This window comes from Bordetella tumulicola (genome assembly GCF_054779135.1).
Genome location: NZ_BAAGYU010000007.1, coordinates 460,424 through 517,004, shown reverse-complemented (window position 1 = coordinate 517,004; position 56,581 = coordinate 460,424). Strand labels below are relative to the sequence as shown.

Genomic DNA, 56,581 nt, shown 5'->3' with positions numbered 1-56,581 from the left:
CATATTTTTCGGGGAAGGACTCGCCGTCGTAGAAAGTCAACCCAAGCGAAGCCGTGTGTGCGCCCAACGCATAGTCGGGCTTGACGGCCGAGGCAACGAGCGCGGCGTTCTGCGGCTTCATGCGCTCGTCCACGTGCTGCCCGAAATAGCTGTAGGGCCAACCGTAAAAAGCGCCGTCTCTGACCGCCGTCATGTAGTCTGGTACCAGGTCGTTGCCGAGTTCGTCGCGTTCGTTGACCGACACCCATAATTGCCCGCTGTCCGGCTGCCAACCCATGCCGTTTGGATTGCGCAAGCCGGTTGCGAAAAGTCGCTTCTTGCCAGTCGATAGATCGATTTCCCATATCGCCGCGCGCCCTTCTTCCTCTTCGAGGCCATTTTCGGCATTGTTGCTATTGGATCCCACCGTGGCGTACATCAATTTTCCGTCCGGGGAAGCGATGATGTTCTTGGTCCAATGGTGATTGCGGGGGCCGGCCGGCAGGTCAGTCACTTTCTTGCCAGCGTCTTTGATCGACGTCACCCCTTCCTCATAAGGAAAGCGCAGTACCGCATTGGTATTCGCCACATAGAAATCCGTACCCACCAACGCCATCTCGAAGGGGGAAACCAGGTTCTCCAGAAAGACGTCGCGGGTCTCGGCTTCGCCGTCTCCGTCCTCGTCGCGCAGCAGCGTGATGCGGTCGGCGCTGGGAACGTGAGCCCCCGCCTTCTTCTGAAAGAACCGCATAACTTTGGATCTAAAGCCTTTCTCGTCCTCGGGCCGCTTTGGCGCATTGGTTTCGGCTACCAGTACGTCGCCGTTTGGCAACACGTATATCCAACGCAGGTGGTCCAGTCCCTTGGCGTACGCACGTACCTCGAATCCAGCCGGCGCCGTGGGTTTTTGATTGTCAGCCCAGGGTTTGGCCGGCGCGACGTTTACAGACGGAATGAGAGAAGAGTCGGGTTTCGGTAGAACGGGATCCGACCCGTAGCTGGTCGACGGCGGCGGTTGTCCACTTCCACCGCAAGCCGATACGCCGAAAACCATGATGCTGGCCAAAATATAAATTCTGAAGTGCTGCAGCATGGCGTTGCTCCTTGAGTCTATGAGTGGCTGCCAGCAAGTCTTGTTCCAGGTCGAAGAGTCCGTGCAAGCGCTCTAGCGTCCCGACGCCAGTCAGGGGAACACTACATGTTCGGCCTTGACATCTCAGGCGCTGATTGTGGCACCGCCAGCCATCACAAGTTCATGAATTCGAGCCCACGCGACGCGCGATTCGACGGCAGCGTTCTATTGGCTCGGGCTGCTGGCCAATCTCTCAACACGCGGCGTGATCATCGCGCTGGGCAGCCCACTTCAGCAACTCATCAAGGGCAGGACAAAGCGCTTGCCCCCAATCGGTCAAGCCGTATTCAACCTTGGGCGGAACCTGATGATGAACAATGCGGCGAACGATTCCATCATCCTCCATCCGCCGAAGTTGCTGGATCAGCATCTTCTGCGAAATTGCAGGAATGGCACGCTCTAATTCGGAAAATCGCAGGAGGTGACCGCCAAAGAGATGAAACAGGATCAGCAGCTTCCAGCGTCCCTCAAGAATTTTAAGGGTCTGCTCGACGCCTTCAGCGGCGGAGGTTGGCGTATGAATTACCTTACCTTTAGGTAAGTACCCTACTTTTTCGTGCGTACTTGTCATTGGTAAAGCTTATCTCTACTCTGTTTGCCAGGCAAGCAGTTGAGAGAACTCATCTGCATTTCTAAACACCAGTAAGGGAGTTCGCGTGATGCTACAACTACCACATTCCATTGCAGCATACTTCCAGGCAGATCTAAGTGATGCTGTTTCGGTTTCCGAATGTTTTACTGAAGATGCCATCGTCAAAGACGAGGGAAACACCTACTCTGGTCGCAATGCGATACGTGACTGGAAGGAAAAATCGTCACGCAAATATAAATACACCGCCGAGCCTTTCTCGATCGACGAGGCAGGTGAGCAGACCATTGTGACGGCGCACGTTGTTGGTAACTTTCCCGGCAGCCCAGTGGATTTGCGATATTTCTTTGGTCTGCACGCCGGCAAAATTGCCTCACTGGAGGTCAAATTATGAGCTTCAATCGTGATCTGGCGGCCCTCCCCCTCGTGACGCGCGGCGCACCCAGGGTATCCGGTCAAAGCGAAGATCGCTATTCATTCGAACCACATCGGAATGATTGAAATAGCAAGTAGAGCTCCTAATACAGCATTGAATGCATGCCATTGCGCATCTGTTCGAAGAAGGCGCGCGAGTATCAAGCCCGCGACGCACCAAAGGGAAAGCGAAAGGATCGCCGCGAACCCGAACGAACATCCTAGGGTAAGAGCGAAATGCGATGGCTCAGCCGCAAGCGAGGCAAAGGAGGCGGCGGCTCCCATTGCCACCGCCCAACCTTTCGGGTTATGCCAGACGAGCCAAACCGCGCCGAAGAATCCAGTAGGACGCGCGATATTTGAATGCAAGTGCGGTGGGCCGCTTCGCGTCATCTTCCATGCGAGCCATAGTAGGTAGAGCGTGCCGATGAGCTTCATGGCGAGCTGCAGAGACGGAAAGGCCAGAATGACCCCTCCTAATCCAGTAGCAGCACCGGCGGCCATGGAAGCAAGGCCCAACGCGATCCCGCATATAAACGGTAGAGAGCGGCGATATCCGAAACGAGCGCCGGACGCGGTAGCTAAAGTCGTGGCGCCGCCTGGCGTGATCGTGGACACGATGACAAACAGCGTAAGTGGCGACAATTCAGCGATGGACATACACCCCCCAAACGTATTTGGGAAACTCTATCGCGACTCCTCGCATAACTAAATCTCATATTGTGCAAGCGATGCATTACGACTCATAATGCATAGCATGGCTCGCAATCTCGATGTCGCCCTACTTCGCACCTTTGTCGCTGTCGCCGATCACGCCAGCATGACGGCGGCCGGAAACGTCTTGCATCTTACCCAGAGCGCTGTCAGTCAGCAGATTGCTCGGCTAGAGGATTTATCCGGCGCGTTGTTCATTCGTGAGCGAAAGACGCTCCGTCTGACACCAAACGGCGAGCGGTTTCTCGGAAAAGCAAGGCGTCTTATTGTTCTCAATGACGAGTTGTGGGCGGATATGGCGCAAGAGCCAATAAATGGCCTCGTCCGCCTGGGCGCTCCGTATGATCTTGTAGGGACATGGCTGCCCCCGATTCTTAAAACTTTTTCGCAGGCGCATCCCCAAGTGGAGATCAAGCTTGTCTGTCTTGCGTCCCCTGAACTTTTGACTGCTGTCGACAATGGCGCATTGGATCTCGCCCTGGTCGAGGAGCCGGTTGGGAAATCGCATGGGAAATCGCATGGGGAATGCTTGGCGGTTGATCGTCTCGTATGGGTCGGCGCCAAGGGTGGCACGGCACATCTGAAGACCCCGCTTCCAGTTTCTATGGTCGCCGAGACCTGTGCTTTCCGTCCCGTTGTTTTACAGGCTCTCGGTGAAGTCGAACTTCCCTGGCGAACGATGTTCGAGAGCGGTAGCATCGATGCGACACACGCCACGATTCGGGCTGATCTTGCCGTGACGGCGTGGCTTGCCTCGACAGTTCCGACCGATCTCGGCATCCTCCCCTTTGGGGAGCGCCTGCCTGAACTTCCCTCATTCGCAATCAATCTTTATCAGACAAAAGGGCAAATCCCACGTGCAGTCAGTGAACTCCTGCAGCAAATACGGCATAGCGTAAGCAGCCCGCTTATTGCCGACCAAGCAATCGCATAGTTCCGCGTCGCACTCATCACGCGAACCGACTATCCAATGATTGGCTCGTGCGGGTGATACCAAGGGTATCCGGTCAAAGCGAAAGGATTACCGGGAGCCCGAAACGTATTGGAGGAGCGCTATCGCGACTTTTGAGACTTCTCTCAATCTATCGCAAGTGCGGAAAATGCTGGCTGGTTCTTTATGCTGGGACGTTCCTGCATTCTTGCGTACCAATTCAATAAGGCCTTCAATTCAGCAGGTATCGGCAGCTTAACGATCGAGGCGAAGACCAAACCGCCGATTACGGTAATGTCTGCCATCGAAAAGGCTCGACCGGCAATATAGGGCTGGTTTTTCAGAACACCATCAAAGTAGTGCATACCTCTCAAGGCCTTGTCTCGCTGGCGAAACCCCCATTCGGGATTCTGATACAGCTCGACCGCAGGCCCCAGCCCTGGCGTCCCGTGGTGAAAATAGACGCTGATGGCATCAAGCAGTTCCAATTCGGCACGCTTGCTCATCATGTGGATCACGCCCTTTTCAAGTGGGGTCGTGCCGGTTAGCGTGGGCAGACCGTCAAGTGCGTCGAGGTACTCTGTGATGGCGGTGCACTCGGCAATGCAGGTTCCGTCATCGAGTTCGAGCACGGGCAGCGTGCCCGAGTAGTTTTTGCTCGCGATGAACTCCGGCTTTTTGTGCTCTCCTTTATACAAATCGACCATCACGAACTGCACGCGAGATTGCAGGTTCTTTTCGGACAGGGCGATGCGAACCCGCGTCGGATAGGGTCCTTGGGGAAAATCATAAATTGTCATCAGCGACGGTCTGACTTCGTCGAAGTTCGTTGTGGTGGTAGTCATGGCCCTTCCTCTGCAGTTGTATTCGTGACGGTTTGGATCGTCATTCGTTAAATCTAACTAACGTTCGTTAGTTCTAACGATAGGCGCTACAATCCCCCTCTGTCAATACTTTTTCTTCAAAGCGGAGACCGTCGTAGTGAGGAACGAAGCAAATTCAAGCTCCAGGGAGCGAATCCTGATGGCCGCCACGAAGATTGCGCAGGCCCATGGCTACGGTGGGCTGAATTTCCGGGATCTGGCGGAAGCCGTAGGAATCAAGGCGTCCAGCATCTACCACCACTTCACGAATAAAGCCGATCTTGGTGCAGCAGTAGCACGACGATACTGGGAAGACTCGGCCGCGGCATTGGACGCACTATCGGCCGAAGCCAAGGATCCGCTGCAATGCCTGCACAGATATCCCGAGACGTTTCGCAAGGCGCTCGCGAGCGGCAATCGCATCTGCCTATGTAGCTTCATGGCGGCAGAAAGCGATGACTTGGCCGAGAGCGTGATGAAAGAGGTTCGGACCTTCGCAGAGGTACACGTCGCATGGCTGATCAACGTTCTATCCGCGGCAAACGTGGTCGGCCCGGCAGAGAGTGAACAGCGCGCACGCGCCATCTTTGCAGCCGTCGCCGGCGCTCAGCTCATTGCCAGAAGCCGTTCGGACATCACCGTCTATGATGCATTGATCGAGGGCTACCGCACTGCGGGTCTACTACCTGCATAGTTCGAGGCGTGATGCTTGGAGCGTTTCCGGTTCTGGCTTTCAAGCAATCGAACGAACTACGCCGCCATCGACGCGCAATGCGGCACCCGTGGTTGCAGAAGCCTGTTCCGAGCAGGCATATACCACCATGTTCGCCACCTCTTCCGTGGTGGCGAAACGGTTGATCAGTGTTGTCGGGCGTGCGGCTGTCAGGAACTCTCGCTCGGCTTGTGCCTGAGTGATGCCCTGCTCTTGTGCGGTCGATTTCATCCAGTTCGACAGAATCTCGGAGTTGGTAGGACCCGGCAACACGGCGTTGACGGTAACGCCTGTGCCAGCGACGAGTTCCGCCAACCCCCGCGAGACGGCAAGAATCGCGGTCTTGGTGACGCCGTAGTCGATCATCTCCTTTGGGATGTTCAGTCCGGATTCACTGCTGATGAACACCACGCGCCCCCAACCACGTGCCGTCATTTTCGGCACGTAATGACGCGCGGCGCGCACACCGCTCATCACGTTGAGTTGGAACAGGTCGAGCCATTCGTCGTCGCCTTGATCAAAGAAATTGTTCAGGCGTGCCGTGCCAGCATTGTTGACGAGAATATCCGCATCCGGTGCGTGCGCGAAAAGAGCCGAGCAACCTGCTGCCGTGGCAATATCTGCGGCAACACCGGTCAATTCGGCTTCCGGCAACAGGGCTCGCATCTCGCGCAATGCGGTATCAACACGCTCCTGTGTACGCCCGTTGATGACGACTGCCGCGCCTGCACGGGCCAGCCCTTCGGCAATCGCGCGGCCGATGCCAGCGGTGGAACCGGTCACAACCGCCGTGCGGTTCTTGAGTTCAATTTGCATGGAGTTTTCTCCTATCGAGGATGGGTTAGTCTATCTGTTTCGCCACGTCGTCTTCCGCCGCGCGGGCAAGGCGTTCGACCCAATCCTGGTGGTAGCGGTACAGGGCACCGGGATATTGGCGTCCGATCACGTCGAGGAAAAATTCGCCTTGTTGAGTTTCTTCTGTCAACACATGACAGCCTTCGTCCGTCGGCGTGATGACCCAGCCGTGGTAGGCGCTCGAACCCGTATCCTCGCCATCGACAGTCGTCGCCCACGCCAATCGGCGGTTCGGTACGCATTCGGTCACGGTCAGGCTCATCGGATAGCCGACCGTCACCCGGTGGTAGCGCGTGCCCAGCATCAGCTCCGGCTCTCCTGACAGGATTTTCACCTGATCCTCGGCGGGAAAATAGCGAGCCCAATGCTCGGCATCGACCAACAGCTTCCAAACCACTTCGGGTGGCGCTTTTACGTCGATGTCGTTGAGTGCATAGATCGCCGACGTTCTCGGATCGTAACGCTCAGGCCAAATCACTTTGTCGATCATGTTTTCCTCCCGCTCTTCAAGCGCCAGACTTCTCGCGGGCGACCGCGACTTCGGCGATGTCCTTGAGCAGCTTTTCATGGGTGAGCCAGAAAATATCTGGCGCCTGCTTAGCCAGCTCGATCCAATGCGGCCCTCGCATCGTTTCTTCGGTCCACAAATGACAACCATTGGCCGTTGGCGTGATGATCCAAGCGTGATAAGCCTTCGAGTGCTCGTCGACCGTCGGATAGCCGCCCCAAGCGATACGCGCCATCGGCTCGAACTCCTGCACCGAGGCATAAACATCCTGTCCGGCCAGATTTGTCTCGAAGCGCGTGCCGGCACGGAAGCGCTGATGACCGTCTAGCAACTGCACATGCTGGACGCCAGGATAGAAGCTCGGCCACGCCTTGGGGTCTGTGAGCAGCGACCAGATCGTCTCGACCGAGGCCGCGACGTCAAGCTCGTTGGTGAAGTGGATCGGTGAGCGGCTCGGTTTCATTTCCTCGGGCCACTTGATAATTTCGTACATGATTTTCTCTTGTTGCTTGCTTGATTGCAGTGGACGTTCGCACGAGTTCAGTTGGACTTGATGAGGTCTTGAAAAATCAGCGGGCCCAAATGCGTCCACGCGCCTAGGCGAGTGCGCCGCCTTCGGCGAGGGCTTGACCCACTTCGCCGAAACCGATGATCGAATAACTCATGAAACCGCTCCTACTCTAGATGTGCTTGAGAAGGATGGTAATTAATTCCACTATGGTTGATAATTACTGAATAACCCATCAGACTTATGCCAAATTGGAATGGATCGTTTTCATGAACTGAAGGCCTTCATCGCCGTGGTCGAAACCGGCGGGTTTTCGGCGGCTGCGCGCAAGACCAGCCAGTCGCAGTCTGCCATCAGCAAGGCGGTAAACGCACTGGAAAAACGGCTCGGGGTAGCCCTACTCCATCGCAGCACTCGGAAGGTGACGCTCACCGATCAGGGGCAGAGATACTACGAACGCCTCAAACCACTGGTTGACGAAATACAGGTAGCGGACAGCGAGCTGACCAACAGCACGTTGGATGTCTCAGGTCTTGTCAGAATCGCCTCGCCCTCCACATTCGGCCGCTTGCACGTTCTGCCGCTGATTCCCGAACTCTTGTCTCATCATCCTGGCCTACGGGTCGACCTGGTGCTGTCCGATGCCGTGAGGGACATGGTGGAAGACCGGATTGATCTAGCCATTCGTGTCAGTCCGGTTAGCGACCCCGACTCTGTCGTGCGACGTGCGGCCGGCACCTCACTCGTCTGCGCGGGCTCTCGTCGCTACTTCGCGAAACACCCTATTCCGAAGACACCTGCTGAACTCACCAATCACAATTGCCTGATCTACGGCGACATGACGCAGTGGCCGTTCACCGGGCCGGAAGGTCGGTTCAGCGTACCGGTCAGTGGCAATCTTTCCTCCAACAGCGTCGAAACGATCTTGGCCGGCGTACTGGCCGGCGTTGGCATCGGCATGTTCCACAGGGCTTCGCTTGTGGGGGAATTTCAGCAGTCGGACGTAATCACAGTTCTCGACGAATTCATCGACGAGCCCAGAGACGTCAGCCTTGTCTGGCCGAAGCGCCGGTTCGTACCCACACGTGTACGACGTGCTACGGATTTCTTTGCGATGACACTGCCGCTACGCATTTAGTTAAGACACTCCGCAGGCCCGACGCCAGTCGGTATTACATCGTTCGATGCTGGTAGCAGGATTGATTCCGAGCTACTGACGACGATACTCGGCATACAACCAATCCTGGCCCTGCTGATGACCGAACGGCGTCTCCCCACATGACAATACGGTCCATCGCGGCTAAAGACTGCACTCAGCGCGCTCTTTTAACGTAGGCGCTGCAATGCTATGCGCTCTGCACCGTGCGGCTGGCATACTCGCTATACAGGCGCGGCTGCTTCATGACGTCCTGCTTCGGAGCGAGGCCAAACGTCCGCGAGTATTCCCGACTGAACTGCGAAGCGCTCTCCTAACCAACCTTGTAGGCAGCCTCCGCTATGTTGGCCGCCTCTGATACCATCAGGCGCCTCGCCTCCAGAAGGCGCATTTGCTTCTGAAACTGAAGCGGCGTCATGGAGGTCAGTGCCTTGAAGTGCTGATGGAACGACGATGGGCTCATTCGCGCCACATCGGCCAATTGTTCTATTCGCAGGGTCTTGGCAAAGTTTACGTGCAGCATGGAGACGACCTTTACGACCCGCTCGATGTTCGAATCTGGCAGCGCCAACTTGCAAATTTCCCCGCCGTGCGGGCCGCTCGTTGCCCGGCGCGCGCAGTACGTGCGAAGGGGCAAAGTGCATGATCTCATCACATGCGGATTCACGCCTTAGAGGGTACGTAAGAACCGAACAAGCGCTGCATTGACTTCGCTAGGCGCCTCCTGTTGCAACCAGTGCCCTGCGCCTGGAATAACCTCAGAGAAACGCAGTTGAGGCACAAGTTCGGGCATCGCCTTGATGATTTGGTCCATACCCGGGATAGCAAGTCCCGTATCTCGCGCACCGACGAGAAAGAGTGCGGGCACCTCGACTTGCTTTCCTACGAAAGCGCTCTGTAGCATCCAATTCCGATCCAGATTCCGATAGTAGTTAAGTCCACCTCGAAAGCCGCTCCTCTGGAAGCTCTCCACGAAGATGTCCAGATCGGCTTGTTCAAGCCAAGATGGAAGTACCACAGGATCTGGAAGCGAGTCGAGCAACCCCTGCCCGCGCGTCACCATCCCAAACGGATTAGGGGTGTTTGGATCAGTTCGCGGTCCAGCATCTCCGGACGCAGCGAAGTAGATTTTTCGCAGGGTCGAAGCAGTGTCCCTATCGAGCTCCTGTTCGGCCACGTTTGGCTGACTGAAGTAATGCGTGTAGAAGATCGCCATCGCGGTTTGAGGAAACATCTGACTCGGTGCAACCGGGGCACGTCCCATCATCGGTACACCCAGCGCAGCCACGGCACGGAATCGATCGGGCCGCACCTGTGCTGCTTGCCAAGCAATCGTTGCGCCCCAATCTCCTCCCACGATCACCGCTTCACGCTCCCCTTCGGCATCGACAAGGGCAACGAGGTCGCCCACCACATCCAAGGCGGTAAAGTCTGCTGCGTCGGCTGGGCTGTCGCTGTTGCCGTAGCCTCGCAAATCGGGCGCTACCGCTCGAAAGCCAGCTTTGGCAAGCGCGGACAATTGATGTCGCCAGGCGTAGGCTGTCTCAGGGAAACCATGGCACAGAAGCACCAGAGGGCCTTCGCCTTCCTCCGTGAGGTGAAGCGTGAGCCCGTTGACCTCCACATAGCGCTGGTTGCGGTTGCTCATCAATGATCCTCGATTAAAGTTTCGGATGAAAGCATGTTATCGTAACTGTAACTGTTACGCAAAATTCTGAGTTTCTCATGGCATACGACACCCGCCTTGCCCGTTTACTTCATGTGCTGATCCACATGCATTTGCGTGGTGGTACCACGACATCCGAAAACCTCGCCAAGATGTTGCACACCAACGCGGTAGTAGTACGCCGGACCATGGCCGCGCTACGCGACACTGGTCTCGTCACATCGACCGGGGGACGCAATGGGGGATGGTCGCTCACGCGAGATTTAAGTGCCACGACGGCAAAGGACGTGTATGACGCGATCCCTCACGGCGCGGTCTTTACCATTGCTCTGGCCGATGACAACCCTCAATGTCCGGTGGAAGGCGCTGTTAATAGATTTATCGTCCAAGCCATGCACGATTCAGAGCAAGTCCTGCTGGCCCGATTAGACGGGCATTCGCTTTCCGAGCTTGCACAGATGATTTCTTTACACCCGGATGGCGCCCAGCGCCTTTCGAGTGCAATGCGATTCCGGCATTGATCATGACCAGGCCAACAATAAAGGGCGTGACACCAGCCACGGAGTCGTACTTCTTGGTGCACGTCGCACAAGCAAGTTATCCTCCAGAGCGGCGCGCGAAAGCCGCCCCCCTTCCCTCGTTGCTCACTCCTCAACGAAATTTGATGACGAGCGCTACCTGGTTCGCGATTCGCTGAAAGGAGCGAGATGACAGCGATTAAGACGTCAGCACAAATTATCGAAGGCCATATCGACACGCTGCGCGTGGCGGTTCCACCTCCCGAGGAAACATCCACCTACGCATCGACGGTGTCCCCATGGCCGGCACTCTCGAAAATGCCGCCAACATCCGCATCTTGCGAAGCCTGCAGCAGCGAGGTACACCCGTGCGTATCGGTGTTCTGCCATTCCTAGCCGAAGGCGATCAGGTTGAAATTGCGGCATACGCGGACGGAATATCCGGTAGCGAGTCGCGCAGGGCCGTGTATGCGATGCGTGTTTGCCTTGTGGGCTGCCTCGGCATTGCGTTACCACTGCTGTTCCTGGATGCACGCTGGCGCTTAGGCAGGCCCACACGACGCCAGCGTACTCTGGAACGGGTTTATCTCACTCTAGATCTGGGCACGCCTTTCGCGCCTACGTCGCGCATCGAAGAAGTGTAGTGCCACACATTGAATCCGGCACACCGGTCAACATGTCTATGTAGATTTTTATGGCAGCCATATACCGTTCTCCCATCCGCTTCCTTCTATTTGGCCTCATGTGTCTGACGAGCTACGGAGTTTTCTCACAGGATGAGCTTCCCTTACTCCTGAACCCTGCGCCAGGCGTTTCTGCGCGCATCGACAAACAAGGAGAGGACTACGTCCTGATCCAGCCGCGCGGACAACGCATCACACTCGTGTCGCAGGACAAGCTCATAGACCTGGGTCAGGGTGATCCTATCTTCAACGAGGAAGACTACGACTACGATGGCTACGCGGACATTGCCATTGGTCTGCGCGCCGGCATGGTGAATACCGGCGAGGCGATCTATCTCTACGATGCCAGATCAACATCCTATGTACCGTTCGACGTTCCCGAAGACGTCGGAGAACGGCAGAACTGCAGGGGATTCTGGTCCATCGAACGTCTGACCGAGCGCAAGGCCATTCGAAGTACATGTCGGGATGAGGCGCGCTGGCACTACGATATTCTGCAGATCGAGCCTGACCGGTCAATATGGATATCCGAACAATCACGTACGCCGGAGGACGTTGTTTACTGGCCGTATTTCGGCAAGCCCACGCGATACGTGACCTATGACCGACACGGAAAGACATTACGCGAGGCTGTGCTGTCCTACGAAGAGGGTGGAGATCGGCACACGGGTTGGGTGGTTCCGGTCAAGCGTCTTGCGCTCTACTCGGCTCCCGACACAAACGCAGCGACAACAGCCTATCTCATCAAAGGCGACGAAGCCGACAGGCTGGCTTTCGAGGGCGGCGAGTGGATGAAGATCGCCTATAACGGCAAAAAAGGCAGAATAGAACGTTGGGTGTCTCTCAAGGATGCCTATGACCTGGCCAAGGGCTACGATCCGCAACAGCGGTCACCCGATCCGCTAGTGCTCTGGGCGATCGATTATCGTGAAACGCGCACAGCCCCAGACTACTATCGCAATCTGTTCACGCTGTCGCTCGACAACGTGGGCGAAAAGGACATCAAGATCTATCAGGGCGAAATCCACCTGCTCTTCACCGGACCGGACGGCGCAAGCGCCGTACACAAGCTGTATGACCTGTCCATGTTCACCGTCAAACCTCGGCAAAGCCGCGTCCTGGACGACAATGTCATCGAACAGCACGGCGGCCGCTACGTCATTTTCCACGGCGTGGGTGCTGAAACAGATTCCAAACCGGAATACGTGCCTTTCTTTCCGCCGGACCTGGCGCCCGGACGCTACCGGGTCCGGGCTGTTTTGACCGATCCCGGCTTGCATGATCCCATTTACGCGAAGGAAGAAATCGAAATTGATTATCCGCCGCGTCTTCCGGCCGATCTCGTCAAACCGTGAAGCGATAGGCTTCGCGTCCGCTCGCGATCCATACCGACTGAATAAGAATGACAGCAAAAACTTACCGGCACTACCTCTTCGGCATAATTCTCTCTATTGTATTGGCCGGCTGGATCGCTATCCTCGGCATCACCGCAGTGACCCATCCGACGCTAGGCATGGGCATCATGATGCTCCTGAACGCAGCATCTGACCTTTCCAACACTGCCTGACACACTTTCCGTGACGACGATATCCGCCGTTCCTTGATGCGCGCGAGAATCCATCGCCAAGGCGAGAAGGACGCGCATTACTTTTTTCTGCTTGATCGCGATGCGATACCGCCGACGATCATGACAAGACCAACGATAAAGGGCGGGATGATGTAGGGGAGAGATTCGGTGTCTTCCCACGGGAGAAGAAATTCGCGACAACCGGCGGTCGACATGCCGCAACCAAACGCCTGCAGCCAGTACCAACCAGCAAAGGTGACGAGGCACAGGAGCATGCCGCCGATGATAAGCAAGGTTTTAATCATAGACAGGCGCCCCTCAGCACGTGTTCTGGCCTCTGTCGGCACGATTGCTCATAAGATCCACCGGTGCGTTTCATTTTTTTCCTTATTGTCATACTCTTCTCCAGACGCCCAAAGCGATCATCGACTTGAGTCGTTCAATTTGTCAACGGCTTCATATCTCCGGCAATTGTATTGCCACTACCTGACGTCACGCCCCTTGCACCTGCTCGGGCGGATAACTGGGCTCGTCGGCCGTGGCCAATGACCTGCTCAACGCGACCTGTTGTTCGGCACTACGCAGGCTGGTCTGGGCATCTTGCGCCAAGGTCTGCACTAGCGCAGCGCCAGCCAATTTGGGTTCATGCGTTAAGCATGCCGCGCACTGTCGCCATGGACGCGGGTCGCATCTGAGAATACCGGAAGATTCATGCACTTGAGCATCGGGTCAATGACGTGAAACGTTGTCTTCTTGATTCGGACGAAGTCAGACCTGCGAGGCGCCACCGTCGGCAAAGAGCTCCACACCATTGATGTAGCTTGCCGCATCGCTGGCCAGGAAAATTACTGCCGAGGCAATCTCTTCCGGCTCACCGATGCGTCCCAGCGGGCTTTTGGCAGTCAGGAAGGCCAGGCCTTCCTCGGCCTTGTCGCCAAACGCTGCCCTAAGGGAATTCGTGTTGGTCGGTCCCGGACTCAAGATGTTGATACGAATTCCCGTCCCCTTGAGTTCAGCGACCCAACTGCGGACCATGTTGCGTACAGCGGCCTTGGTGCCGCCATAGATACTCATGGTGGGCCCTGGGTCCATGGAAGCGGTGGATCCAACGATGACCACACTGGAGCCAGGCACGAACAGGCCGAGCGCGCCCTGAATCGTCAGCACCACCCCCTTGACGTTGGTCGAGAACTGCTCGTCGATCTGCGCCTCGGTGATCTGCCCCAAGGGCGCATGCACGCCACCGCCAGCGTTGGCGATGAGAACGTCGATTCGGCCGAAACGACCTTGCACATCCGCATACAGCGCTTCCAGGCTCGACGCCTGACTGACGTCGGCAACGATTCCCACTGCGCCGTCGCCTAGCAAGGCAATCGCGTCATTCAACACAGCTTGTCGCCTTCCCGTTATGACGACGCGGGCTCCCTCGTTGATCAGTTGCTGGGCAATGGCCAACCCGATTCCGCTACCGCCACCGGTCACGAGGGCGATTTTTCCGTTCAATTTCGACATTTCTTATCTCACATTGTAGTGGTCGCTATAATAGATTATAGTGATCGCTAAAGCAATGACGTACCACGTGTGTTCATCGTCGCCGGCGAGACCTCAATGACCCGATGGCATCGCCGGGCAGCTTTATCATCACGAACCAGCATGAGATGCACAATGAACCCTCCCTCTGGCAACTACCAGGACGTTATCGCTCTGCTGAGCACCGGCGTATGCACGATTGCCGTTGCATAGATTTCCGAACGCATGTTTGACGGACCTATCGACCATGAACCATAAAGTTTCAGCTTCGACCCGAAGTAGTATCGGGCACTCGACTGCCCGCAAACCTCGACGGGCCTTCGACCGCGAGGCAGGCGTCATCGTAGCCAAGGACCTGTTCCACGAGCGGGGATATGACGCGGTCGGTATCGCTGAACTGACGCGCTCTTTGGGGATCAATCCGCCTAGCCTCTACGCTGCTTACGGCAGCAAGGCGGGCCTCTTCGAGCGATGCATGGCGGTGTACGTGGAAGAAGCCAACCTACCAGCGGACAAGATTCTGACGCCTGGTCGGCCACTGCCTGAAGCCATCAACGACTTGTTTCTCCACGCGGCGACACTCTACACCAAGTCGAAGGCCAAGCGCGGCTGCATGGCAGCCGAGGGCATGCGCTCTGCCGACCCACAGGCGCGTGCTTTGGCCAACGCGTACGGGGAAGCTGCGGCCGCTTTCATCGAACGCTATATCAGCCAGACCCATCCGCAACGTGCACGCGAGCTCGCCGACTATGTCGTGACAACTCTGCAGGGCCTCTCAGCGGCGGCACGCTCCGGGTTGTCCAGGCCCCGTCTTGCGACGGTGGCCAGGCTGGCCGGGCGGGCCTTCGAGGCGCTCCTCCCTACCCTCTGACAACATATGACCATGACCATCCTTGATCACATCGAATTTTCTGTGCGTGACGCCGAAGCGTCCCGACGTTTTTACGAACAGGCCTTGGCACCTCTGGACATCGCCCGGGTCATCACCGTCGGGCCCGAACGCACCCGCAGCGGAGGCACTCGCCACGGTTTCGGCAAGGACGGCTATCCCAGCCTCTGGATTCACGACAACGAAGCGCCAGGGGCCGGCACCCACATCGCCTTTGCCACGAACGAGCGGGCCGTCGTCGATGCCTTTCATCGAGCCGCGCTCCAGGCCGGCGGAGCCGACAATGGTCCACCCGGGATCCGATCTCGCTACCACGCCCACTATTACGCGGCCTATGTGCTGGATCCGGACGGCACCAATGTGGAAGTGGTTTGCCAGCATGCCGATAGCATTCCATGACGACAGGAGCGCTTCCATGCCTAGACGAGCGATACAGCCACCTCCATTGTTTTCGAGCCCTCCTTGGGAACTCTCGCAGGTCGTGATCAGTGAGTCAACGCGGATATACTCAGGACGGTTGTCGATACAGTAGGGGTTCTACGCATCCTGGGTACGAACAAAGCCGAACTTGGTCGCCAACACGACCCGATTCCCTCGCAGCGATAGGCGGGTTGCAAAAGCTAAGTCAAACGTCGCCCTTGATGGTCGCAACGTCAATGATCCGGGTATCGGCGATTGTCTCGGCAAAACCGTGGCCGAACACACCAACTGGAGTCTGGAACCCATGGAGAAGCTCGCCGCGTAGCACTCGCCGCGCGGCCTCAGCAGCGGCCATGGCGGTAAAGGTATAGCCGTTCACCGTATCAAGGACCGAGAGCGCAACCGTACCGTCAGCATCGATGACTTCGACGGCCGCATGGTACCGGTTGGCCGCCCGCTCTTCCGTGCTCGGGCCTGCGGGGAGTTCCGCAACATCTCCCGCCGGAAATGCGCCTGCAGTGACATGAACGAAGGTCTCGATGTCGGGCACGCCGGTCGCGTGGTGGATGGTCAAGAGATCGGGCAACGTCACAGGGAACGAAGACTGCGGCCCGTCGCCGAAGTCGAAGACGCGCAGCTCCTCGCGATTGCGCGCAACGAGCTCCCCGTCGACGAGATGGAGCGTCTCGGTCACCACATTCTGAGTCGCGCTGGTCACCGACCCTCGCGACATCCCGCCCGCCACATCGAGTGCGATGCGGATTTTTCGTGGATCCTTGAGCCGCACTGTGGCATGGCCAGCAAGGCTTCCGAGCATCGCGACACTGCCCCCGCTTCCGGGCAAAAGCATCACGCCTGCAGCACGGGCTTGCCCGTCGAGGGCAATCGCCTGTCGATAGGTGCCGAGCTCGGCCGAGAAATCTAGGTAGTGCACGCCGGCACGGATGGCGGCAGCCATGAGCGGTTCCGCCGTGGCCATGAACGGCCCGGCGGCGTTGAGCAGCACGCAGACGCCCTCAAGCCCATGGTGGATTGCACCGGGATCGTCAAGGGAGAAGATCCGCGCCTCCGCACCGAGCCGCTGGGCTAGTGTCTCAAGCGCCGCCCGGCTTTGAGCGCGACCTGCGAGAACCAGGTCGAGGCCTGCGGATGCGGCATGCTCTGCCGCCATGCCGCCGGTATACCCGGCGGCTCCATAGATCATCAGTTTTTCATTGTGGGGCACCCTTCCAGGTGGTTTATTCGAGCGAGGCGTCGATGCGCAGGATCAACCCGCGGGCGTTGAAACATCAGTTCCCGTGCTGCCAGCTTTTGTAGACGAACTCCAGGCTGTAGCCATCTGGGTCTCTGACCTGCGCGGCGTAGTAGCGGGGATCGTAGTGAAGCTGCGGCCCGGGCGCATGGATCTCGGTCGCATCAGCGGCCAATGCCTCGGCAAAGGCGGCATTCACCATTTCCTCGGAGTCCGCAATGAAGCCAATGTGCACGGCATTGGGCGCTGCAGCTCCTTGCCGTAGCCAGAATGACATGCGGCCCTTCGCCCCGAAGCCCTTCAAGTTGGGATGGCCCACCGGGCCGTCCTTTCCGTCATAGTCGAGCCGGTTGGTGATCCCGAGGACGGGAAGCACTCTTTCGTAGAAGGCAACCGAGCGATCGGTGTCACTGACGGTGAGAAAGATGTGATCGATCATGAAGATGTCCTGTAGACGATGTAGCCGCCAGCGACTTCGATGTTCTGGGCGTTGATCCAGCCACCGTCCACAGTCAGCAGCGAGGCGATCACACGAGCCACTTCTTCTGCTTCACCCACGCGCCCGAGGGCGGTGCTGGCGCCGATACCCCGGCTACCTCCGGTGATGACGATGATGTCCATGGGTGATTCCTTGAAGTTCGATAGCAATACGATAGGCGCGCGCCACGGTCCTGGCCCACCTGATCCTGCCTCATTCCTGCCTATTTCTGCTCAATCGCTTGCCCTCAAACGAGAGTCGAAGTTCAATGGCGTCATGGAAAAACAATTGAACGAACTGCGGAGCCTAGCCGCTCACGCGCGAAATCGTCGTACCGAGACTGGCATCCCACGTGTGGCGATGGTTCAGGGAGCCGTTCCAGAACACGAGCTTGCCGCCGTCTACGAGCCCATGATCAACCTGATCCTGCAAGGAAGTAAGTCCATGTCCGTTGGCGGGCAGACCCTGCACTACGATCCTGCCACCTATTTCGTCATGTCCGTCGATCTCCCGGCGGCTGGCATCGTGCGCAGCAGCGAATCGGGTTCCCCCTATCTCGCGGTGAGCCTGACGCTCGACCCATCGCTACTGGCGGGCCTGTTGTCGGATTTGCCCAATACTGCCGGAGTGAGACGCCGGGAGACGGGATTCTCGGTCGCTGCGGTGACCGTGGAGTTGCTGGATGCCTGCGTACGCATTCTGCGCCTGATGAGGCATCCGGCGGATATTCCGGCACTTGCACCTGCCTATGAACGCGAGATTCTCTACCGCGTGTTGCAAGGCCCAATGGGCTGGATGCTGCATGACATCGCGACGCCGGATACCGCATTGGCGCGCATGAGCCGGGTCATCCAACGTATCCGCCAGGACTATGCGCGTCCCCTGCGGATGGAGGAACTGGCCGAGGAAGTTGCGATGAGCGTATCGGCGTTCCACCGTCACTTCAAAGCCGTGACAGCGCTGAGTCCGCTGCAATACCAGAAACAGATTCGCCTGCTGCAGGCGCGCACGTGGCTGATCGCTGCGGGCTACAGCGTCACCACAGCGGCGCATGAGGTCGGCTACGAGAGTCCGACCCAGTTCAGCCGCGAGTACGCTCGTGAATTTGGATTGCCGCCCTCAAAGGACGTGATACGCATTCACGAAAGATTGCGGATCAAAGACTGCACCCTCAATACCAAGCCTTCGCAGAAAGCCACTGCGACCTGACAGGCCTCGGATAGGCAAAGGTGTCGTCAACGAACATCAGCGGCGCCACCTGCGTTAGCAGCCGCGCAGTATCGAGATAGATCGGTTCATGGCTTGAGCACCAGCAGGCCTTCAGCCGATCGGGATACCCGACGCCGCCAAATCCTCCGAGGTCAGTGGCGTCCCCGGTGCCAGCCGGGTATAGAGCGCATTTAGCTTGCTTGGAGTAGTCGTAGCCATACTACTATTTCCACAATTTTTTCAAAAAGAAGTCAATTTGATATGAAATCACCAATCGTAGTCTGAATACGATAATGACAACTTATCCAAACTATTTTGGCGTAGCTGCGCGGGAAGACGGTCGAGTGTTGTCTCCCCTGCCCCGTCCGAATTCCCGGTCGCCGGCGATGAACATCCCCAGGATGTGCGGGATCAGCACCGTGGCATCGACTGCCTCGCCGTAGGTCTGTACGTGCATCACCGCCTATGCATCCCGTCTTTTACGTTCCTCAGCACGTCCGGAGATGAACATCACGCTCGCCCCGGCGAGCGCTGCAAAAAACACATACACGATCACGCCCTCTGAGCCGGATCTGTCAATGATCAAACCTCCTAGAACCGCGCCCATGGCAATGGCAACCTGGAAGATCGATGACAAAAGCGCGCCAGCGCTTTCGGCGTGATCGGGTGCCGCACGCGCGGTCCAGATCGAGATCGAAACCGGAAACGCACCGAACGCGACCCCCCAGAGTGCGGTCGCCGTGAACGCGACGCCCGCGATCGTTCCAAAGACGCTGAGCGCGAGGGCGACGCCGGCAATCAGGAGCGATGCACTGGCTACCGCCCACGCAGGACTGCGCTCGGCGATGGCCCCGCCGGCGAAGTTGCCGAGGAACCCGCCGAGCCCGAAAACCAGGAGCGCGAGCGAGACCGTCGAAACCTCAAGACGCGGCACTTCCTCAAGGAAGGGGCGGATAAAGGTGAAACCGGCGAAGTGCCCGGAGATGACAAGAAGTGCTGTTGCCAGGCCGATTGCCACCGAGCGGCGCGATAGCGCCGCCTTGAAAGAGGCAAGGCCAGGGGCCGAGGTGGCTGGAAGCCTGGGTAGAGTCAGCATCTGGACGACGAGCGCTACCGCACCAATGCCGGCCGCAGCCAGGAAGGTTGCCCGCCATCCCCACACCTCTCCCAGAAAAGCACCCAACGGCGCAGCGAAGACTGTTGCGACCGAAATGCCCATGATGATGATTGAAATGGCTCGCGGTACCTTGTCAGCAGGAACTAGCCGCAGGGCGAGCGCAGCCATCATGGCCCAGAAGCTGCCGAGGGCGAACCCCAACAGTGCTCGGGCTATCAGGAGGATCGTGATGTTGGGAGCATAAGCCGAGAGAACGTTGGAGAGAACAAGCATTCCCATCAGTCCCCAGACGATCTTCTGCCTGTCCAGTCGGCCCGTACCCAAAATAAGAAGCGGACCGGCTATGGCAGCGATCACAGCCGTGGCCGTGACGGCTTGGCCCACCATGCCATTGGAGACGCCTAGCTCAACTGCCATTGGAGTCAGCAGACTCACAGGCAGAAATTCTGCCGTCACCAGCCCGAAAGCGCCGAACGCCAAAGAAAGGACTGCCAACCATGCAGCATGCGACGCAGCAGCGGGCTGGGTCAGAGCGCTTGAATCGGTTGTATCAGACATGCATTGATCCTCGATGGTGTATTGGGGTGCGGTTGTCAACCAAACTGCACCAGCTCTAGCGAAGGCAGCGGTCCACCAGGGAACTGCGTCATGCGTCCACCCACGGCCAGCGTGCCAAGATCGATACCCGCGAAGCCCAACTGATCGATCAACGCACTGACCTGCGCCTTGGCGTGGGTATCGTCGCCAGCAAAGAACAGAACGCGTCGCCCTCCGCGCTCCGCTGGATCGGCGAAGAGCAGTTGGGGACGAAGATGATTGAATGCCTTCACCACGTGTGCGCCCGGCACCAGATCGGCGAATGACTGGCTCGATGTGCGGCCATGAAGATCGATGGGCTTGAACAGCGGTGCCTCGATCGGATTATTAGCATCGATAACGATGCGCCCCTCGAAGTCCGGCAGCTTGGCTAGGGCACCTGGCAACTTCGACCAGTTCACCGCGACCAACACGATGGCCTGCGCGGCCGCTTCCTCTCGTGTGCCAGCGCGTATGCTGGGACCAATGCTCTGTACCAGCGCTTGCAGACTTTCCGGCCCGCGGCTGTTGGACAGGATGGCCGGGATGCTGCAGCGTGCCAGCGCGCGCGCGAATGCCGCGCCGATATGACCTGCACCGACGATGCCGATGGAAGGAAGCGAAGTGTTCATGATGAATGTCCTCGACCGAAGATGAAGTTGTGTCTGATGATGAAGATCGGCTTTGCAGTCGTGTGGAGCGGGCCAACGGGCCCACTCCAGAGACGCTCAAGACGTGAAGCCGCCGTCGACCAGGATGTCGGCGCCCGTGACATAGGAGGCCTGTGGGCTGGCGAGAAACGCCACGACGCTGGCGATTTCATTCGGCTTGCCGTAACGGCCCACCGCGATACCGGGGATGAGCAACTTGGCCCACTCGCTATCGACCGGATTCATGTCCGTGTCTACGGGCCCGGGGTGCACGGTGTTGACGGTGATGCCACGCGAGCCCAGGTCGTATGCCAAGCTACGGTTAAAGCCCGTGATGGCTCCCTTTGTCAGTCCGTACACCGAGAGACCGGGCACACCGGCATACTTCGTTGCTGAACTACCGATGTGCACGATTCGGCCACCTTCCTTCATGTGGCGTACGGCTTCCTGCGTGGCTACGAACACGCCCGTGACGTTGACCGCGAGCATCGACTGATAGTCCTCGAACGTAATCTGGTCTATCGGGCTCGCCGACGCGATTCCGGCGTTGTTTACCAGAATGTCCAGACCACCAAATGTCTCGACCGTCTTGGTGATGGCCGCGCGCACGGCCTCCGGGTCCGCAGCGTCGGCTACGATGGCCAGCGCGCGGCCACCGGCTGACTCGATGTCGGCGATTGTTTGCTTGGCCGCGTCAGGCGAGCCGCGGTAGGTAAAGGCGACTTGGGCACCGTCGGCAGCGAGTTGCTTGGTGATGGCCGCCCCGATGGAGCGAGAACCACCAGTGACGAAAGCCGTCTTGCCTAGCAGCGGAAGCGATTGGGTAGAAGTTGTGTCGTTCATAGGTCACTCCGTTTAAATGCCGAGGATTCGGTGGAGTGACTTTCGCGCTTTTATTGCTCATTGATTAGTATCAAATGACTTGGATCATCTTCAAGCAATGATTTAATATTCACAAATGGAGACCTTGGCCAACTTGGAGTCGTTCGTGCGCAGTGCCGAGAGCGGAAACTTTTCGGCTGCGGCGCGGCGGTTGGCGCTAACTCCGGCAGCAGTAAGCCGGAACGTGGCCATGCTGGAGCGCAACCTAAAAGTACGGCTGTTCCATCGTTCAACCCGCAAGCTGACGCTGACCGAGGCGGGTGAGGCATTCCTGAGCGCGATCGGCGGCAATCTGGAGTCTTTGCAAAACGCCATTGCGTCGGTATCGGCAGACGACGGACAGCCTGCGGGTGTACTCAAGATCAGCCTGCCGCCAACCGTCGGGATGAGCCACATTCTGCCGCTACTGCCGGACTTCTTGCAGCGCTACCCTCGCATCAAGCCCGAGTGGCATTTCGAGAACCGCGCGGTGGACCTGATCGCCGAAGGCTACGACGCCGCTATTGGTGGTGGCTTCGAGCTCACGCCCGGCATGGTCGCCCGGACATTGGCACCAGCGCACATCATCGCCGTCGCATCTCCTGCCTATCTGGCCCGACGCACGGCACCTGCTGACCCATCCGAGCTGATTGAGCTGGATGGAATCGTCATGCGTTCACTCAAGTCGGGCCGCATCCGTACCTGGAACATGCGCGACGCGCAAGGCGATCAGGTTGCCGCATTGATGCACGAAACTTTAGTGGTCAACGACCCTGCCGCACTGAGGGAGTCGGTGCAGCTAGGCTTGGGTGTCGCCATGCTGGCCGTCCCTGATGTTCTAGCAGGATTGGAGTCGGGGGAGCTTATGCGAGTTTTGCCGCGCTGGTGGGCCGATGCGGGCGCAATCTCGCTCTACTATGCGAGTCGCGACCTGCTCCCGGGCAAGACGCGAGTCTTCATCGACTTCGTGATCGAGGCATTCAAACGTGAAGACTACGCACGGCGTTTTGCCGGTAGCTTGGGATAAGAACGTATGAATGCCTCACCAATAACAGGCCGAGGCAGGCCTGCACCTTAGGTCGAAATGATGATCCACCGAAAGCACAAGCTCGTTGGCCGTCGTGCAGCCCTTTGATTTGCTATTTGTTTGATAGCGAAAGCCGCGATTGTCAGCTCAACGCATCCCGATGCCGTCAAGGAACAGATCCACCAAGTGCGCGACGCGCGTTTTCCCGGCGCGGCCTTGCTCGACGGCAAGGGAGATCGCCGTGACCATGCACAAGAGGTCGTCCAGGGAAACATCCTTGCGAACAGCTCCCGCTTTCTGTGCGCGATGGAGCAGCCGCAGTCCCTCTTCGCTCCCGGCGTGACAGCCGGGAGTGCCACTCTGGAGTACCGCCCCCAGCGACGCCGCCAACCCGCGATAGTGGCTGGCGTGCATCACCAGTTCCTGGACAAAGGCGCGTATGGAAGCCTTCGGTTCGAGCGTGTCGTCTGCGGCCCGGCTCGCCGCAGCGAGCGACAGCAAGCGCTCATCGCTTAATGCAGCAAGCAGGGCCTCGCGCGCCGGAAAGCGGCGATAAAGCGTTCCGATACCCACCTTGGCGCGCTTGGCGACATCGTCCAGGGAGGCATCGGCGCCACGTTCAAGAAACACCTCTTCCGCCGCGGCGAGGATGCGCTCCCGGTTGCGCGCTGCGTCGGCGCGCAGTGGCGCTTCGTCGGTTCCAGAATGTCCTTTCATTTTCGATCTCATTTACGAAATGGATCATACCTCCATTTACAAAGTGGATGATCTCTCCATATAATAAGTGGAGTAATACTCCACTTATAGATGAGGTACATATGAGCAAGCGCTTTGAGAACAAGGTTGTGGCGATCACCGGCGGCAGCGAGGGCATCGGCCTGGCGACTGCCAAGCTCTTTGCGGCCGAAGGCGCGCAGGTCTACCTCACCGGACGCAGACAGGAACGACTCGACGAAGCTGTGCGGGAAATCGGCAATGGTGCTATTGGCGTACAAGGAGACGCCGCGAACCTCGCTGACCTCGATCGACTCTATGAACGCATCCAACGCGAGCACGGGAAGTTGGATGTCGTTTTTGCCAACGCCGGCATCGCCGAGGGCGAACCGCGGCCGCTGGGTACGATCGACGAAGCGGGCTTCGACCGCGTCTTCGGCCTGAATGTGCGTGGCCTGCTTTTCACTGTGCAGAAGGCATTGCCACTGCTGACTGCGGGCGGCGCAGTAATCCTTAACGGCTCGGTTGCCGGCAGCAAAGGCTTTCCCGACCAGTCGCTCTACAATGCGAGCAAGGCGGCGGTGCGTTCGTTCGCGCGAAGCTGGACGACCGACCTGAAGGAGCGTGGCATCCGCGTAAACGTGGTCTCGCCGGGCGGCACCGAAACACGCCTGATGCGCGGCTACCTCGACACGCGTCCGGGAGTCGAAGACATGCTGACGCAGATCGTGCCGCTCGGTCGCCTGGGACAACCCGACGAAGTCGCGCGCGCCGTGCTCTTTCTGGCATCCAGCGAGAGCAGCTATATCGCGGGCGTCGAACTCTTCGTGGACGGCGGCTCGCTCGCTGTTTGAGCCCCGCTTCGCCCGAGACTTCCTGCAAGCCGCGCAACGCTACTACGGCCACGACGGTAAGTCCTTGCCCTCGGCGTCGAACGGCAAGATAGTTGCATCGTGCCTCGCCCACGTTGCGGGCGCTGGGTCTATTCGATGTGCTTTCGATCCAGGACGCCGCTCTTGCTGCGGCTGGTCGAAACGCACTGAGAAACGCGCGCAAGCCACTTGCGCCCCGCCCCGTCGTCACCCGGACAAAGGCGGCGACGGGGCGATTTGGTGATGGACATTGAAATTGGGCGCGGCAAACCTGCCGCGCCCAATTTAGTCAGATAGTCCTCGAAGGACGTCAAATCACTCCCACTCGATCATCAACAAGTCGCCTAAACCCGCATGGTTAAAGGGATTGGCAGTGATCAACATAGGGCGTTACCGTCACTTTTACCGTTAGAAGCTCGCATCTTTTGCTGGCGCGAGAAATGGAGCAATTTGCGGGGCGGCAACTCTGGCAACACCATCATCAATCAGGGAGAAGGATACCAAGTTAACGCACCTCTTGGTGCTGCCACAGTCTGGTGTATACGCCAGGATGCAGCAGCAACTATGGCCAAGCCCTAAGTCCGAAGCATCAGTGACTTACCGGCAAACATGCGCAATATCAGCTGGAACAGAAGATTCGCATGGCAACGTTTGCGCGAGCTGCCGATGTCTGGAGTGTGCCCAGGTAATAAGCCATCTGGAGTGACAACGGAGTTGGCCCCGCAGGGCGCGTGAGTTGTCGGACAAGTTCCTTCTTGCTGAGCGTACGGCCGGCAAAGATCCAGATCTCCTTTGCGTACTGTGCGGACTGGATGCCACGTTTGATCTCGCCCCAGGTGACTTGGAGATTCGGGTTCGAGGATCTCAGCACTCGATGCGGAACCTGCCGATGATCATCCGTTGACCAGGGTGATGCCCACCAGGTGGAGCGATCCTGGAGCCGCGCGCCGCGTGCGATGAAGGCAAGAGACGCCATCGCCTGACGACCAACGATCTGCATAGCACTCACGCTCATCGAGTTGTCGTTGACTTTGGCATGCACGAACACCACGCGACGAGGGCTCTCACCCTTGAACATGAAATCGGCTTGCTCCTGACCACCGTCGTCGCACACCATCGTGTCAAACGTCTGCAGCTCTTGAGCGAGTGCAGGGTCCAGCGCGTGCAAGGGTCGTGCCCTGGCATTTGAGCGAGCGCCGTGACTGGAGAGCCCGAACTCAGCGAAGACGCCGCCGAAAACGGAACCTGCCACCCACTGCCTCGCGCTTCCTCCACCCTTCTCGGACGTGACTTGCTCTAGCCACGGCGAAGGCGTGAGCATCTCCAGAGGTGATCCTTCCTCTCGACCCGCGGCAATCGCGTCAATGTCTAAACCGGTTTGATAGAAGAGCCGCTTGGCATAGGTGAGATCGGATCCACTCGGTATGACCCGAAATGCCTGCTCCTTGTTGAGGGCGCGTACCAGGGATGCTGGCTCAGTCGAGGGGGAGTTGGGGTCTCTGACGAATGCGTCCAGTTCTGGCGATTCGATGTCATAGCGGCCTTTAGGCCGAACATTGCCTGTGACCGCGTACGTGATTTTTCCGTTCAGGACCTTGCCGTCCACATTCAGGCTGAAAGCCCCGGATCCATCAACGTCGACGCAGGTTTCTGCTTGTCTAAGAGATTCGCACTTCGTGGCATGCCAGCCAGCTGTATCCAACGAGGTGTCGAGCAAATCGTAGAAGTCGAACAGAACGTTCATGGGTAGAGCGTCTTGTACAGGCGGTGCTGCGACTGACCGGGCGAACCGCTCGAAGACACCACTGATGAGCGCATTCGAATCAAGGACTGCGGCCAGATGCTGGAGCCACACGAAGTATTCGTTGACCGAACGTCGCTGTGTGCGTGCGCTGTAGTCGGAAACGCTGGCTCGGTCGATCGACAGGTAGCGTGTAACCGGCGTGTCCTGCAGACGCATCGATGCCCGAACTGAGTGCAGGGCTTGGCTGCTTTGCGACAAGTCAAAAAAGCCGCTGGCGAAGTCGTGCATCCGAGCTGTGACTGAGCGGACGGCGGACTCGGACAAGTCCAACCCGATGGCGGATGCTTGGGACACTCTAGATACGATCCCGTTCCCGTTCGCGGGAATCAGGCGCTCAAGGTGTTCCGCGGACTCCGGCTCAAGCCCGAGGGCGTCCAGGTCAATCACGATGCCCTCGGTGTCCAGGATAAACACCCGCGCGCCAATCCGGCCAAGCACCATAACGCCCAGGCTCCAGATCGGTAGGGAGTGTCGGATCAACAGCTCTGAATTCTTGCAAGTCAGGTAGTGAATCAACCGTACTGAGCCCGGCTCAGCGAATCCAGATTGGAGGATCGTCACGTTGTAGCGGTCCTCAAGCTGCATTGCATCGGCGCAGGCTTTCGTCAGGTCGTCGAGCGTGGCAGTGTGAGAGTACCGGTAGATGGATGTTCTAAGGGGAACCGCAAAATCTGCGTACCTGGGAGGCTCGAGGGCGTCGTCCAGCGGAACACGCTCTCGAAAGTCGCCCGCCAAGTATTGGTAGGGAGCTACGCTCTGCAAGAGCAGTCCCGGCAAGTTCGACTCTTGCTCAAGAGCGCGCTTTGGGTCCTTGGCGAAGTGCTGCTCGTAGCGGGTGTATCGCTCAAATCGGGCGTGGGCATCGGCCTGTATGTCCGCGCTGGCAAATACGGTTGCAACTTCTTTGTCGGGCGCGCCCCGATCAAGCACCCGGATGATGCGACCGATCTGTTGGATCGTTGCACGCGATGTGGAGAACGGCTCATAGATCGCGATGGTCGCGAAAGTGCTGTCGTCGACGCCTTCGAGAAGCTTCCATTGATGGAGCCAATACTCGATGGGGTCACTCTCAGGCGCTAGCAACGCCCGATTTACGCTCTGGAACTCCAGCTTGACCGCATCGTCACGCTTCACTTTGTCATGGATGAGAACAGCGCTGCTGCCTAAGCTTTGTAGCGCGTCGCGCATGAGAATCAGCGATTCATGATCGGCGCAGCGCACGATCACGCGTCTGGGGCCGCGCGCTGCGGGCCAGTACTGCTTGTCCAAAACTGTAGTCTTGAACTTTTTCAGGGCTTCGGAGAATTCCGAAGGACTGCAGCCGCTCTTGGGTAGATGCTGGGCACCTGCAAAGGTCACTGGCCGGATTAAATGTCGGTTGGTCGCCTCTTCATAGCCAAGGTTGAAAGCGAAGTTCCCGCGCACCTGAAAGTACTTGAAATCGTTACGGTACGGCGTCGCGCTAAACAACACCGTGGGACGCGCCAGCTCACGAATGCACTGGGACCAGACAAATGCCGGTTCGTAGTGACCTTCATCAACGATGACGAGATCGAAGTCAGAGAGTGCTGCACGGACGAGATCCGCTTGTGGAGCGGTCCATTCAGACGATCGGGGTGCATCGGTAGGGCCTTCGTCGCGCTCGGTCGGGTAGCGGCCAGTGAGCCGATGTGCAGGTCGAGGCGGTCGAAGGATCTGAGCCAAGGCGCTGAAGGTTCCCACAACGATCAGCCGCTCGCCCTTCGGATAGGAGCATAAAGTCGCCGTTGTCGAGGGCAGAAGCCTCATGACGCCATCGGCGGTCATCTGGGTATCCGTCGGTACAGCATCGCCACGTTGGGACGCTCTGAGCCCAGTTGTCCCATACTCAAGTTCAAAGTGCTTCCAGAACCTCCAGTGGACATCGTTCAACATCTGGTCCACGAGCGACCTTCGTGGCGTGATTATGAGCGTCCTGCGAACCTTCGGTAGCGCGCAGGCCAAAGTAGCAATCACGCCAGACTTGCCCGTTCCCGTAGGCATTTTGATGAGTGCAGACTCGGATGGCGTGCTTCCTGCAACCGCGCCGATGTAGGCCACTGCAGCGCCTACAGCTCGACGTTGGGGTGCCCAGAGGCCGGCTGAAGGTCGATACATGCATGCGTCGGTGGCCGCCGTCCAGAACTTGTAGCTCGACAACGCCGCCATCGCTTGGTCGAAGTACTGCTGTTCGCCTGCTGTTCGAGTGGGCGGCAAGCAGCACGTGCCGCCAAGGCGGGACATATCAGTGCTCGCGGGATCGGTGATGTCCAGGTCCGATAGCTGCAATTTCTTCTTCCTTTTATATTTCCGGCCGCGTCGGACCGGCTAAGTTCCCGCATCCCGCCCGTCGTCATGACCACGCGTCGCACCACCGTCGACGATGCACCGTGCTGAGCAACTCGCGCACGGCGCATGTGGTCTGCGATAGATCCATGCCCTCCTTGTCGGCCGGCCCAACTTCAACAAACATCGCGATCCGAGGATCGCTACCCTACGTAGACCTTGTGAAGGTTGGTTCGATGAACGCCAGTTAGCCCCTTGAACGATGCTCCGGTCATGATGACTTGTGCGCCCATGAAGGAATCCTGGGCCAAGAGGTCAATGAACGGCTGAACGATGAAGTTCTCTTTGTCCTCTATAGACTCTCCGAGAAAATCTCCGGGGAGGTCGATGATCGACAGGCCCGGGTAGTGACAATGAGGCAAAGAGCTCAGCGAGAGGAGGCCAAAGTGATATGACATCAAGAAGTACAACGTATCCGTCCCACCCAACGCCGAGCTCCACCGCCTGGACCCCACCTTGATGCTGAAGGCGGATCTAGAAAGATTTACGTCGACTGCGCTGTGTCGCCACACGTTGGGTTTGATGCGATTCAGTGCATTCAGATAGAAAGTCATGCCGGAAGAAAGCAGTTCCTCACCATGGCCGAAGTCGGTGGCGCGCGTGATGTCATCGACCTGAACTTGTAGTGGCGCGATCTCCGTCTCCATTGCTTCAATCTGTCCAGTGAGTTGTTCGCCCAGCTCAACTGCTCCAGTCAAGCGCTTCACCTGGCGCTGCCGCTCGTTTAGTTCCCCCATGGCCATGTCGATAGCGGTCAGTTCCTCACTCACCAAAGCAGACACTGCCTCCCGTGCGGGTGCGAGTTCGTTCTCGGCCATCCTTAGCTGTTCGTCTAAAGCCAACTGCGCGTGAGCAAGACGCTCTACCTCCCGTCCAAGAACGACGAGCAGCGTCTCCGCTTCCTGAAGTTCCCCCGTGAGACGATTGTTTTCAAACTGCAGGCGTGCTGCCCCCAACCCTTCGACCATCGGCTCCACGGGGAGATGTTGATGACATAGGTGGCAATCGGTCACATCGACTGCTTGTTGCGCGACTGTTTGGTCACACGCGGGACAATGCGTAATTTTTAAGTCGGCGAACAAGGCTCCCGCGTCTTCTGCACGATGCAGCCGCGCCAGTTCATTCGTCAAATCGTCTCGGTAGCGCTGCATCTCCTCCAACCGTTCAGTCGTCGCCTTCGTTTGGCGAAACTGTTCCTCTCGCGTAACGATGAGCGCGGCCCGTTTTTCGCTCAACGCCTCAATGCGTCCGCGGCTCTGGTTGGCAACAGCATTGTTTCGTCCGTCGACAAGCGTAGCAATTCGATGATCCCTAAGCTCATTGAGCTTCATGTCGATGCGCTCCTCCGCCTGCCGCACAACTTCCGCGTTGACACTCTGTTCGAGGCCTTCGACATTCAAGAGATCTCTTGCAAGTTCGTTCAGCGTTGAGCCGTATTGCTCGCGCCTGGCTTTGAGACGCTCTACCGCAAGCTTCATCCCCACCAGCTGTCCATACTTCTCGGTGTAGATGTGCTCAGCCAGACCAAGGAACTGCAGCAAGCATGCGTGTTGCTCGGCCTCAATCTGTTGGTCTGCGATGCCGCTCCAGAACCGTTGCTGCCGGTAAATATGTCGCAGCAGCATCCTGAAACTGAGCTCAGGCCAAGTCTGGCCAGAAAATGGATTTCCTCGCGGAAAGTGCATCAAAGGGATATCGAGCTTTTGCAGTAAAAGATGTTGAAAGTCACGCGCCGGTAGACCTTCACCATCGACGAAAACCTTCGTCTTGCTGCCCGGTTCCTTCCAGCGCCGCTCGACGAGCAGGGTTTCCTCTCCAACAACCAGCTCCGCGCTGATCGAGTCGTACTTTGCGAAGAGTTGCTCATCAAATGTCGACTCAAAAGACGACGGATCACCCAGCAGATGGTCGAGCATCTGAAGCCACTTCGTCTTTCCCGTGTTGGGGGGGCCGATGAGCAGGTTGACGCCAGGTTCAAACTTCAAGGCTTCGGTTTCGCCGTTGGAGAATCGACGTGCTAGCCGACCGATGGAAATGTATCGCCCGCTCATGCCTCGATCACCTCACCTAGGCGGCGACGGCCCACTTCCTCGTCGAAAACTTTGTAGATCATGTCTTTCAGCGACGTGCCACTACGCGAGCCAAACGCGCTCTTCACTTCCTTCATCCGGCTCACGATCGGAGCGAATGAAGGCAATTCCAACAAACGTTTGGCTCGATCTTGACCAAGATCAGTTAGGGCAATACGGTAGGAGTTCTTTTCTTTGGCCACGGAAATCAGTCTCCTCGCCTCTAGGTTTGCTAGCACATGGTAGTAGCGCTTGTCCCACGGGCCATAGTGGTGTCGCACCATGGCCGACTCAACAGCGCGATCAGATATCCCGGTTCCGTTCGACTGATCACGCGCGGTCTCGAAAAAGTCGGGATACCTGACAAAGAAGTCGAGTTTCGCCATCTTTGTCAAACCGTCGATCCGCCCCGCGGTTCCGCACAGTCTCAGGAGCAGCAGCAGTCGCGCCATGTGGAACTCCACGACATCGTCGGCAGCCAACGGTAGGCTGACGGGCCGGTTGCCCAGGCGTTCGAGCGACTTCATCGCACTGGCCTCGCGAATCGGTGCAAGCAGCGGTCTGTGATGTCGTACATGCATCCCTGAAGGAAAGCAGATCGATCTTTCTCGCCGGCAGGTCTGTCCTCGTTCATGGCATTCAGCCGTTCCAGACATAACGACAGAAAGGCTGCACCATCAATGTCGAGGTGGCCGGCGGAGTAGCGCGCACGCAGCAGCATCATTTCCGACTTCACGCGCTGCTGGAGAACAGATGTTTCGTCTTCCGCCATGTAGCGCGTAGTTCGCATTAACGCGGCGTAAGTCCGCCGAATATCAACTGCCAGTGCGATCGTCTCAGACCCCGCACCGATCTCGTTGAGCTTGGTTGAAAGTTTGCCGCCGCCGGGCGCCGTCGCACCGTCGCGGATTTCGTCAGTACGTCGGCACCACCAATCGCAAATCGCCGTGCGCGTAATGATCTTTTTATCCCGGTCGGGAATCCAGCGGGCCTCTCCGGCACTCTTGGCCCAGTCACGCAACTCACCAAGCAGAACTTGCGCTTGCTCGGGGAGAAGGCATTGACCTTCTTGCGCCGACAGTTCGATCAATTTCAGCAGGTTGGCGTTTGCGATGCTGGCGTGATCGTTCCGGACGTCCCAGACACAGTTGTCAATCCAGAACTGTGCGTCGTTGCCTTTGGCCGATTTGGTTTCAGGGCAGTATTGACCGATGGCGTCCAGGAGCGCGGTCACCGCCTCGCTTTCCGGCTCCCGCCCTGGCGCACCGAGTGGAGAGGTCAGCACCCGAAGGGCCGTCACGACCGGCCGATGGGTGACTAGGCGAAACCTTGACGGCTCGATGTACTTATCACGAGCCAAGGACACCTCAAATATCGAACTTCCAACCGCGCCTGCCTTGCGAAAGCAGAGGTTGGCGACAGACCAGAGCTGGTCAGGCTGGCCTCCCTTCACCTGCACGAACTCGGCATGGCAAACATCGTCCACACATCGAACAAGCAGAATGTCGTCGTGTGTCTCGCAGTGGACCTTCCAAATGGAAGGGGAACACAGCATTTCTATGAGGAAGCCCACCGCGACCTCGTCTTGATAACTAAAACCGATCCTAGCGATGGGCCCACCCTCCTCTTGCGGCGAGATTTCGTCGATCGACGGCCAGACTGCTGGTGCTAGCGTGGTAGCTTGGTCGTCACTGACGGTCATCAAGTCTCCATTTCATAGGATCGACGAGTGCGGGTGGATAATTTGTTACATATTACACGAATAGCTCGTGAGTCTGCTGTGCGGCCGACATGGCCACACAGCGCCCAGGTCCAATATTACCCAAAACGTTACCTGAAGCTACAATCCCCGACCATAATGTACAAGAACCGCCAAGTTTTCCGGAAACAGTCTCGGAACGTAGATCTGCTCGTTGATCCAGGCATCCACCATGTCCGCCCACTCTTGCAACATGTGTCGCCGTTGCTCAGCGTACTCGGCCTTGTTGTAGATCGAGCGCGAGGACCGTCCGTCTCCATGCGCAAGGCATTTCTCGATCCAATCTCGGTTGAAACCCAATTCGTGCAGCAGCGTTGATCCCGTACGGCGCAAATCGTGAACGGTAAACGACTCCAGTGGTAAGCCCGCGACTTTGGCCCTCTCGACTACAAGCTGCGTGACACGGTTCAGGGTCGCCTTGGACATGCAACTGTCAGCGTTGTAGCGCGACGGCAGGACAAACTTGGAACCGGCCGCACAGGTATGCAACGCCACGAAAATGTCGAGCGCCTGACGTGAGAGATAAACCACGTGCGGCCTCCTCCCCTTCATTCGCTGCTTTGGAATGGTCCAGGTTGCCTTCTCGAAATCGACCTCGTCCCAAGTCGCCTCGATCAGCTCACTCTTTCGCACCAACGTCAGCAAGATCATGCGCAATGCTAATCGGATCGTCGGATAGGTAGCCACGCACCCTAATTGCTTGGACATCAGATGGATTTCCTGCGGGGACAAGGCACGATCCTTCGGTACGAAAGTCGCAATGGAAGCCGCTTCTACACTATCAGCAGGGTTTACCACCTTCTCCCCATGCAGATTCGCGTAGCCGTATATCTGCTTCACAAGGTCCCGAATATGAACGGCGGTAGTTGGTGCGCCTCGCGCTCTCACACGCATGCACAGAGCGCGTAGATCCTCCCCATGGATTTCGCCAAGAAGGCGTTTGTTGAACGCTGGCAAGATGTCGCGATCCAGTACGCTCTTTCGCATCGAACGGGTCGACTCGGCCATCGTGGCCCCATAAAGCCAACGGGTGGCATGATCGCTGAAGGTCTGGGTCTCCGGCCCACGTCCCTTCTCTCGTTGCTTCTGTAGCGCTGGCGAAGTGCCCTCGCCCAGCAGCCCCCTGGCCCGCCGCAGTTTTTCTCGGGCTTCGGCTAGTGAAATCCCTCCGAAGCCGTAACGGCCTATGGTCAACGTCTCTCGTCGGCCATTGATCCGGTAGTCGTATCGGAAGGTAATGGTGCCTTTCGGCGAAACGATGGCGTACATGCCATCGCGATCGGCGACCTTGTAGAGGATCGCGCGGGGTTTCAAGTTCCGCAGGGAAAAGTCTGTAAGCACGGGAATAGTCTCCTGATTGAAACGGCCGATTGCCGTCACCTATCACGAGACCTACATGCCCTTGCGAGCCCGCATAAATCCTGATGTCTAAGAGGAAGAACTACCGTCGCTGACGGTAGTTCTTTCGTGGCTACGCCAACCCCAGGCCAAAGAGCTTGCGCACCCCGTCAAATTTACCGTCAGCTTCGCTGCCTGGAAGCTCTTAAAGGTAAATTATTCACACGAAATAGTCTTTAAAATCAACAACCTAGAAGAATCACATTCTTGTTGATGATATTCCGAGAGACCTTCTAGACTGTTGATTTATAAGGGAAAACTGCTTCCCCTCACTCCCACTCGATTGTCGCAGGCGGCTTGCTCGACACGTCATACACCACCCGATTCAACCCACGGACTTCATTAATAATCCGCGACGACACCTTAGCCAACAACGCATGCGGCAACGGCGCCCAATCGGCAGTCATGAAATCAAAGGTCTGCACGGCGCGCAAGGCCACGACGTATTCGTACGTACGGCCATCGCCCATCACCCCTACCGACTTCACCGGCAGGAATACCGCAAAGGCTTGCGACGTCAGGTCGTACCAGCTCTTGCCGGTATCCGCATCGATCGTGTTGCGTAGCTCTTCGATGAAAATCGCATCCGCGCGACGCAGCAGGTCGGCGTACTCGTGCTTGACCTCGCCCAGAATGCGCACGCCCAGGCCGGGGCCGGGGAACGGATGACGATAGACCATTTGCGGCGGCAGACCCAGCGCCACGCCGAGCTCGCGGACTTCATCCTTGAACAATTCGCGTAACGGTTCTAACAACTGCAGATTCAACGTGTCGGGCAAACCACCGACGTTGTGGTGCGATTTGATCGAAGTGGCTTTGCCGGTTTTCGCGCCGGCCGATTCGATCACATCCGGGTAGATGGTGCCTTGAGCGAGCCATTTGGCATTTTTTAGCTTACCGGCCTCGGTCTGGAATACCTCGACGAACTCGCGACCGATGATCTTGCGCTTGGCTTCGGGGTCGGCCTGGCCAGCGAGTTTGCCCATGAACTGCTCGGTGGCATCGATGTGAATGATTTTCACACCCATGTTTTCGGCAAACGTCTGCATGACTTGCTTGCCTTCATCCAGGCGCAGCAGGCCGTGGTCGACAAAGACGCAAGTCAGTTGGTCGCCGATGGCTTTATGGATCAAGGCTGCGGCAACGGAGGAATCCACACCACCTGACAGACCCAGGATGACTTCGTCACTGCCGACCTGCTCGCGAATACGTGCGACAGCCTCGGCCACGTAGTCCGGCATGTTCCAGTCGCCCTGGCAGCCGCAGATGTCGTTCACAAAGCGAGCCAACATGGCCTTGCCCTGAATCGTGTGCGTGACTTCGGGATGGAACTGGACTGCATAAAACTTGCGGGTTTCGTCGGCCATGCCAGCGATGGGGCACGACGGGGTCGACGCCATCAGCTTGAAGCCCGGCGGCAGCTCGGTGACCTTGTCGCCGTGGCTCATCCAGACCTTGAGCATGCCATGGCCTTCGGCCGTGGTGAAGTCGGCCAAGCCGTTCAGCAACTGCGTATGCCCGTGCGCACGGACTTCGGCGTAGCCGAATTCGCGGTGATCGGAAAAACTGACCTTGCCACCCAACTGCTGGGCCATGGATTGCATGCCATAGCAAATGCCCAGCACCGGCACGCCTAATTCGAAGACGGCCGGCGGCACGGTCAGCGAGCCTTCGGCGTAGGCCGAGGCATGACTGCCCGACAGGATGATGCCTTTGAGGCCCTGTGCTGCTTGCTCGCGCACAAAGGCGTCGTCGACATCGCCTGGATGAATTTCGGAATAAACACCGGCCTCGCGAACGCGGCGGGCGATCAATTGGGTGACTTGCGAACCGTAGTCAAGGATGAGAATGCGCTGATGCATAAAGACTCTGCCGGTTTAAAAAAAAGAAAATGCCGCTACGCGAGCTGACTGCACCGGGGTGCCGTTTTGCCTAGGACAAAACGGCACCGGCAGAACCGCTGGGAAGCTTTGCGGTCCTGCCGGTGCGCGATCGTGGCATTGTACTGACTGACGGGATCAGTCGGCGCGATAGTTCGGGGCCTCTTTGGTGATCTGCACGTCATGGACGTGAGATTCACGAACGCCAGCCGAAGTAATCTCGACGAATTGCGTTTTAGTACGCATATCGTCAATCGAGGCGCAACCGCAATACCCCATCGATGCCCGAATCCCGCCCACCAATTGGTAGATGATGGCCAGGACACTGCCCTTGTATGGGACGCGGCCCTCGATGCCTTCGGGAACGAGCTTGTCGGCGTTATTGGCCGGATCCTGGAAGTAGCGATCGGCCGACCCGTCGGCCATGGCGCCGAGGCTGCCCATGCCGCGATACGACTTGTACGAGCGGCCCTGAAACAACACAATCTCGCCGGGCGCCTCTTCGGTACCCGCGAACATGCCACCCATCATGCAGGCAAACGCGCCGGCGGAAAGAGCCTTGGCAATGTCGCCGGAATAACGAATGCCGCCGTCAGCGATCAGCGGCACGCCTGTACCGTCGAGGGCTTTGGCCACATCGGCGATCGCCGTGATTTGCGGGACGCCCACGCCCGCCACAATGCGGGTCGTGCAGATGGAGCCCGGGCCGATCCCGACCTTGACACCGTCGGCGCCGTGCTCGACCAGCGCCAGCGCGGCCGCGGCCGTCGCGATATTGCCGCCGATCACTTCGACCTTGGGGAAATTCTGTTTGACCCAACGGACGCGCTCCAGCACGCCGGATGAGTGCCCGTGCGCGGTGTCGACGATGATGACGTCAACACCCGCGGCAGCGAGTTTTTCGACACGCTCTTCGGTGCCACTGCCCACGCCGACCGCGGCGCCGACGCGCAATTGACCTTTGCTGTCCTTGTTGGCAACCGGATGTTCGGTATTTTTAACGATGTCCTTGACGGTGGCCAGGCCACGCAGCTCAAAGGCGTCATTGACGATCAAGACGCGCTCGAGGCGGTGCTTGTGCATCAGCGCCTGGGCTTCGTCCAGCGTCGCGCCCTCTTGCATGGTAACCAGGCGTTCCTGCGGCGTCATGATGTTACGCAGGGGCTGGTCCAGACGGTCTTCGAAGCGAAGGTCCCGGTTGGTCACAATGCCGACCAACTTTTTGCCTTCGACCACGGGCAGGCCCGAGATGCCGTGTTGACGTTGCAGGGTAATCACGTCGCGCACTTTCATGTCGGGCGTGACGGTCACCGGATCAATGACGATACCGAACTCGTGGCGCTTTACGCGGGCGACTTCCTTGGCCTGCTCGTCAGCGGTCAGGTTTTTGTGGATGATCCCGATGCCGCCCTCCTGGGCCATCGCAATGGCCAGGCGCGATTCTGTCACCGTGTCCATGGCGGCAGACACGAGCGGGATATTCAGGGTGATATTGCGGGTAAGACGGGTGGCCAGAGAGGTGTCGCGCGGCAACACCTCGGAATACGCAGGCACCAATAACACATCGTCAAAGGTGAGCGCTTTTTGGACGAGACGCATGGAGGACTCCGGGCAAAGCAAGATTATACGCGTTCAATTCGCTTTGACTAGGTGCTTTCCCTAGTCTGAAACTTAAATTTCTCGTTTCAATATTTAACCCGGGTAATATTGATTGTTATTTTTACCCAGTAAATAATGGATGCATGTCCCGACAGAAGGAGCATCTATGAACACTACCGCCGACCCTGTAATGGATAAACTGGCACCCTGCACCGCCTTTAAAGGCCATCAACGCATTGCGTCTGGCCCCCTGCCCCAAGTCGCCTTGGCCGCGCGCCGAGCCCAACAGGAGCCCACCCCGGATCCGGTACTGATCTACAACGATGCCACCGGACGGCTGGTGGATGTCGACCTGCGCGGTACGGACACCGACATCACCGCCCGCCTGTCGCCCCCTGCACTACAGACGGACGAATCGCATGCGGACCCGGCATTGGCGACCGCTGGCGTTCTGGCGCGGGGACGTGGCCGGCCCAAGCTGGGCGTGGTATCCCGCGAGGTTACGCTGCTGCCCCGCCATTGGGATTGGCTATCGCAACAACCCGGTGGCGCATCCGTGACTTTACGGAAAATGGTTGACCAGGCGCGTCACGCCGATGCGGGCGTCACCCAACAGCGCCAGCAGCAAGAGGCCGCCTATCGCTTTATCTCTTCGATGGCCGGTGACATGCCAGGCTTCGAGGAAGCCGCTCGCGCCCTGTTCGCCCAAGACCAAACGCAATTTGTGCACCACGCAGCGGCGTGGCCCCAAGATGTGCGCGATCATGCCGCGCAGATGGCGTTCGGTGTGCAAACGTCATAGGGATGTGATGGCTCCTCGACCAGGGCGAGTCCTGATTCTGCCCCAATCGGGACACACCCTGATTTTCAGTACACTGGCATTTTTCCCGCTCCGGCGGTATGCCTTTACCGATGTCCTCTGCTCCCGAAATTCGCCCTGGCCAATCCGTCGAACTCCTCAAGGAACTCCATATCCTGACGCGGGACGGCAAACTGAACCAGGACAGCCGTCGCAAGCTCAAACAGGTCTACCACCTGTTCCAATTCATCGAGCCTTTGCTGCAAGACATTAAGACAGAACGAGACGCGGTGACATTGGTCGATCACGGTGCAGGCAAATCCTACTTGGGTTTTATTCTCTACGACCTGTTCTTCAAGGCCCTGCAGGATCAATCGCATGTCTACGGCATCGAAACCCGGGCGGAGCTCGTGACCTCATCGCAAGCCTTGGCCGAGCGATTGGGGTTTAAGGGAATGTCGTTTCTGAATCTGTCGGTGGCAGACTCCATCACCTCGGACCAATTGCCTAAACAGATCGATGTCGTCACGGCACTGCACGCCTGCAATACCGCCACCGATGATGCAATTCACTTCGCCCTGGCCAAGCACGCCAAATACATCGTGGTCGTGCCCTGCTGCCAGGCCGAGGTCGCTGCCGCCCTACGCAAAAACAAAAGCCAGGCGCTCGCGGATCCGCTCGCCGAAATCTGGCGCCATCCCTTGCACACGCGCGAATTCGGCAGCCAAGTCACCAACGTCTTGCGCTGCTTGCAACTCGAGGCGCATGGGTATCAAGTCAGTGTGACCGAGCTGGTTGGATGGGAACACTCGATGAAGAATGAGTTGATCATCGCGCAATATAAAAACCTGCCACGCCGCAAACCGGCGGAAAGGTTGAATGAGATTCTGGATCGCATTGGATTGCCAGCGCTGCGGGAGAGGTTTTTTACGGACGCGTTGGCGTGAGGCCTACGCTCGCCGCATCGTCTCACACTAAAAGCCCACCCCAACAAGGGGTGGGCTTTTAGTTTTGGCAAAGAGAAAGCGCCCTATCGTTGCTTTGTCAGCATCGCCTTAAAGTGCGCCATCTCCTAGCACGATGCCTTCTCGCCGCGGATCAGCACCGCCTTGCAGCATGGTCTTGCCATCTACTGTCACACGCATGATAGTCGCCACACCGCTCGATTGAGCACCGGTGGATACCGTATGCCCCTTGGCCTTCAGACCGTCGACCAATGCAGTGAGATCCAGCAGGGTGTTCGAATGATCCACACTCGTGCGGGGGCTGTTACTGGCACCGAACACCACGAGCGAGGTGGCCTGCTGCGCGTCGAGCCCCCAGTCCAACGCACCTACCACGGTCTTCACCACATATTGGATGATGCTGCCACCGCCAGGCGAACCCGTCGCCATCACGAAGTCGCCCGGTTGGTCCCCTCTGAAAACCAGAGTCGGGGCCATTGTGCTGCGCGGGCGCTTACCGGGCGCCACGCGATTGGCGATAGGTGTGCCGTTGTCGTCCACCGGGTCTGCCGAGAAGTCCGTGAGCTGATTGGTCAGCAGAAAACCGTCGACCATGTGGAACGAGCCCATGCTGGACTCGACCGTCGTGGTCATGGAAACCACGTTGCCATAGGCGTCGACCACGGAAAGATGCGTCGTGCCATGCTCAACCGTTTTGTCCACGCCCAGCGGTACATCCCCGAGATTGCCGGCCTGCGCTGTACCCATGCTTGCATTCATGTCGATGAGGTTGGCACGCTGCGTCAGATAGCCAAGGTCCAGCATCGTGGAAAAGCCCTTGCCAGGCAACGGGATGAAATCGGTATCGGCTACATATTTGTCGCGATCCGCATACGCCAGCCGCTCGGCTTCCGACACCAGGTGCACGCCCATCACGCTGGGAACCCCACCCTCGTTGGAAGGGGTCAAGGGACCATACTGCGACAGATCGAATTGGCCTAGGATGCCCAGCGATTGCGCGATCGCAATGCCTCCGGAGGAAGGTGGCGACATCGAGCAGACGTGATAAGTGGCGCGATAGTTCACACATACTGCGTCGCGCTTCTTGGGCTGGTAATTCGCCAGATCGCTCATGGTCATGAGGCTTGGTGTGATGGGCGTCTTGCCTGCATCGTCGCCCACCGCTTGCGCGGCCTTGGCAATGATCGCCTCTGCGATCTCACCGGTATGGAGCGCATCTGCGCCCTGTTCTGCGATGGCCTTCAGTGTCTTCGCGTAGGGCAGATTGGTCATGATTTCGCCGGTGGCACGCGGCGTTCCATCTTCATGGAAATACGTGGCCATGGCGTTGCCGTCCAGCGCGAGGCCGGCGGCATTGCTCTGGATGGCAGCGCCCAGGCGTCCAGGAATCTGGAAACCATCGGTTGAAAGCTGCACGCCATAGTCGAACAGGCTGTTCCATGGGAGTTTGCCATGTTCCTGCTGTGCCATTTCCAGCATGCGCAGCACACCCGGCACGCCGATAGCGCGACCGCTGCGGCGTGCGGACGGTACGGGGGCTGGAGATTGGGCGTCTGCTTGATCTTGACGTCTCAGGTAGTAGCCTGTCGCTGCGGCTGGCGCCGTTTCGCGGCCGTCGTAAGCGACTACCTCCTTGGTCTTGGCGTCGTAATACATCATAAATGCACTGCCCGCGATGGTGCTTGATTGTGGCTCCACCAGTCCCAGGACGGCTTGCATAGCGACGGCGGCATCCACTGCCGAACCACCTGCCTTGAGAATATCGCAGCCGGCCTTGACTGCCAGCGGCGTATTGGCCACAGCCATGTAGCTATTAGAGTTCTTTGCTGTTAGTCCGACCCGATAACCCGAGGCGGCTTCCGGCGCGGCGGGATCACCGGCTACACCAGAGCCCACGACAATTGACGAGTTGCCATCGCCTCGCACAGTGCAACTAGTGGGATCGTTGTCTACGACCAGATCGTTGCTTGTGATCGGATCGTCGGTATCGTCATCCCCACCACTTCCTGAACCACAGCTCGCCAAAAGAATGGCTGCGAGGGAGAGCGGCGCCAATTTCCAGCATTTTCTCGTGAGCATCATTGTCAGTTTCCTCTTGCGTGCTACACATATTGTTCGGCGAAATGAATCGCATTGAAGCGGACGAATGTCTTGTATAAGCAAAGTCGGCAGCATGGGTCATGCGTTGGGTAATCTGTCTCTGCTGTATGCCACTGTGACAGAGCGCAGCGCACCCGCCGCTTACTATAGCTGCAATTTGGCGGCATTGGAGGGTCCAACTACACTTTGCCGAACAGCCCGACCCAAGCGCACGATCCGTAGCAAGCTACAAGCTCGAAGATATCGTGATGATCACCTTGTGCGCGGTGGTTAGCGGTTTTGAGCACTGGATTGCCATTGAGGACTTTGGCAACGAGCATGAACCGTGGCGGCGCACTTTTCTGAAGTTTCCCAACAGCATTCCCTCGCACGACGCGCTCAATGACGTTATTGACTGTATCGATAAAAATGCCGTCAGTCAGGTAGGGGCGTGAATAAGTGAGGCGCTACCTCGCCTGGCGGGGTCGTCGCATTGCGCTCGATGGCAAGACATTGCGCGACAGCGCTATCCAAGGCAAGGACGTCATAGACTATCCCATGGCTCGCCTGCTCTGGCACGACATGAAGGGAACTCACGCGCCACAGATGAGGTGCATTGACCAGTGTACACATAGTCCTTCTTCAGCATGCAGCGTTCAATACTATCCACCGTTGCTTTAGACGCGGCTTCTTCCTGATCAAACGTTCTCTCCTTTCCGTTAGGTAGTGGGGCGAGCGAATAATCCCCCCAAGAATTCCCACCACACGTCATCCAATCCTGCAAGCGAGCTTGCACAGTTCTGTCGCTCAAGTCCCAGTGGTCCACCATTCTTCCAGGATGTATCGCCTTTTCATAAGCCTCCCTATCGCAAAAGATCTGAGGCATAGTGATACTGCAGATTTCACCCTTGCGCGTGACATAGCACCCTGCGAGTGAAAATGCTAGTACGCACATACACATGAATCGATTTAATAATTTCACTTTAATGCTTCCAGCAAGATATCCAAGATCTTCCATGCCGCTGGCGGTAGTGCCTCGGACAATGCGAATGGTGTTGAAGGAATTAGAGCTAGGCCACTCCATATTCCATATAAACGCTGTTGTAATGAGCTCAATCCATCCCGAGCATTGCCATCCTGACCATAGAAGCCGCTAAGACTTCCACCGACGAAATCATGGGTCCCTCCGTAGGCCTCGTGGAGAACATCAAAGATAGAGCCTGAGTCATAGTGCATACCCGCCAACATACCCTGACTACCCTGAATACCTCCGGTGAATCCACCCATGCCTCTACCTCGGTCGGTTTGAAGAAAATCAGCCAAGGACATCTTGGCGTTTTTAGGTTCAAACTGCACCATTCCTGTCTGCTTGTGTAGATCAAGTTTAGGAACCCCATTCTCATCCAAGATGGACTTTCCAGTAGGATCCTCCTGTACCTTGCACCTCTCATTCATCTCGCCGCAGATAGCAGCCAATACAACCCGTGTACCTGCCGTTTTGAAACCATCCCCCCGAATACCGGCACTTTTTCCGCTCTTGTTATCCAGCGTAGTCACCCCGTCAGTGATCCCAGGGAACTTCTTTGAATCTGCGATGGTGTACTCCCGCATTCGATCGGCGGCTTCTGACAATCCGGTTTGAAGTGCCGCTATGCCTCCTGAGCCCGTCACGGCACCCACGACGACATTCAAGATACGTTCTTGAGTGTTCAGCTCGCTGATCTGTTGTTGTAGTGCTTGCTTTTCCCGTTCATCGGTTTTTTCACTGATCTGCTGACGTAGGGCAGCACGTTTTTCGTCGGTGTACGATCGGATGGTTTGACTAGCCTGTTGAGTAAAAGCCGCGACGATTTCAGACTCGGCGGAGACTTTGGCTCGCAGTTTTTCGGGGTCCCAGGTTTTGCTTAGGCCTCTGGCAGCGTCGCCGGTTTGAGTCTCTTGATTCAAAGCGGCTAGTAATTGCTCGGCAGTTTTTCCTGTCAGCGCGCGCTGCTTCGCATGGTCGGTGATGGTGGCCGTCGCGTCGCTGACTCCGCTCTTCGTGGTACTGCTCTTTTTGCCACGGGCTTTGCTGGCACCCGAGGCTAGGGCTGATGTATCGCTACCGGATTTCTTATCAACGTCGCCGCTAACGCTGAATCCGCCTGCCAAAGAAACGCCGCTCGCCTTGTAGTTGCTGTGATTCTCGATATCGCTCACCGTCAGCGTACCAGTGCTGACGCGATTCGCGCCGGCCCGCACTGCCTTTTCAGTGCTGGCGATCGTCGCTCCTTTTAGATTGGTGTTGCCTTTGACTTTCACATCAAAGCCCGCGTCGCCCGCTTGAATGCCACTCTGCTCGCGTACGCTGGCGAAGTCGCCTTTGACCTTGTTTTGTGCATAGCTTGCGCTGCCGGAAAATCCGGCGCCTATGATCATGCTGCCGCCGACGCTCTGGTCCTTGCTTTCAAAGGTGCTTGTGTCTTGCAAGCTTTCGATATTCAGATCGCCTCCAACGTCAACCACCACTTTTTTTCCGCTAACCACGGCGCCCTGCAAATTGGTATCAGCGCCGGATCGCAGGGTCAGTGTCTCGCCAGCGCTCACTTTGCTATTTGTCATGGTTTTGTCTCGGCCTTTTGCTCGACCCTTCGCACCACTGGCACTGACTTCGACTCCAAAGCTGACACCATCCGAGCCCAGGGAAGCCGCCACGCCGATCGCCGCGCTGGATCCACTGCTCTTGTGCTTCATGTCAAGCGTACTTGCGGATGCCTGCAAATTGATCTTCCCCTCGGCGTCGAGCACCGTATTGCCGCCGGCCGAAAGTTTTGAGCCTTTTACGTTGATACCCGAGTCCTTTTCAGCGCCTGCGGCAATAACCGTCAGGTCTTGGCCCGCGCTCACCGTAGAGCCTTTCGCGGTCGACGCTTTGAGTTCAGTTTGGCTGGACTGCTTGCTCGTACCCACGCTAATACCGACACGGATACTCGCCGCCTGAGCCACGGCCGCAGCGCCATCGGCATTACCCGGCGTCGGAACTGCCTTGAGAGCGCTGAGGCCTTCTAGTCCGGCGGCCGCCGCCGCCAAGCCCTGCATCACCGGGTTGTCGGCATTAGCCGCGGTGTCAGCCATACCACCCATCGCCTGCATCGCATTTATCATCGGAACGTCGACGCTTATGCTCACCCCTGTTTTCTTGATGTCGAGAGATTCTTTCTTGCGATGCGCATCTTGCGCAGTGTCGATGGTGACCTGCTTGCCAACCAGCGTGATATTGCCCTGCGGCGCGATGATCGTACTCGCGGTCACGTTCACCGCTTGACCGGTGCGTATTGTCGTGTTGCCTGTCACGCTACCTAACGTGCTGGGGGTACTATCCACCGCGGTTTCCTGCACGGAATGGGTTTTCTGGTACGTACCGACACTCATACCACCGGTTGCGCCGACGCCGGACTTCTTGAGCCGCTCGGTGCGGCGGCTGTCTGATTGCTTATGGCCCGGATCGATGTTGACGTTACGCTTTGCCGTGATATCCAGAAGCGCTTGCGCACCTACATTCGAGCCCTGCACACTCACATCTCTGCCAGCGGTGATCTCGACGTTCTTGCCGGTCACCGTTGACGCATGGGATTGCTTCCATTGCACCGAGGTCGTCGTATCTTCCGTTTTGGACGACAGCGGACCTTTTCTCTTTTCTCGATACTGGTCTTTTGCAACGCCACTGTCCATGCCCGCCCTCAACATGACGTCGCGCCCCGCATTGACGCTCAACTTCTGCTGCGCGTTGACCTGTGCAGCACGTGCGTTGACGTCTTGCCCCGCAGCCATCGCTAGATCGCCTTTCGCATTCGCAGCCGAGCCAATCGCCTTGTTCGTGCTGAGCTCATGACGCTGGTGCTTGCCGCTGGAGATCGTCTCGCTGTGCTGCGCGTTCAGCGCATCCAATTTAATATCGCGTCCCGCTTGCAAACGCGCATTACGTTCAACAGAGATTTGCGCGGCCAGCATAGTGATATCCTTGCCCGCCTGCATCGTCAGATCGTTGGCGTTCACCCGCGACACGCCAGACAGATGCGTACCGCTCGTACCATCGGTATCCTCGGGGGACAAGCTCGATATCAAGTTGATGTTTTGACCCGCACGCAGTGATACCGTGTGACCTGCGATCTGTGCGGCCAGATTGCTCAGATTCTCGCGCGCGGCCAGGTCTATGCGGCGCGCCTGCATCTGCCCCCCGAGATGATTAATGATGTTCAACGCGCTCACCTCCGCAGCCCCGTTTGCGCCTATGGTGCCGCTATTGACGAAATCACCCTGTGCCGTGATCTGCGTGTTGCGGCCAGCCATGAGCGTGCCATACACATCCGACGTGTCCACTCGCGACGGCAGCGGCACTTTCGGCATCAAGACCGTGCGTACCGCGCCTACGGGCAACTCAAACGGCTCGCGCGTCTGCGTGACTTTGTAAGGCGATCGGTGCGCTTTACGATCACTCTTGCGCGCCTGCGTAAACGTGGCCTGACCCTCACGGGTGACGGTGCGCCAGCCGGTGGCACCAATGTTGTGAATCGCCGGACCATCGACAGTCAGCTTGCCTCTCGCGGCAATTTGACTTTTATCGTTGGTAACCGCGCCTTTGAGATTGAGGGAACCCGCGGAAAAAACGCGACCGGGGTCGCTTCGAACCGTACGTGTCCGCCTTGTAATCTCGTTGACTTCGTAAAACGTGAAGTGTTTAACCAGTCGATTCAGGAAATCTCGGTTGAACGCTTTGATCCGCGCGTCCAATGCCAGATGACGCGCTTTGTAGTCCTTGTACGCTGGCATGGTCTCATAGGCCTGTCGCTGCTGTTGCGGCGTCTGGCGCTTGCTGGAATAACGCTGCTGAATGGCTTGCGGAGATGGCAGCTCGGCGACGGGTGGCGCCACGCCGAACACGGCCCAGATGCGCGAATCGCGCGGATAGCGAAACCGCTCGGCCGTTGGGCGGCAGTTGCGACCTATGCACGTCCGACCCGGCGGGGTATACGTCAGCGCAATGGGACTGGATACACCGGCAGCGCCACGGCCAGCTGGTGCGTAGTCGAATGGCGGGCCGTAGCGGGACGCGGGGTATTTCGTCGAAGGCAACAGCAGCCTGCGTTGCGGGTCATCGTTCAGCCACTCTGGACGTCGGCTGCATCCACGGGTGACCGTATCGCACAGCCAATGGTTGGCGGCGTCATACATCTCTGTACTGCCTTCGGGCGTGAAGTAGACCTTGGGCTTTGATGAAACCTGCACGGTCTCCGAGACGAAGTTTGCGTTCTGATTGTGAATCTGGTGTGCGGCGATGACGACGTTGCGCCCAGCCTCGATCGTGGCCGAGATGTTTTCTATATGGTTGGCCTGCCCCTCGGCACGCCGGGCCGCGTCAAGCTCACCGCCAACTCGCAAATGACCCTTGGCATAAAGGACGGAATGGTGGCGATTGGACAATTTTCCCACGCCCAGATCGAGATTGCCGCGTGACGCGATAACGGCGGAGCCTTTGGGCCCCGCGTCGTTAATCAGCGTACCGGTGCCCAGCGACACCGTATCGCCATAGATTCTGCCGCGATTAAGCAGTTGCGAGGCATTGATACGAGTGGATTGCGCATCGATCAGGCCTGCGTTGGTCAGGGTATTAGTGACTGCCATCGTGTTGTGACGGCCGGCGAGTAGCTCTCCCGTAATCTGGTTGCTTAGCGACGCCGCCTTGATGCGCAAGTCACGCCCCGCAATCAAGCGGGCCTTGTTGACCAAGGTTCCGCCCAGATCCAAGCTCAAATCACGCCCCGCGACGAAGTTTCCTTGAGGCGTTAGCGAGCCGCCATAGGTAAAAGACAAGTCTGTGCCCGAATGCAACCATCCTAGACTATCCAAGGTCCCGGTTTTAACCGTGAGCTGCTGGCCAGCAGAGAGTGTGCCTTGCTTGTTTCGCAGTGTTTGGGCATCAAGACGGGCCTTGCCCTGCGCAACCAATTGACCCGACGGGTTTTTTAGCTCATCTCCAACGAGAGTCAAATCGCCACGGGCGTGAATCGATCCTCTGGTGTTGTCGACTCGGGCCACACGAATGTCGATGGCCCTTCCGGACACGCCTGAGACGACGGGCGTATCCGGCGCTGCGCCCGCGGTTGCTTTGCCAGGGGTGGCCGTAGACGTGGCCACCGCAGCCGCTTTGTTCGCCTTCAGCGTGTCGCCATTCGCGAGCCGAGCGGCTGACAAACGCAAGGTGTTGTCGGCCAGGATTGAGCCCTTACGGTTATCGATGCCGTCTTTAATCGACATCGCAAGATGACCGCCCGCAACGGTGCCACCTTGATTACGGAACTGATTGGCATTGATCGACTGTTTGCCGGCGGCGGCGAGCAATCCATCAGCGTTGGATAGCTCACCTGCGATACGTAGCGTGGCCGGACCTGCCGCGGTGATGCTGCCTTTTTGGTTGCGTAACGTTTGGGCTGAGATGTCGAGGCTGGTGCCATGCAACGTCGCATTGCGCGTGTCGAGATGCCCGGCGGTATTGATCGCGAGCGTCTTCTTTGCCGACAACGTACCATTAGGCGCGATGCGCACATCGCCTGCCGCATTCAGGGTCAAGTCGCCCGTAAACGCCACTAGGTTGCCTCCCACGTTCACCCCCACGCCTGCCTCGGTGCCGATGAGTCGAATACTGTTTGCGTACATGCCCCCTAACGCAGCCGTGTCTAGTGCGAATTTAGGTACAGGCCCTTCGCCACCACGCGGACGTGCTTCGCCATTGGCCTCGACCCTTGCCGCGCCAGTCACCACGTTCAGGCGATCCGTCCAGATTCCCGAGTTAACGATCAGAGCCCGTGCCATCAAATCGACCTGGCCGACATGAGTGCCGTTCAGACCCTGACCGTCGACCACCAATCGACCAGACGCCACCTCGAACGCAATGGAGCCCTTGGGGCCCACCTCTGGACGGCCCGTGGTCAACGTAGCGCGAGAGGCGTTCAGGAAGCCACAGCCATTGCACGTGATACCCACCGGATTCGCGACAATCACATTAGCCCGATGGCCAGCCACCTCTAGCAAGCCACGCAGTTGTGAGGCATTGGGCGCGGTGACTTGGTTGAGAATCGTCGTCGCGTGCCGATTGCCCAGCATGGGGTTGCCCGCGATCTGGCCGGCCATCTGCGTTTGCGTCGTCCCCCCGCTGTTGTTCAACACCGCGCCCGACGGCCCGATATTGAACTGCGTAAATCGATTGTGCGAAACCCCTCCCGCCGAAGGCGGCACGATTTGGATGACAGGCGTTCCGTGGCTGACGCCGATCACAGGCTGGGCTCCCCGTGCGGTCTTGTCTACGGTGATCGGCAGTGTCTGCGCGGGCACCGATGCCCACCCTTGGGTGGACAGCAGTCCAACCAGGACCCTACGGGCTTTCTTACTGAACATGTACATAGTCTCTAAAACTCGAACAACAGCGCCGCGGAAAATACGGCACTCGGTGTGTGGAAAAATTGAGGCTTTTTCAGTGGCCAGCCCATCGACACGTCGTAGCTGGCATCGACATAAGGCACCGACAGGCGCCCACGCAGGCCCGCAGCCGCGCCGACCAGCGTACGGCCCGGCAGGTACCGCACCGATGGCCCACCCACTTGGCCCATGTCAAGCCCGGCGTACAGTTGTTGACCGAGATTTCCCAGGTTCAGCGACAGATCGTTACGCAATGCCCAGCCGTTTTCGGCTGCCAGTGCCATCTGGCCATCGAAGCCGCGAACGGTGTAGCGATCGCCGACCGTAAAATAGTCGGACGGAACGATCTGCGTTTTGGCATGTTGAATCTGCCAATTGAATTGATACGCCATATGCTGGCGAGCAACGATGAAGGGCAAATACATGCCCGCGTTCGCGGCAAGAATCGTCGTGCGCCCGTTCCATTCGGGATCGCCGTACACATAGCCGGACTGCCTGGAATATCTGGGTATCGTGCCCCGTAGCCCGCCGCCGACATCAAACACGGCACGGTCCAGATAGTGACGGTGCTGGTAGCCCAGCTCGTAGCCGGTGACATCGCGACGCTGTATATCGAGGTCGATATCATTGAGCGTACCTTTCACGCGTTTGCGCAACATCTTCATGACGACCGTGCCCTTGCGGTGACTACCGCGATAAGGCACGACCGAGACGCCCGTTTCGATTTGGGCTGTCGTGCCGCCGTACACGATGGGTTCGCTGAATCCCGCGACTGTCTGCTGATAACGAGAACGGCCAAGGCCCGCGAATACCGACCAATAGCCCAACGGCACGCTGTAGTTGACCGCGGCCGCACGCGTGCGATTGTCACGATTACGCCAGACGGCGTTGCTGTTCCATGACACCGAAAGCTGGCCGTATAAAAATAGGGGTGAATCCAAGATCAATCCGGCATTCACCCGCTCTCGCCCCATGGATCGCATCCCGGCGTTATCACCGCCTATGTAAGCATGCCAGCGCTTGCCAGAGCCTGGCCGCACCAGGACATCGGAGCTGCCTGGCTCAACGCCGGGCACGACATCGATACGAGCATCCATCTGCCCTCTGAGGCGTCGAATGTTCTCCAGAGTCTGGTCCAGATCTCGTTGATTCAGGATGTCGCCCTGACTGGCAGGTAACACCATGCGCCACCACCCTGGCGTATCCGCGTCTTGCACGGCGGCAATCCGACCGGGAACATAACGCAATGAGAGCGTTCCTTGTGCCAACGACTGTTCGGGTATCAACACCCGTGTCGTCATCAAGCCAAGGTCAACCAGGCGTACGGTCAGCTGCGCTTGCAAGACATGTAGCGCTCGATTGCCGACACACCTTCCCAGGACCGCACGCGCCTGATTTTGTATGGATGAAGGGGGATCACCTCCATCCCATCGAACCTCGCGCACGACAAAGCAGACGGTTTCTTCGGGAAAATTCCGAACATCCGAGCTAGTGTTGTCGTCACTCGGTGCGGACAACACATCCGGATGCTGAGTCGCGCGCTCTTGTAACTGCTCGAGTTCCTGCTCTTGCCTGCGTTGAAGCTCATCAGTACGAGTCGTAAACGGTCGACCCACCGGATTGGCGTGTGACACATGGCCAATGGCCATCAGCAGCAGGAGAATCGAGGATCGCAACCGGCGCGATTTCAGGCGCCCCAACAGGGACCAGCGATAATAAAAAAAATGCAATGAAATCTACTTCTTTTGTTGAGTTAGCCATCAGGCTATGAATGTTGTAATAAATTTGCCAACAAAAGCGGCATGAAACCATTCGGCTTCGCCGTCGGATTTCTCGTTTGCAGGCAAGGATTTACTGACTTTTTCTTCGCGCTAATTTCCTATCGTTTTTAAAAAAATAGGACTCATCCTGCATCATCAATCTGCGCATGCCGGATAGCGAGGCGTAGGCGCCGCTGATAACGCAATGGAGAATCCTTGGTGTTGACCGCCAACTCGATCACAGAACATGCGCCGATAGAGAACGCGACGCGCCCCGGATTCAGGTAACGGACAAGACGCCGTACTCGACCGTTGCGATTAACAAACGCGACATCGATGGGATAGCGCATACCGATGGTATGAACCGCCCAACACGGCGATAGCCTCAACCCTGCACGTGGTCCTGGCGGAGAGGCTCTGCACAGCAACCCTCGCAACCGCCCCAACACGCCACGCGCATCCACCAATCGGATACGGTGGGGATCGAGGCGACGACGCCTTGTCTGCATCGATGGCGGCTCCTGCGTCATCGCATGGCCTCCCACATCTGCACCACAATGGGAAAAGCCAACACGATGAATGTGCAAGGGAAAATGCAGCCAATCAATGGCAGCAGCATTTTGACCGGCGCCTCAAGTGCCAATTTTTCTGCATGTTGGAAACGATCTGATCGGCATTGCGCGGCGTGCTCTCGCAACAACACTCCCACACTCATCCCTAAGCCATCTGCCTGCAACATCGCGGCGACCCAACTGCGTACGCTCGGACATTCACTGCGTTCAGCCAATGCCGTTAACGCCGTTACACGCGGCACCCCTGCACGCATGTCCGACAAGGCATGTGTCAACTGCTGACGTAATGGGCCGGACGGACCGTGCTGTTCGGCCTGCTGTAATGCGCCATGCAAGCTCAAACCGGACTCTACGCATAACGTCATCAGATCCAGAACGAAGGGTAACTCTCGAGCGATTTGTCGTCGTCGGCGGCGCACGCGTGCACGTAGTACTGCGATAGGCCAAAACCCGGTCGATACCCCCATTCCGAGCGTGCTCCAAAACAACCCATCAAACATCCCGAAGTAGGCGGTGAGCCCCGCCCCGGCTATCGCACCCAACACCATCCAGTTAATCACCCAAGCCAGCATATGCGCCGGCGTGATGGCGGTCGGCAAACTCGCTTGCTTCGCCAATCTCGTTAAACGATCTCGTTGGCGCCAGGACAACATCGGCTCACACAGACCCGACAAGCTTGATATCCAGGGCCAGCATAGGCGCCAATGCCAAGGCATATCCGGTTGGAAAGTCATATCACGCGATCCCATCGCCGGCCGCGCGATCAGCCAAGCCGATAACGATCCCCCCGCTCCCGCCAACACCACGACAAGCATCAGATACATAGCAGTGAGTCAAATATCGATCGTGACAATGCGCCGAATCAGCAGCATGCCGATGGCCTCCAAGCCGAGTAAAACGGCTAGCACGCTCCAGCCTATAGTCGTGTGCCACAACATCGCCATGGCATCGGGCTCCAGATGGCTGAGTACCGCCAGCAATAGCAACGGCAACGCCCCAACAATCCACGCCTGCAACCGGCCTTGTGAGGTCAGGGCCTGCACCTTGCGGTGTAATTTCAGGCGCTCGCGTAGCGTGGACGAAATTCCGTCTAGCGTTTCTGCCAGGTTACCTCCCGTGAGAGAGGCAACGCGCAATGCCGCAACGACCAGGGCACAGGACTCAGAAGGAACACGTCCGTGTAAATTGTGCAGCGCGATATCAAAACTAACCCCCAGACGTTGCTCTCGCAACACGAGACCAAATTCTTGAGTCAATGGGGCTTCGCCATGATCCACGATATGACGCAAGGCCGTCGATATCCCTACCCCCGCTCTCAACGCAGAAGCCAACGCCAACAACGCCGCAGGCAATTGCCGCTCGAATCTCGCTAACCGTCGACCGTGCAAACGCCTGATCATGGCGTTAGGGAGTCGGCAGGCAAGTCCCCCGGCAATCCCCGCCACCACGACGCTGTCACTCACGCCAAACGCCACTGCACCTGCCAATAACGCCAGCATGGCAGCCCAGATCAACAACTGAGCGGGATTGATGAACAGGAATATCTCGCTGAGATGGATCCCGGCCTCGTGCGTATACACCTCGCGATAACGCGACAACGCCGGCCCAAACCACGTCTGCAGTTGCCAGGCCAGCAGCACCGCGCAAACGCCGGACATGGCAATCGCAAGCCAGATCATTCGCCGGCGCTCGGTTCATCTACCACTAAGTCTGATCGGGAAAAAGCACCAATATCAAACTCAATCCCTGCCTCGCGCCACTCATCGATAAAGCGTGGCAACAATCCGCATCCTTGAAAACCTATCCCTCGCTGATAGCGGAACAGCTCCTGGGACTGAATACGACCGCTTTCCAAACCGGTAATTTCCACAATAGAGGTCGCCACGCGTCGTCCATCGGACAAACGCGCTTGCTGAACCACCATATCGATGCTGGCGCCAATATGCTCACGGACCACTGTTAGCGGTAGATCCATCCCCGCCATCAATATCATGGTCTCTAGCCTGCTGAAGGCGTCTCGGGCACTATTGGCATGCAGCGACGTCAACGATCCCTCATGGCCTGTATTCATCGCGGTCAGCATGTCGAGCGCCTCGGCACCCCGACACTCGCCCACGACAATGCGATCCGGTCGCATGCGCAAGGCATTGCGTACCAGATCCCGTATGTCAATACGGCCACGGTTTTCCAGATTGGCGGGGCGCGCCTCCAACGCAACCAGGTGCGCATGACTCAGTCTGAGTTCTGCCGCATCCTCGATCGTCACCACGCGTTCACCGTCAGGAATAGCGTTGGACAGAATATTCAGCAGCGTGGTCTTGCCCGAGCCGGTGCCACCCGATACCACGATGTTCTTGCGGGTACGTACGCATAGTAAGAGAAACGCCGCCATGGCCGCACCCATGGATCCGCCTTGTACAAGATCTCCCATCTCTGGTCGGCGAGCGGGGAATTTTCGTATGGTCAGGCTCGCGCCTTTTAAGGCCACGGGCGGAATCACGGCGTTAACACGAGAACCATCGGGTAGCCGTGCATCCACCATCGGCGCACTCTCGTCAATACGGCGACCGATGGGGGCAACAATCCGCTCGATCACCCAACGCACCGACTGCTCGCTACTGAACACGGCGCTGTGTCGTGACAATCGGCCATAACGCTCGATGTAGATCTCATCGTACCGATTAACCATAATTTCGCTGATGCTCGTGTCCGAGAGCAAGCGATCCAGTGGTCCCAATCCGACCGCCTCGTCCAGCACATCGCGACAGAGCGCTACCCGGTCGATATGCCCAGGAATATCGGTGTCGTCGGCGGCAATCTGATCCAGCAATCGTTGCCCTTCGCTACGCAACACGGCATCGCTCATTCCTGCGACGTCGCGACGTCGCAGATCCAATGCCTGCAGCAAGCCCGCGTGCAGCCGGCGCCGGTATGGCAGAGAATCTCTGGTGGCAGACGGGTCGTCATCCATCGAGGGCGCCACGACTTCTGTGGCAAAAAGGGATTTGTCAGGCACGGTCGGCGCCACATACTCCGTCGGCTTCGCACAGACGATGACAGCCGTTTTCTCTGCCGTGGTGGTGACCGCTGAAATGGCCAGGCCCGGTGGTTGCGTTGCCGGTTGGTTCAGCGGACGCACACGCAAACGGCACGGACCAATCAGAATGTCGTCCTCGGGCAGCACAGGTCGATGAACCGAGACGCGTCGGCCGTTGACCACGGTGCCTATCAAGGAGCCCATGTCCTCGAGTTCCAGCGCCTGCCCTTGACTAACCAACCGTGCATGTTGTTTGGCCACACGCCAGTTCGCAATGCGTAGGCCGCATTGCGCTGACCGTCCAATGACCAATGGCATTTGAACGCACACGCGACGCTGCTCCCCACTTTCGAATGCCATCGTTATCTCGAACATGCTCATTTCACTGTCTGATGGAAATGGGAATCAGCGCCGTTCTGGACGTGGGAAATCGGCATCAGCGCAGGAGCCGAACCCGGCACAGGTTGCCATTGAGAGCCCGGCCCCCGATACACACTCCAATCAGGATCTCCAGGGCCGGGCGCTGCCGTTCCCATAGCAGGCATATCGGGAAACGCGTCGCGCAGCACATGGCGTCCGCGCTCAACGCGTTGGGCCATCTCGGGGTGATCTTGCGACACAATGCGCGGCGTCACGAAGATGGCCAGCTCTGTTTCTGTGTGTTGCTTGCGCTGCGAGGAAAACAGTGTGCCGAGCAAGGGAATATCTTGCAGCACTGGCACACCAGTACGTTCGTGCGAACGCTCACGAGACAGGAACCCGCCCAGAACCAGTGTCTGGCCCGATCTCACGTTGAACTCTGTTGAGGCCCGACGTGTACGCAATGCCGGGCCGCCCGAAACACTCAAAGAGGTATCAACGGAACTCGCCTCGACCTCGATACGCGAGCGAATCGCGCCATTACGATCAATACGTGGCGTGATATTCAGCGATACGCCGTAGGGTTTGAATGCGGTGTTGGTGTTGCCTTTTGCGTCGGTTGTGCTGTAGGGCACCTCTCCGCCCGCCAGGAAAGAGGCGGTCGCTCCACTACGCGCCAGGAGCTGGGGCTGGGCAAGCATCACGGCTTCCCCGCGCTGTGCCAACGCGGTAATGCGTGACGACAGCAAGGCATTCAAACCAAAATAGCCGCCCGCGCCCATGCCTTGCATCGTTAGCGGCAATGCGTCTTCGAATCCGTTCAGGTGCACGCCGGAACCCGGCTGCCACGCCAGCCCGGCCTGCATGCCGCCCTGGGACACGGCGTCCCATCGCACGCCGAATTCGCGCAAGCGGGATCGAGGTAATTCCACCACCTGTACGTCCAGTAGCACCATACGATCCCATCCCACCTGGCCAGTGAAGTCCAGAATGCGCGGATAACGTTGCACCAAAGCAGCTATCCGTGTCCGATCATCATCGGCGAGGTCCTCGCCCTCGATAACGATGTTGTCACCGACCAGCGTGCTGCGTACGTTCGGGATGTGCTCGAGCAAGGTCCGCACCTCATGCTGCATGTTCGACCAGCCAGCGGGGTGTACTTGTACCTCGTACGCCATGCCCACGCCGGCAGGTGTCCAGACGTGTACCGACGAGGTGCCTTCTTGCCGGCCAAAAAGCACCACGTCTTTGCCCTCGACAGAGACAGCGCTGATGACCTGCCCATTCCCCACGGCCACACGAGTAACGGACTTGTGCTGTACAACCTTGGTTTGACCGACTTCCAGTACCAGGACAGTAGGTTCGGCCGCCATCACCGGCCATGTGAACAACAACAAGATTGACTTCATGATGGGGCGTGCAAACTGGGATACTTTCATGGCGCATCCTGCAACGTGGAAGCGCGTGGTATGGAAGGCGGCAAGTCACCCGACAACCCATCAGGGATCAACGCTGTATCGACACGATCGCCGTACAGGATAGGAATGGGCGCGTGAGTCACGACCTCTCGTTGATCAATACCCATCAACGCTGCCAGATCGCCTGGCTCGGATTCCTTCGAGATCACCACGTCGCCACGATGACGCACCATCGCCGTCAACGTACCGCTCTGGCGTGCCGCTACCAACTTGATCGCATTCTGCTCCGAGGTGTCGAACGTAATCGACATCGGTGCTTCAGCACTCCCCCCCAATGCCAATACCCTGACCCCTTGCAACAAGGGTGCCGTCAGATGCTGTCCCTGATGCGTAAAGGACACATACAAATCAATCAGATCGTCTACTTGCAATAGACCGGAGACTGCATTGATCTCCGCCGCGGGCAAGGTCACAGCCCGCCGGCCCGACGACACTAATGCTGAGATTGGTGATCCGGTCTCCGCGGTAACATGAGCGTCCAGCAGAATGTCCCCCCGCCTGAGGTCCGACGTCAGTATTCCGCCTATTGCGTGTTCTACGGTCCCGGGGTCGAACGAGCCCCCCGGTACCCACGGCAAGGGAATATCCCGTACTGCCAGATGATCAGTATCCAGCCGAGTACCGGCCTCGATATCGACCGCCGCGACGACGCGAGTGAGCACGTCGACTTCGGATTGACGCTCAATCTCTCGCTCGCGAGTTTGAATATGGTCGTGTACGGCCCAGGCCGCGAGCAGTCCGGCGCATAACGCGAATGTATAAACGGCGAGCGTACGCGCGCGCTGCTGCAATGCCATGATCGTAAATTTCATCGTG

At 58.0% G+C, this 56,581-nt stretch carries 53 protein-coding genes (2 of these 53 cut by a window edge); 16 read left to right on the top strand and 37 right to left on the bottom strand.

Annotation, left to right across the window (positions count from 1 at the left end; genetic code table 11):
- Positions 1-1,072: the 5' portion of a PQQ-dependent sugar dehydrogenase gene (locus tag ACYVDM_RS10800; protein ID WP_415785979.1), read on the bottom strand. It extends 248 nt beyond the left edge of the window; only the first 1,072 of its 1,320 coding nucleotides appear in the window; its start codon is at positions 1,070-1,072; its stop codon lies off the left edge, out of view.
- Between the two features lie 232 nt (positions 1,073-1,304).
- The gene (locus ACYVDM_RS10795; protein ID WP_415785981.1) at positions 1,305-1,682 is read right to left on the bottom strand and encodes a winged helix-turn-helix transcriptional regulator; all 378 of its coding nucleotides are present in this window, start codon (positions 1,680-1,682) and stop codon (positions 1,305-1,307) included.
- A gap of 88 nt (positions 1,683-1,770) precedes the next feature.
- Here ACYVDM_RS10795 and ACYVDM_RS10790 point away from each other — a divergent pair, with 88 nt between their 5' ends.
- Complete coding sequence (locus ACYVDM_RS10790) at positions 1,771-2,094, top strand: nuclear transport factor 2 family protein (RefSeq protein ID WP_415787040.1); 324 nt, start codon at positions 1,771-1,773, stop codon at positions 2,092-2,094.
- Between the two features lie 80 nt (positions 2,095-2,174).
- Here ACYVDM_RS10790 and ACYVDM_RS10785 read toward each other — a convergent pair whose 3' ends face one another.
- Positions 2,175-2,774, bottom strand: coding sequence for a LysE family translocator (locus ACYVDM_RS10785; RefSeq protein ID WP_415785983.1), 600 nt, complete (start codon positions 2,772-2,774; stop codon positions 2,175-2,177).
- A 97-nt stretch (positions 2,775-2,871) separates the two neighbouring features.
- Here ACYVDM_RS10785 and ACYVDM_RS10780 point away from each other — a divergent pair, with 97 nt between their 5' ends.
- Positions 2,872-3,762, top strand: a complete 891-nt coding sequence (locus tag ACYVDM_RS10780; protein ID WP_415785985.1) for a LysR substrate-binding domain-containing protein — start codon at positions 2,872-2,874, stop codon at positions 3,760-3,762.
- A gap of 143 nt (positions 3,763-3,905) precedes the next feature.
- On the opposite strand, the gene ACYVDM_RS10775 is transcribed toward ACYVDM_RS10780, so the two are convergent.
- Entirely contained in the window at positions 3,906-4,604 is a 699-nt protein-coding gene (locus ACYVDM_RS10775) for a glutathione S-transferase (RefSeq protein ID WP_415785987.1), read from the bottom strand.
- Positions 4,605-4,740: 136 nt separating this feature from the next.
- Here ACYVDM_RS10775 and ACYVDM_RS10770 point away from each other — a divergent pair, with 136 nt between their 5' ends.
- Positions 4,741-5,316: a TetR/AcrR family transcriptional regulator gene (locus ACYVDM_RS10770; RefSeq protein WP_415785989.1), complete on the top strand. Its 576-nt coding sequence runs from the start codon at positions 4,741-4,743 to the stop codon at positions 5,314-5,316.
- Positions 5,317-5,355: 39 nt separating this feature from the next.
- Here the strand turns inward: ACYVDM_RS10770 and ACYVDM_RS10765 are convergent, their stop codons facing one another.
- From ACYVDM_RS10765 to ACYVDM_RS10755, 3 genes are read right to left on the bottom strand one after another with little or no spacing between them, the layout of a single operon-like run.
- On the bottom strand, positions 5,356-6,150 hold the full coding sequence (locus ACYVDM_RS10765) for an SDR family NAD(P)-dependent oxidoreductase (RefSeq protein ID WP_415785991.1): 795 nt from the start codon (positions 6,148-6,150) through the stop codon (positions 5,356-5,358).
- A gap of 25 nt (positions 6,151-6,175) precedes the next feature.
- Positions 6,176-6,679 (bottom strand): SRPBCC domain-containing protein, encoded by a 504-nt coding sequence (locus tag ACYVDM_RS10760; RefSeq protein ID WP_415785993.1) that lies wholly within the window; start codon positions 6,677-6,679, stop codon positions 6,176-6,178.
- A 16-nt stretch (positions 6,680-6,695) separates the two neighbouring features.
- Positions 6,696-7,190 carry an SRPBCC domain-containing protein gene (locus tag ACYVDM_RS10755; RefSeq protein WP_415785995.1) on the bottom strand — a complete coding sequence of 165 codons (495 nt, stop codon included), beginning with the start codon at positions 7,188-7,190 and terminating at the stop codon, positions 6,696-6,698.
- A 271-nt stretch (positions 7,191-7,461) separates the two neighbouring features.
- On the opposite strand from ACYVDM_RS10755, the gene ACYVDM_RS10750 reads away from it, so the two are divergent.
- Entirely contained in the window at positions 7,462-8,343 is an 882-nt protein-coding gene (locus ACYVDM_RS10750; protein WP_415785997.1) for a LysR family transcriptional regulator, read from the top strand.
- A 331-nt stretch (positions 8,344-8,674) separates the two neighbouring features.
- Here the strand turns inward: ACYVDM_RS10750 and ACYVDM_RS10745 are convergent, their stop codons facing one another.
- Positions 8,675-8,932 (bottom strand): helix-turn-helix domain-containing protein, encoded by a 258-nt coding sequence (locus tag ACYVDM_RS10745; protein WP_415786000.1) that lies wholly within the window; start codon positions 8,930-8,932, stop codon positions 8,675-8,677.
- A 99-nt stretch (positions 8,933-9,031) separates the two neighbouring features.
- Positions 9,032-10,009, bottom strand: coding sequence for an alpha/beta fold hydrolase (locus ACYVDM_RS10740; RefSeq protein WP_415786002.1), 978 nt, complete (start codon positions 10,007-10,009; stop codon positions 9,032-9,034).
- Positions 10,010-10,086: 77 nt separating this feature from the next.
- On the opposite strand from ACYVDM_RS10740, the gene ACYVDM_RS10735 reads away from it, so the two are divergent.
- The 4 genes from ACYVDM_RS10735 to ACYVDM_RS10720 all read left to right on the top strand — a co-directional run bounded on the left by ACYVDM_RS10735 (position 10,087) and on the right by ACYVDM_RS10720 (position 12,795).
- Positions 10,087-10,548 carry an RrF2 family transcriptional regulator gene (locus ACYVDM_RS10735; protein WP_415786004.1) on the top strand — a complete coding sequence of 154 codons (462 nt, stop codon included), beginning with the start codon at positions 10,087-10,089 and terminating at the stop codon, positions 10,546-10,548.
- Positions 10,549-10,844: 296 nt separating this feature from the next.
- Entirely contained in the window at positions 10,845-11,189 is a 345-nt protein-coding gene (locus ACYVDM_RS10730) for a hypothetical protein (protein ID WP_415786006.1), read from the top strand.
- Positions 11,190-11,239: 50 nt separating this feature from the next.
- Entirely contained in the window at positions 11,240-12,583 is a 1,344-nt protein-coding gene (locus ACYVDM_RS10725; RefSeq protein ID WP_415786008.1) for an SH3 domain-containing protein, read from the top strand.
- Positions 12,584-12,630: 47 nt separating this feature from the next.
- Positions 12,631-12,795 carry a hypothetical protein gene (locus ACYVDM_RS10720; protein ID WP_415786010.1) on the top strand — a complete coding sequence of 55 codons (165 nt, stop codon included), beginning with the start codon at positions 12,631-12,633 and terminating at the stop codon, positions 12,793-12,795.
- 77 nt (positions 12,796-12,872) lie between these two features.
- On the opposite strand, the gene ACYVDM_RS10715 is transcribed toward ACYVDM_RS10720, so the two are convergent.
- The 3 genes from ACYVDM_RS10715 to ACYVDM_RS10705 form a co-directional block, all read right to left on the bottom strand.
- Positions 12,873-13,100: a hypothetical protein gene (locus ACYVDM_RS10715; protein ID WP_415786013.1), complete on the bottom strand. Its 228-nt coding sequence runs from the start codon at positions 13,098-13,100 to the stop codon at positions 12,873-12,875.
- A gap of 187 nt (positions 13,101-13,287) precedes the next feature.
- Positions 13,288-13,431, bottom strand: a complete 144-nt coding sequence (locus ACYVDM_RS10710; RefSeq protein WP_415786015.1) for a hypothetical protein — start codon at positions 13,429-13,431, stop codon at positions 13,288-13,290.
- 132 nt (positions 13,432-13,563) lie between these two features.
- Positions 13,564-14,307, bottom strand: coding sequence for an SDR family NAD(P)-dependent oxidoreductase (locus ACYVDM_RS10705; protein ID WP_415786017.1), 744 nt, complete (start codon positions 14,305-14,307; stop codon positions 13,564-13,566).
- Between the two features lie 265 nt (positions 14,308-14,572).
- On the opposite strand from ACYVDM_RS10705, the gene ACYVDM_RS10700 reads away from it, so the two are divergent.
- Positions 14,573-15,196 (top strand): TetR/AcrR family transcriptional regulator, encoded by a 624-nt coding sequence (locus ACYVDM_RS10700; protein ID WP_415786019.1) that lies wholly within the window; start codon positions 14,573-14,575, stop codon positions 15,194-15,196.
- Between the two features lie 12 nt (positions 15,197-15,208).
- The gene (locus ACYVDM_RS10695; RefSeq protein WP_415786021.1) at positions 15,209-15,613 is read left to right on the top strand and encodes a VOC family protein; all 405 of its coding nucleotides are present in this window, start codon (positions 15,209-15,211) and stop codon (positions 15,611-15,613) included.
- 226 nt (positions 15,614-15,839) lie between these two features.
- Here ACYVDM_RS10695 and ACYVDM_RS10690 read toward each other — a convergent pair whose 3' ends face one another.
- The 3 genes from ACYVDM_RS10690 to ACYVDM_RS10680 all read right to left on the bottom strand — a co-directional run bounded on the left by ACYVDM_RS10690 (position 15,840) and on the right by ACYVDM_RS10680 (position 17,507).
- Complete coding sequence (locus tag ACYVDM_RS10690; protein ID WP_415786023.1) at positions 15,840-16,838, bottom strand: saccharopine dehydrogenase NADP-binding domain-containing protein; 999 nt, start codon at positions 16,836-16,838, stop codon at positions 15,840-15,842.
- An 85-nt stretch (positions 16,839-16,923) separates the two neighbouring features.
- Positions 16,924-17,325 carry a VOC family protein gene (locus ACYVDM_RS10685; RefSeq protein ID WP_415786025.1) on the bottom strand — a complete coding sequence of 134 codons (402 nt, stop codon included), beginning with the start codon at positions 17,323-17,325 and terminating at the stop codon, positions 16,924-16,926.
- Entirely contained in the window at positions 17,322-17,507 is a 186-nt protein-coding gene (locus ACYVDM_RS10680; protein ID WP_415786027.1) for a hypothetical protein, read from the bottom strand. Before ACYVDM_RS10680 ends, ACYVDM_RS10685 begins: the two co-directional genes overlap by 4 nt.
- Here ACYVDM_RS10680 and ACYVDM_RS10675 point away from each other — a divergent pair.
- Positions 17,506-18,573: an AraC family transcriptional regulator gene (locus ACYVDM_RS10675; RefSeq protein ID WP_415786029.1), complete on the top strand. Its 1,068-nt coding sequence runs from the start codon at positions 17,506-17,508 to the stop codon at positions 18,571-18,573. The two genes, ACYVDM_RS10680 and ACYVDM_RS10675, sit on opposite strands and share 2 nt — an antisense overlap.
- A 310-nt stretch (positions 18,574-18,883) precedes the next feature.
- On the opposite strand, the gene ACYVDM_RS10670 is transcribed toward ACYVDM_RS10675, so the two are convergent.
- The 4 genes from ACYVDM_RS10670 to ACYVDM_RS10655 all read right to left on the bottom strand — a co-directional run bounded on the left by ACYVDM_RS10670 (position 18,884) and on the right by ACYVDM_RS10655 (position 21,759).
- Positions 18,884-19,030 (bottom strand): DUF2274 domain-containing protein, encoded by a 147-nt coding sequence (locus tag ACYVDM_RS10670; protein ID WP_415786031.1) that lies wholly within the window; start codon positions 19,028-19,030, stop codon positions 18,884-18,886.
- A gap of 6 nt (positions 19,031-19,036) precedes the next feature.
- The gene (locus ACYVDM_RS10665) at positions 19,037-20,248 is read right to left on the bottom strand and encodes an MFS transporter (RefSeq protein WP_415786033.1); all 1,212 of its coding nucleotides are present in this window, start codon (positions 20,246-20,248) and stop codon (positions 19,037-19,039) included.
- A 35-nt stretch (positions 20,249-20,283) separates the two neighbouring features.
- Positions 20,284-20,898 carry an NADPH-dependent F420 reductase gene (locus ACYVDM_RS10660; protein ID WP_415786035.1) on the bottom strand — a complete coding sequence of 205 codons (615 nt, stop codon included), beginning with the start codon at positions 20,896-20,898 and terminating at the stop codon, positions 20,284-20,286.
- Between the two features lie 96 nt (positions 20,899-20,994).
- Positions 20,995-21,759, bottom strand: a complete 765-nt coding sequence (locus ACYVDM_RS10655; protein ID WP_415786037.1) for an SDR family NAD(P)-dependent oxidoreductase — start codon at positions 21,757-21,759, stop codon at positions 20,995-20,997.
- A 115-nt stretch (positions 21,760-21,874) separates the two neighbouring features.
- Between ACYVDM_RS10655 and ACYVDM_RS10650 the strand changes: the two genes are divergently transcribed.
- Entirely contained in the window at positions 21,875-22,804 is a 930-nt protein-coding gene (locus ACYVDM_RS10650) for a LysR family transcriptional regulator (protein ID WP_415786039.1), read from the top strand.
- A 147-nt stretch (positions 22,805-22,951) separates the two neighbouring features.
- Here the strand turns inward: ACYVDM_RS10650 and ACYVDM_RS10645 are convergent, their stop codons facing one another.
- A complete protein-coding gene (locus tag ACYVDM_RS10645) occupies positions 22,952-23,521 on the bottom strand; it encodes a TetR/AcrR family transcriptional regulator (protein ID WP_415786041.1) in 570 nt (189 codons plus the stop codon).
- 101 nt (positions 23,522-23,622) lie between these two features.
- On the opposite strand from ACYVDM_RS10645, the gene ACYVDM_RS10640 reads away from it, so the two are divergent.
- Positions 23,623-24,372, top strand: a complete 750-nt coding sequence (locus ACYVDM_RS10640) for an SDR family NAD(P)-dependent oxidoreductase (RefSeq protein WP_415786043.1) — start codon at positions 23,623-23,625, stop codon at positions 24,370-24,372.
- Positions 24,373-25,009: 637 nt separating this feature from the next.
- Here ACYVDM_RS10640 and ACYVDM_RS10635 read toward each other — a convergent pair.
- The 7 genes from ACYVDM_RS10635 to guaB form a co-directional block, all read right to left on the bottom strand.
- Positions 25,010-28,501 (bottom strand): DEAD/DEAH box helicase, encoded by a 3,492-nt coding sequence (locus ACYVDM_RS10635; RefSeq protein ID WP_415786045.1) that lies wholly within the window; start codon positions 28,499-28,501, stop codon positions 25,010-25,012.
- A gap of 200 nt (positions 28,502-28,701) precedes the next feature.
- Positions 28,702-30,609 (bottom strand): hypothetical protein, encoded by a 1,908-nt coding sequence (locus tag ACYVDM_RS10630; protein ID WP_415786047.1) that lies wholly within the window; start codon positions 30,607-30,609, stop codon positions 28,702-28,704.
- Positions 30,606-31,154 carry a hypothetical protein gene (locus ACYVDM_RS10625; RefSeq protein WP_415786049.1) on the bottom strand — a complete coding sequence of 183 codons (549 nt, stop codon included), beginning with the start codon at positions 31,152-31,154 and terminating at the stop codon, positions 30,606-30,608. The genes ACYVDM_RS10630 and ACYVDM_RS10625 overlap by 4 nt, the downstream gene beginning before the upstream one ends.
- On the bottom strand, positions 31,151-32,329 hold the full coding sequence (locus ACYVDM_RS10620) for a dsDNA nuclease domain-containing protein (RefSeq protein ID WP_415786051.1): 1,179 nt from the start codon (positions 32,327-32,329) through the stop codon (positions 31,151-31,153). Before ACYVDM_RS10620 ends, ACYVDM_RS10625 begins: the two co-directional genes overlap by 4 nt.
- A gap of 138 nt (positions 32,330-32,467) precedes the next feature.
- Positions 32,468-33,727, bottom strand: a complete 1,260-nt coding sequence (locus tag ACYVDM_RS10615) for a tyrosine-type recombinase/integrase (protein ID WP_415786053.1) — start codon at positions 33,725-33,727, stop codon at positions 32,468-32,470.
- Positions 33,728-34,053: 326 nt separating this feature from the next.
- Positions 34,054-35,646: a glutamine-hydrolyzing GMP synthase gene (gene guaA, locus ACYVDM_RS10610; RefSeq protein WP_415786055.1), complete on the bottom strand. Its 1,593-nt coding sequence runs from the start codon at positions 35,644-35,646 to the stop codon at positions 34,054-34,056.
- A 156-nt stretch (positions 35,647-35,802) separates the two neighbouring features.
- The gene (gene guaB, locus ACYVDM_RS10605) at positions 35,803-37,263 is read right to left on the bottom strand and encodes an IMP dehydrogenase (protein ID WP_415786057.1); all 1,461 of its coding nucleotides are present in this window, start codon (positions 37,261-37,263) and stop codon (positions 35,803-35,805) included.
- Positions 37,264-37,429: 166 nt separating this feature from the next.
- Here guaB and ACYVDM_RS10600 point away from each other — a divergent pair, with 166 nt between their 5' ends.
- Positions 37,430-38,065, top strand: coding sequence for a DUF2239 family protein (locus ACYVDM_RS10600; RefSeq protein WP_415786059.1), 636 nt, complete (start codon positions 37,430-37,432; stop codon positions 38,063-38,065).
- A 110-nt stretch (positions 38,066-38,175) separates the two neighbouring features.
- Positions 38,176-39,009 (top strand): class I SAM-dependent methyltransferase, encoded by an 834-nt coding sequence (locus ACYVDM_RS10595; protein WP_415786061.1) that lies wholly within the window; start codon positions 38,176-38,178, stop codon positions 39,007-39,009.
- A gap of 108 nt (positions 39,010-39,117) precedes the next feature.
- On the opposite strand, the gene ACYVDM_RS10590 is transcribed toward ACYVDM_RS10595, so the two are convergent.
- Positions 39,118-41,106: a gamma-glutamyltransferase family protein gene (locus tag ACYVDM_RS10590; protein WP_415787042.1), complete on the bottom strand. Its 1,989-nt coding sequence runs from the start codon at positions 41,104-41,106 to the stop codon at positions 39,118-39,120.
- A gap of 167 nt (positions 41,107-41,273) precedes the next feature.
- On the opposite strand from ACYVDM_RS10590, the gene ACYVDM_RS10585 reads away from it, so the two are divergent.
- The gene (locus tag ACYVDM_RS10585) at positions 41,274-41,561 is read left to right on the top strand and encodes a transposase family protein (protein WP_460475414.1); all 288 of its coding nucleotides are present in this window, start codon (positions 41,274-41,276) and stop codon (positions 41,559-41,561) included.
- 523 nt (positions 41,562-42,084) lie between these two features.
- On the opposite strand, the gene ACYVDM_RS10580 is transcribed toward ACYVDM_RS10585, so the two are convergent.
- The 9 genes from ACYVDM_RS10580 to ACYVDM_RS10540 form a co-directional block, all read right to left on the bottom strand.
- Positions 42,085-48,537, bottom strand: coding sequence for a two-partner secretion domain-containing protein (locus ACYVDM_RS10580; protein WP_460475382.1), 6,453 nt, complete (start codon positions 48,535-48,537; stop codon positions 42,085-42,087).
- Between the two features lie 11 nt (positions 48,538-48,548).
- On the bottom strand, positions 48,549-50,288 hold the full coding sequence (locus ACYVDM_RS10575; protein WP_415786065.1) for a ShlB/FhaC/HecB family hemolysin secretion/activation protein: 1,740 nt from the start codon (positions 50,286-50,288) through the stop codon (positions 48,549-48,551).
- 173 nt (positions 50,289-50,461) lie between these two features.
- Positions 50,462-50,827 carry a DUF192 domain-containing protein gene (locus ACYVDM_RS10570; protein WP_415786067.1) on the bottom strand — a complete coding sequence of 122 codons (366 nt, stop codon included), beginning with the start codon at positions 50,825-50,827 and terminating at the stop codon, positions 50,462-50,464.
- Between the two features lie 17 nt (positions 50,828-50,844).
- Entirely contained in the window at positions 50,845-51,714 is an 870-nt protein-coding gene (locus ACYVDM_RS10565) for a type II secretion system F family protein (RefSeq protein ID WP_415786069.1), read from the bottom strand.
- 9 nt (positions 51,715-51,723) lie between these two features.
- A complete protein-coding gene (locus ACYVDM_RS10560) occupies positions 51,724-52,569 on the bottom strand; it encodes a type II secretion system F family protein (RefSeq protein WP_415786071.1) in 846 nt (281 codons plus the stop codon).
- Complete coding sequence (locus ACYVDM_RS10555; RefSeq protein WP_415786073.1) at positions 52,566-54,287, bottom strand: ATPase, T2SS/T4P/T4SS family; 1,722 nt, start codon at positions 54,285-54,287, stop codon at positions 52,566-52,568. The genes ACYVDM_RS10560 and ACYVDM_RS10555 overlap by 4 nt, the downstream gene beginning before the upstream one ends.
- 17 nt (positions 54,288-54,304) lie before the next feature.
- Entirely contained in the window at positions 54,305-55,696 is a 1,392-nt protein-coding gene (locus ACYVDM_RS10550; protein WP_415787046.1) for a type II and III secretion system protein family protein, read from the bottom strand.
- Between the two features lie 26 nt (positions 55,697-55,722).
- A complete protein-coding gene (gene cpaB / locus ACYVDM_RS10545; protein ID WP_415786075.1) occupies positions 55,723-56,577 on the bottom strand; it encodes a Flp pilus assembly protein CpaB in 855 nt (284 codons plus the stop codon).
- Positions 56,574-56,581: the final stretch of a hypothetical protein gene (locus ACYVDM_RS10540; RefSeq protein ID WP_415786077.1), read on the bottom strand. The gene runs 682 nt beyond the window's last position; 8 of the gene's 690 nt are visible here — the last part of the coding sequence; its start codon lies off the right edge, out of view — the gene reads right to left on this strand; its stop codon occupies positions 56,574-56,576. Before ACYVDM_RS10540 ends, cpaB begins: the two co-directional genes overlap by 4 nt.

Coding starts and splice junctions, on each gene's coding strand:
- ACYVDM_RS10795 (WP_415785981.1), bottom strand. CDS start 1,682: ATGACAAGTACGCACGAAAAAGTAGGGTACTTACCTAAAGGTAAGGTA.
- ACYVDM_RS10790 (WP_415787040.1), top strand. CDS start 1,771: ATGCTACAACTACCACATTCCATTGCAGCATACTTCCAGGCAGATCTA.
- ACYVDM_RS10785 (WP_415785983.1), bottom strand. CDS start 2,774: ATGTCCATCGCTGAATTGTCGCCACTTACGCTGTTTGTCATCGTGTCC.
- ACYVDM_RS10780 (WP_415785985.1), top strand. CDS start 2,872: ATGGCTCGCAATCTCGATGTCGCCCTACTTCGCACCTTTGTCGCTGTC.
- ACYVDM_RS10775 (WP_415785987.1), bottom strand. CDS start 4,604: ATGACTACCACCACAACGAACTTCGACGAAGTCAGACCGTCGCTGATG.
- ACYVDM_RS10765 (WP_415785991.1), bottom strand. CDS start 6,150: ATGCAAATTGAACTCAAGAACCGCACGGCGGTTGTGACCGGTTCCACC.
- ACYVDM_RS10760 (WP_415785993.1), bottom strand. CDS start 6,679: ATGATCGACAAAGTGATTTGGCCTGAGCGTTACGATCCGAGAACGTCG.
- ACYVDM_RS10755 (WP_415785995.1), bottom strand. CDS start 7,190: ATGTACGAAATTATCAAGTGGCCCGAGGAAATGAAACCGAGCCGCTCA.
- ACYVDM_RS10750 (WP_415785997.1), top strand. CDS start 7,462: ATGGATCGTTTTCATGAACTGAAGGCCTTCATCGCCGTGGTCGAAACC.
- ACYVDM_RS10740 (WP_415786002.1), bottom strand. CDS start 10,009: ATGAGCAACCGCAACCAGCGCTATGTGGAGGTCAACGGGCTCACGCTT.
- ACYVDM_RS10735 (WP_415786004.1), top strand. CDS start 10,087: ATGGCATACGACACCCGCCTTGCCCGTTTACTTCATGTGCTGATCCAC.
- ACYVDM_RS10730 (WP_415786006.1), top strand. CDS start 10,845: ATGGCCGGCACTCTCGAAAATGCCGCCAACATCCGCATCTTGCGAAGC.
- ACYVDM_RS10725 (WP_415786008.1), top strand. CDS start 11,240: ATGGCAGCCATATACCGTTCTCCCATCCGCTTCCTTCTATTTGGCCTC.
- ACYVDM_RS10720 (WP_415786010.1), top strand. CDS start 12,631: ATGACAGCAAAAACTTACCGGCACTACCTCTTCGGCATAATTCTCTCT.
- ACYVDM_RS10715 (WP_415786013.1), bottom strand. CDS start 13,100: ATGATTAAAACCTTGCTTATCATCGGCGGCATGCTCCTGTGCCTCGTC.
- ACYVDM_RS10705 (WP_415786017.1), bottom strand. CDS start 14,307: ATGTCGAAATTGAACGGAAAAATCGCCCTCGTGACCGGTGGCGGTAGC.
- ACYVDM_RS10700 (WP_415786019.1), top strand. CDS start 14,573: ATGAACCATAAAGTTTCAGCTTCGACCCGAAGTAGTATCGGGCACTCG.
- ACYVDM_RS10695 (WP_415786021.1), top strand. CDS start 15,209: ATGACCATCCTTGATCACATCGAATTTTCTGTGCGTGACGCCGAAGCG.
- ACYVDM_RS10690 (WP_415786023.1), bottom strand. CDS start 16,838: ATGATCTATGGAGCCGCCGGGTATACCGGCGGCATGGCGGCAGAGCAT.
- ACYVDM_RS10685 (WP_415786025.1), bottom strand. CDS start 17,325: ATGATCGATCACATCTTTCTCACCGTCAGTGACACCGATCGCTCGGTT.
- ACYVDM_RS10675 (WP_415786029.1), top strand. CDS start 17,506: ATGGGTGATTCCTTGAAGTTCGATAGCAATACGATAGGCGCGCGCCAC.
- ACYVDM_RS10680 (WP_415786027.1), bottom strand. CDS start 17,507: ATGGACATCATCGTCATCACCGGAGGTAGCCGGGGTATCGGCGCCAGC.
- ACYVDM_RS10670 (WP_415786031.1), bottom strand. CDS start 19,030: ATGCACGTACAGACCTACGGCGAGGCAGTCGATGCCACGGTGCTGATC.
- ACYVDM_RS10665 (WP_415786033.1), bottom strand. CDS start 20,248: ATGTCTGATACAACCGATTCAAGCGCTCTGACCCAGCCCGCTGCTGCG.
- ACYVDM_RS10660 (WP_415786035.1), bottom strand. CDS start 20,898: ATGAACACTTCGCTTCCTTCCATCGGCATCGTCGGTGCAGGTCATATC.
- ACYVDM_RS10655 (WP_415786037.1), bottom strand. CDS start 21,759: ATGAACGACACAACTTCTACCCAATCGCTTCCGCTGCTAGGCAAGACG.
- ACYVDM_RS10650 (WP_415786039.1), top strand. CDS start 21,875: ATGGAGACCTTGGCCAACTTGGAGTCGTTCGTGCGCAGTGCCGAGAGC.
- ACYVDM_RS10645 (WP_415786041.1), bottom strand. CDS start 23,521: ATGAAAGGACATTCTGGAACCGACGAAGCGCCACTGCGCGCCGACGCA.
- ACYVDM_RS10640 (WP_415786043.1), top strand. CDS start 23,623: ATGAGCAAGCGCTTTGAGAACAAGGTTGTGGCGATCACCGGCGGCAGC.
- ACYVDM_RS10630 (WP_415786047.1), bottom strand. CDS start 30,609: ATGAGCGGGCGATACATTTCCATCGGTCGGCTAGCACGTCGATTCTCC.
- ACYVDM_RS10625 (WP_415786049.1), bottom strand. CDS start 31,154: ATGAAGTCGCTCGAACGCCTGGGCAACCGGCCCGTCAGCCTACCGTTG.
- ACYVDM_RS10620 (WP_415786051.1), bottom strand. CDS start 32,329: ATGACCGTCAGTGACGACCAAGCTACCACGCTAGCACCAGCAGTCTGG.
- guaA (WP_415786055.1), bottom strand. CDS start 35,646: ATGCATCAGCGCATTCTCATCCTTGACTACGGTTCGCAAGTCACCCAA.
- guaB (WP_415786057.1), bottom strand. CDS start 37,263: ATGCGTCTCGTCCAAAAAGCGCTCACCTTTGACGATGTGTTATTGGTG.
- ACYVDM_RS10600 (WP_415786059.1), top strand. CDS start 37,430: ATGAACACTACCGCCGACCCTGTAATGGATAAACTGGCACCCTGCACC.
- ACYVDM_RS10595 (WP_415786061.1), top strand. CDS start 38,176: ATGTCCTCTGCTCCCGAAATTCGCCCTGGCCAATCCGTCGAACTCCTC.
- ACYVDM_RS10590 (WP_415787042.1), bottom strand. CDS start 41,106: ATGCTCACGAGAAAATGCTGGAAATTGGCGCCGCTCTCCCTCGCAGCC.
- ACYVDM_RS10580 (WP_460475382.1), bottom strand. CDS start 48,537: ATGTTCAGTAAGAAAGCCCGTAGGGTCCTGGTTGGACTGCTGTCCACC.
- ACYVDM_RS10570 (WP_415786067.1), bottom strand. CDS start 50,827: ATGCAGACAAGGCGTCGTCGCCTCGATCCCCACCGTATCCGATTGGTG.
- ACYVDM_RS10565 (WP_415786069.1), bottom strand. CDS start 51,714: ATGTATCTGATGCTTGTCGTGGTGTTGGCGGGAGCGGGGGGATCGTTA.
- ACYVDM_RS10560 (WP_415786071.1), bottom strand. CDS start 52,569: ATGATCTGGCTTGCGATTGCCATGTCCGGCGTTTGCGCGGTGCTGCTG.
- ACYVDM_RS10555 (WP_415786073.1), bottom strand. CDS start 54,287: ATGGCATTCGAAAGTGGGGAGCAGCGTCGCGTGTGCGTTCAAATGCCA.
- ACYVDM_RS10550 (WP_415787046.1), bottom strand. CDS start 55,696: ATGAAGTCAATCTTGTTGTTGTTCACATGGCCGGTGATGGCGGCCGAA.
- cpaB (WP_415786075.1), bottom strand. CDS start 56,577: ATGAAATTTACGATCATGGCATTGCAGCAGCGCGCGCGTACGCTCGCC.